Genomic DNA, 57,529 nt, shown 5'->3' on the forward strand with positions numbered 1-57,529 from the left:
GAGCGTTGGACGCTTGCGAATCGAGATGGCGCCGCCAGGCCTGGGCGAAGGCCCGCGCGCGCGCGCCGACGTCGTCGGCCGCGCGACCCGGCGCGTAGAGCGAGGAGCCGATGCCGAAGCCGGCGGCGCCGGCGGCCAGCCACGGCTCCATGGTGTCGGGCGCGACGCCGCCGACCGGCAGCACCGCGGTGCCCGCCGGCAGCACCGCGCGCCAGGCCTTGAGCACGGCCGGCGAGGCCTGCTCGGCGGGGAAGAGTTTCAACGCGTCGGCGCCGGCGGCGAGCGCGGCGAAGGCCTCGGTCGGCGTGGCCACGCCGGGCACGCAATAGAGCCCAGCCTGCTTGGCGGCGCGGATCACCGCCACGTCGGCGTGCGGCATCACCACGATGCGCCCGCCCGCGTCGGCGACGCCGCGCACCGCCGCCGGATCGAGCACGGTGCCCGCACCGACCAGCCGCCCGTCGCCGTAGCGCTCGGCCATGCGGCGGATGCTCTGAAGCGGTTGCGGCGAGTTGAGCGGCACCTCCAGGATGCGGAAGCCGGCCTCGACCAGCGCGTCGCCCACCGTCGGCACTTCGTCGGGGCGAAGGCCGCGCAGGATGGCGACCAGGGGAAGCGGTTCGAGCCAGGTCTTGAAATCGTTCATGCGTGGGAGTGTCCGTGGAGCAGGCCCGCGGCGGCGGCGACCTGCCAGAGGCCCGACGCGGCGGGCGCGCCGGAAGTGCGTTGCAGCGTCAGGCCGAAAGCCGGCGCGGCCAGCAGGTAGCGGGCGCAGAGCGCGTCTTCTCCGACGACCTGCACCGGTACCCCGGGGCTGGCCCAACCGGCGGCCAGCGCCATGCGCAGCTCGTCGCCGACCAGCAGGCCGGAAAGGAAGTCGGCCACCGAGGCCGGTGCCAGCACGCCTTCGAGCATCAGGGCACGCGTGGAGAACAGGCGCGACAGGCCGCCGGCCGAGCCCGAGGCCTGCGCCGCGGCGACGCCGCGCGCGAAGGTGGCGTGGTCGTCGCCGCCATCGGGCAGGCCCTTGCCGAGCACCGAGTGCTCGCGCAGCAGCGCGAACAGCTCGCCGGTCATCACCGTAGTGAAACCGCTGACCGCGCCGTCGCGCACGCGCACCCACTTGCTGTGCGTGCCGGGCATCAGCAGCCGCACCTCGCCAGCGAGGGTGGGCGCCTGCGCGAGCATCCCGGCGACCTGGGTTTCCTCGCCGCGCATCACGTCGGGGACGGATGGGTCGCGCAGTCCCGGCACGATGTGCACGGTGCGTCCGTCCGGCGCATCGACTGCGGCCAGGGCGCCGGCCAGCGCGTCGAGTCGGCAGGGCGTGTCGAGGTAGGGCGCCTCGCGCCAGCCGCCGCGACTGCCGACCATGCCGCATGCGATGACCGGCGCGCGCGGCCAACCCTCGATCGCCTGTGCGAACGCCTCGGCAAAGCCGCCTGCGGGCAGCTGTCGGCTGCCCCAGGGTAGCGCGCGCATTTCCACCACGCCGCCGGCTTCATCGAAGCGGTACGCCCGCAGCCGCGTGCTGCCCCAATCCAGGCCGAGCAGCGGCGTGTTCACGCAGTGGCCTTTTTGCGGCTGCTGCGCCCGCGGCTGTGCTGCAGGTTCGCCTGCGAGTCGGCGATCATCGACTGCATCGCCTTGCGCGCCACCTCCGGCTGCTTGCGGCGGATTGCCTCGAGCACCTTCTGGTGATGCGGCAGCGAATACTTGAAATTGCTGGCGGTGCGCGCGGACAGGGTAAAGAAAGTGCCCAGCGCGGTTTCGACCACCGAGAACAGCGACTGCAGCAGCTCATTGCCGGTGGCGTGCAGCACCGCGTCGTGGAACTGCAGGTCGGCGGCGGTCCACTCGTCGAGCGTCTGCGCTTGGTCCATCGCGCGGAAGGCGGCCTCGATCGCCGCGAGCTGCTCGGCGGTGCGCCGGCGTGCGGCGCTGGCGGCGGCGGCCGGCTCGATCACCTCGCGCATCTCCACCAGCTTGTCGACGAAATCGTCGGTCGGCATCGAGGCGCAGCGCCAGGCCAGCACGTCGGCGTCGAGCTGGTTCCAGTGGCGCTTGTCCAGCACGCGCGCGCCCACGCCGGTGCGCGACTCGATCAGGCCCTTGGCCGAGAGCACCTTGAGCGCTTCGCGCAGCGCGGTGCGGCTGACCTGCAGGCTCTCGGCGAGCGTCTCCTCGCGCGGCAGCACGTCGCCAGGCTTGACCTTGCCGCTCACGATGCGCTGCCCGAGCTCGTGCATCACGTGCCCGTAGAGGCTGCGAACTGCGCTCGTTTTCCTCATGAAATGCGGCTCCCCGGGTGACGTAAGGTCGATCCGTGCGGCAGGCGCAGCCAGCGCCCGGTGATTTGTCATACAAATCGACTATAAGCATTCGGCGCTCGTCCTGCCAAGGTGCGGCGGCGCTTTTTTTTTGGCGCGTCGAACCGCGCCACGAAAGCGTCGATGACGCAGCGCAGAAAATTCCTGCTACGGGGTGCTCGGTTGTCCGCATCGATGCGGATCGTGCGCGCGGCGACGCCATGCGGAATCGGCGGCGCCGGCCCGGTCGGGCGCGTGCAATGGCGCATCGCACCAAGAAAAATTTCCTGCGCCGGAACGCTTGCACGATAATCATACAATGTGCTTGCATGCCCACACTTCGACGGCCGCGCTAGGGGCACTGGTGACATGCGACGTGCAGGGTGGATGGGTTCGATGCTCGGCCTGGCGGCACTGTCGATGACGGTGCACGCGGGCACGATGGCCAAACGCGAGGCGTTCGGGGCGATGCCGGACGGCAAGCCCGTCGAGGCGGTCGTGCTGAGCAACGCCCATGGCCTCTCGGCGCGGGTGATCGCCTACGGCGCGAGCCTGCAGTCGCTCAGCGTGCCGGACCGCGAGGGCCATTTCGCCGACATCGTGCTCGGCTATGCCTCGCTGGCGGATTACCTGGACAAGCCGCAGTACTTCGGCGCCACGGTCGGCCGCTATGCCAACCGCATCGCCAAGGGCCGCTTCGTGCTCGACGGCCACGGCTACCAGGTGCCGATCAACAACGGCCCCAACTCGCTGCACGGCGGCACGCGCGGCTTCGACAAGGTGCTGTGGACGATCGGCTCGGTGAGCCACGACGCGGACAAGGCTAGCGTCACGCTGACCTACGTAAGTCCCGACGGCGACATGGGCTATCCGGGCAAGCTGACGGTGACGGCGGTCTACACGCTGGACGATCAGGACCAGCTCTCGATCGAGTACCGCGCGACCACCGACAAGCCCACCATCGTCAACCTCAGCAACCACGCCTACTGGAATCTTTCCGGCGAGGGCTCCGGCAGCGTGATGGAGCAGCGCCTGAGCATCGCGGGCGACGCGTACCTGCCGGTCGACGCCGGCTCCATTCCCACCGGCGAGGTCCGCCAGGTGGCCGGCACGCCGTTCGATTTCCGCGAGCCCAAGCCGATCGGCCGCGACATCCGCATCGCCGATCCGCAGTTGCTCAACGGCCACGGCTACGACCACAACTGGGTGATCAGCCGCAAGCCGGCGGCAGCGCCGCGCATGGTCGCGCGCGTGGAGGATCCGCACTCGGGCCGCGTATTGACGCTGAGCTCGGCGCAGCCGGGCCTGCAGTTCTACTCGGGCAATTTCCTGGACGGCACCACGGTCGGCACCGGCGGGCACGTGTACCGCCAGGGCGATGCGTTCGTGCTGGAGCCGCAGCTGTATCCGGATACGCCCAACCAGCCGGCCTTCGGCTCGGCCCGGCTGGCGCCCGGGCAGGTCTACCGCAACCTGATCGTCTACCGCTTCACCACCGAGCCGGCGCACGGCGAGCGCTGACCGGGCAGAGCAAACCACAAGGGCGTCCGTGGCGGACGTCCCGGGGGAGCATTTGCCCGCGCAAGCGCAGCGCATCACGAGGGAGATGGCATGAAACACGCAATGTTGGCCCTGGCATTCGCAACGGCGGTGCTGTTCGCCCCGCGTGCGCCGGCCGCCGATGCACCGGCACGCTGGACCAGCGCGCAGGCGCACGCATGGTACGAGCGCCAGTCCTGGCCGCTCGGCAGCAACTACGTGCCGGCCGATGCGATCAACGAGCTGGAGATGTGGCAGGCGGCCACCTTCGACCCGGCGCGCATCGACAAGGAACTGGGCTGGGCGCAGCAGCTGGGCATGAACACCATGCGCGTGTTTCTGCACGACCTGCTGTGGAAGCAGGACCCGGACGGCTTCAAGCGGCGCATCGACCAGTTTCTCGCCATCGCGCACAAGCACGGCATCAAGCCGATCTTCGTGCTGTTCGACTCGTGCTGGGATCCGGAACCGAAGCTCGGACCCCAGCATCCGCCGATTCCCGGCGTGCACAACTCCGGCTGGGTGCAGAGCCCCGGCGTGGCGATGGCCGATCCCAGCCAATATCCACGGCTGGAGCAGTACGTGAAGGACGTCGTCGGGCGCTTCGCCAAGGACGACCGCGTGCTCGCCTGGGACGTGTGGAATGAGCCGGACAATCCCGGCGGTGGCGATTACGACGCCCGCGAGCCGAAGGACAAGGTCGCCCTGGTGGCCAGGCTGCTGCCGCAGGTGTTCGCCTGGGCGCGCAGCGCGGCGCCGACGCAGCCGCTCACCAGCGGCGTGTGGCACGACGCGGACTGGTCGGACCCGGGCAAGCTCAATGCGGTCGAGCGCACCCAGCTCGAGCAGTCCGACGTGATCAGCTTCCACAACTACGGCTGGCCGGAGGAGTTCGCCGCGCGCGTGAAGCAGCTGGCGCGCTACGGCCGCCCGCTGATTTGCACCGAATACATGGCGCGCGGCGCCGGCTCGACCATCGACGGCGTGCTGCCGCTGGCCAAGAAGCTGGACGTGGGCATGGTCAACTGGGGCTTCGTCGAAGGGCGCACGCAGACCACGCTGCCGTGGGACTCGTGGCAGCGCCCGTACACCCTGCAGCCGCCGACGATCTGGTTCCACGACTTGCTGCATGGCGACGGCACGCCGTACCGCCAGCGCGAGGCCGAGATCCTGCGCGCGCTCTCCCACGCGCCGCGCGGCGTAGTGCCGGCGGCGGCGGCGAGCTACCCCGCGCCGGCGGCCATGACGAAGCAGTAGCCGAAGGTTCCACTTTTTTTCCGCTGCGCGGCGGCAACCGCGCAGCGGCCAGACCAAGCATGTCGCCGATCCATCCGGCGGCCACGATCTTTTGACGGGAGGTTTCCACTCATGTACCGCAACCGCATTCCGGTGACGATCCTCGCGGCGGCCATCGCCGCCGCCTTTGGCTCGGCGCACGCCCAAGACGCGCAGGCGCAGGCCGGCAACGGCACCCAGTCCGCCGCCAGCACCGCCACGCAGGACGGGCAAGCCAAGCCGCACAAGAGCGCTACGGCCAAGCGCGACGCCAAGCAGAACGTGGTCAACCTCTCGCAGGTGACCGTCACGCCGCTGCGTCAGAGTCTTTCGAGCGCGCAGACGCTCAAGCAGGACGCGCGCATGGTGGTCGACTCGATCGTCGCCGAGGACATCGGCAAGTTGCCGGACAATAGCGTGGCCGACGCCATGCAGCGCATCACCGGCGTGCAGATCGCGCAGGGCTTCCAGGGCGAAACCAGCTCGGTCGTCGTGCGCGGACTGCCCAACGTGATCACCACGCTCAACGGCCGCGAGATCTTCAGCGGCGTGGGCCGCGGCTTCGCCTTCCAGAACCTGCCGGCCACCGCGATCAAGACGGTGCAGGTCTACAAGAGCAGCGAGGCGAGCCTGCCCGACGGCGGCATCGCCGGCGTGGTCGACATGCAGCTGTACCGTCCGTTCGACTTCGACGGCGCCAAGGTCGCGGCGACCTACACCGCCACGCACAGCAAGTACGGCGGCCGCACCGACCCCAACTTCAGCGTGTTGATGAGCGACCGCTGGCAGACCGGCATCGGCGAGATCGGCGCGCTGGCCAACGCCAGCTTCATGGCGCAGCACTACCAGTACAACGCCGTATGGGGCGACTTTCCCAAGGTGCTGACCGACGGCACCGGCACGCCGATGCGCACCGGCGCGGGCAACCTGATCGCCGCGCCCAACGGTTTCGGCGCCGACTACAACATCGGCTACCGCCAGCGCCCCGAGCTGAACTACGCGCTGCAGTGGAAACCCAACGACAGCACCGAGGTCTACGCCGAGGGTCTGTACGACTGGGATTCGGACCAATACAACCAGCCGTTCTATTTCTCCTTCCCGGTCGGCGCGGTGGCGCCGGGCAACCTGACCGTAAGCAACCACTGCTACGCCGACCAGCTCACCGGCTCGCCGTTCGCCGGCCAGACCATCTGCGACGCCTCCAGCGGCAGCTGGACAGGCAACACCTACGCGGCGACCAGCACCCAGGCGCATCTGCAGCACGGCCGCGACATGCAGCACGCGGTCGGCGTGAAATGGCATGGCGACCGTCTGCGCCTGAGTTCGGACCTGTCCTATGGCTCGACCTCGTTCGACACCAACACCTTCATCGTCGACACCTTCCTCAAGGGGCCGGTGACCACGGTGTGGAACGGCACCGCCGGCAACCAGCAGAACTGGTCGCTGGGCAACAACCTGCAGCTGGACCCGAACAGTTATTACCTCAATGGCCTGTTCCAGACCTGGAACACCCAGCGCGGCAAGCAGTGGGCCTGGCGCGGCGACGGCAACCTCGACCTCAACGGCAGCTTCTTCAGCTACCTCGACTTCGGCCTGCGCTACGCCGACCACAAGGCGCAGTACACCGGCAGCGTGGAGATCTCCACGCCGCCGCCGGGCGGCCCCGGCACCGGCAATATCGTCGCCACGCCGAACCCGGCCAACCAGGTCACCGCGCGCTTCCCGAGCAGCTACTTCTGCTCGATGCCGACCACCTCGGCCATCCCCGTGTCCTGGCTGACCGGCTGCTTCAACTACCTGACCGGCAACGCCGACGCGATCCGTGGGCTGTACGGCCTGGCCGCCGGCCGTCCGCCGGTGAACCCCGGCCGCTACTACAACATCGACGAGAAGACCCTCGCCGGTTACCTGCAGGCTGGCTACGACACCACGCTGTTCGGCCTGCCGGCCGACGGCCTGCTGGGCATGCGCGTCGAGCGCGTCAGGCGCAATCTCGATGCGTTCTCCTTCAATGCGGCCACCAGCATCTATTCGCCGCTGTCGGTGAACACCAGCCAGCCGGTGTACCTGCCCAACCTCAGCTTCAACCTGCACTTCACCGACGCCCTGCAGCTGCGCCTGGTGGCCGCCAAGACGGTCACCTACCCGGACTTCGGCCAGCTCAACCCGTCGATCTCGCTCAACCCCGGCACGATCAACCGCGCGGGCGCCGCGGCCAGCGGCAACCCGGACCTCAAGCCGATCAAGTCGAACAACTACGACGCCTCGCTGGAGTGGTATTTCGCGCCGGCCGGCTACGTCAGCGGCGGCGTGTTCTACCGCGACATCAACGGCTACATCCAGAACTACGTGACCAACGTGACGATCGGCGGCCAGGCTTACCAGCTGTCCTCGCCGCAGAGCGCCGGCAGCGGTCATCTGGACGGCGCCGAGGTGGCCTACCAGCAGTTCTTCGATTTCCTGCCTGGTGCGCTGAGCGGCCTGGGCGTGCAGTTGAACTACACCTACATCGACGGCTCCACCCGCTCGCCGCAGTTCATCGGTGGCCCGGTCGTGGCCTCGCCGCTGCAGAACGTGTCCAAGCGCAACGGCAACGCCGTGCTGATGTACGAGAAGTACGGTTTCTCCGCGCGCTTGGCCTACAACTACCGCAGCCGCTTCATCGACTTCTTCACCCAGCCGACGGTGGCCGGCAACCACGACGAGATCGAGCCGGCCAACCAGCTCGACTTCTCGGTCGGTTACGACGTCAACCCGTACACCACTGTGGTGTTCTCGGCCACCAACCTGACCGGCCAGGACCTGCACCAGTACTGGGGCGACGGCAACTCGCGGCCGCGCGACATCCGCTACCAGGACCGCACCGTGGGTGTGGGCGTGCGCTTCAAGCTTTGAGCGGGGACCACAACGACGGCGGCGATACCCCTCCCCGGTCGCCGCCGTCGCCCCGCGTTTTACTCCGGGAGTTTGATGCCGCCGCGCTTGCGCAGGCAGCCGATCCGCACGCGGCGCGATCGGTTCCTGCGTAGCGCGGCCACAGGGAGTCTGGGCATTCATCTGTCCGAGTAGCGCCGTCCGGCGCCGGAGGAATCATGATCCGTTCGCTGGCCTTGTCCCTCGCGCTTGCCCTGGCTTGCATCGGCACTGCGGGCGCCGCCTCCGCGCCGCCGGGCACGCGCGGCCAGGTACTGACCGATGGCGTCGGCTACGTCTCGGTCGTGCGCCTGGCGCACCCGTCCGACGCGGCGTTGAACGGGCGCATGCTGATGGCCTTCGAGCGCGACGGCATGGGCGGGGTTCCCCTGTACGAGAGCGTCGATGGCGGCGCGCACTGGCGCTTCCTCCTCGACGTGACCGACCAGGCGCACCACGATGACCCGCGCTGGCAACTGCGCTGGCAGCCGCACCTGTCCGAGCTGGCGCGCCCCAGCGCCGATCTGCCGGCAGGCACGCTGCTGCTGGCCGCCAACGCCACCGGCGACGACGCCAAGGGGCGGCTGGTGGCCGAGGACCTGCAGCTGTACGCCTCCACCGACGGCGGCCGCAGCTGGCGTTACCGCGGCTCGATCGTGAAGGGCGGCGGCAATCCGAGCGACAAGGACAACCACGGCGTGTGGGAGCCCAACGTCCACCGCCTGGACGACGGGCGGCTGGTCGCCTACTACTCCAGCGAGGCGCACAAGGACGCCGGCTTCAACCAGCTGCTCGCGCACAAGCTTTCTACCGACGGCGGACGCACGTGGGGCGAGGAGAAGGTGGACGTGGCCATCCCCGGCGGCGTCGAACGTCCGGGCATGGCGGTGGTCGACCGCCTGCCGGACGGCCGCTACGTGATGACCTACGAGGACATCGACGGCCCGCGCAACGGCCAGGTCTATCTCAAGACCAGCGCCGACGGCCTGGACTGGGGCGATCCGTCCGACCGCGGCACGCAGGTGCGCACGGCCGCCGGCGCCTGGCCGGCCGCCTCGCCGATCGTGCGCTGGCTGCCGTGGCACCAGGGTCCTGGCGTGATCGCGGTGCTGGCCGAACGCGTGGGAGGGGACGGCGATCCCGCCGGGCACAGCATCTACTGGAACAACGACGGCGGCCGCGGCCCCTGGTGGGAGGCCGAGGCGCCGGTGCGCAAGCTCACCGGCAACATCCACGCCGGCTGGACGCAGGCGCTCGTGTCCCTGCCCGGCGGACGGCTGTGGCATGCGACCACCTCGTCCACCGCCGGCGATCCGGCGGACGCGCGCAGGAACATCGTCATGTATGCCGACGCGCCGGCCCGCTTCGATCGCTATGAGGCCGAGGATGCGATCCGGCGCGGGTCGGTGCGCATCGGCGACGCGACGGCATCCAACGGCGCCAAGGCGCGCATCGCCTCCGCGCCCGGCGGGCAGCTCACCTTCCCGGTGCACGTGCCGGCCGGCGGCGTCTACCGCGCCACGATCCGCTGGCAGGACCTCGGCTTCGAGCCGGCGCTGCCCGTGCTGCGCGTCAACGGCGCGGTCTGGAAGACGAGCGACCGCGCCGAGCGCGACGGCTGGCACCTGGCCACCGCCAGCGGTCCGCTGCGCGAGGGCGACAACACGGTGGTGCTCGAGGGCGCGCGGCGCCCGGCCGATGTCGACTACGTGCAACTGGAGCCGATCACTGCCGGCGGCGGCTGACGCGGCTGGCGAATCGACAGGGGAGCGCACGCCGGCGCTACCGGCGCTATCGGAACGTCGGGGATGCTTTTTCGTACGCCGTTCCGCTCCGGCGGGAGGACGTTCCAGAAAGGCTCCGCCGTTCTTTCGCGGCCGCGGACGCGGCCTGGGAGGAGACATGCGAACGATCTTCGGAAAGCCCTGGGTGCGGTGGGTCATGCTGCTGTTTGCGATCGTCCTCGCGCCCGGCGCGCGGGCGGCCAGCGGCACGTTGCTGCAGGGGAGCACGCTGTACCCGCGCGTGGTGCGTCTCGCGCACGCGCCGGCGTATGCCAATGGACGGCTCATCGCCAGCACCAACGGCATCATCTTCCAGAGCACCGACGATGGCGCGAGCTGGAGCGAACTCGGACCCGTGCCCACCATCGGCGGCAGCAGCGAGCGCTGCTGCGCGACGCTGTACGAACTGCCGCGCGCGGTCGGCAGCCTGCCCGCCGGCACGCTGTTGTCCGCCGCCGCGTATTTCTCCGGCGGCGTGCCGGCGATCGAGGTCTACACCAGCACCGACCAGGGCGCGCACTGGAGCTACCACAGCACCCCGGTGCGCGCGGGCGACGCCAACCACGGCCTGTGGGAACCGGAGTTCGAGGTGGCCAACGATGGCGCGCTGGTGATGTTCTGGTCCGACGAGACCGACCCCTGCTGCAGCCAGAAGCTCGCGCAGATCCGCAGCTACGATGGGCTCAACTGGCAGAACCAGACCGATACCGTGCGCAGCACGATCGCCGGCGACCGGCCCGGCATGATCACGGTCAGCCCGCTGCCGAACGGGCACTTCTTCATGAGCTATGAGCTCTGCGGCCCGGCGGCGTGCACCGTGTTCTCGCGCCTGTCGGTGGATGGCTGGTACTTCGGCGATCCCACCAACATGGGCACGAAGGTGCAGACCGCCACCGGCCAGTATCTGGAGCATGCGCCGCTCAACCACTGGTCGCCCTCGGTGCTGTCCGCCGCCAACGGCGCGATCCTGCTGGTCGGGCAGGTGATGTACGAGTCCAACGGCAGCGTCTCGCCGTCCAACGGCAAGGTGCTGTTCGCCAACACGCATGCCGACGGCACGGGCAACTGGTTCACCATCGACGCGCCGGTGCAGGTGCCGGGGGCGTACGACAACTACTGTCCCAACTATTCCTCGGCCCTGCTGCCGGAGGCGGACGGCTCGGGCATCCTCGAACTGGCCTCCGACTACCTCAATGGCGGCTGCATCACCTACTTCGGGCACATGTCCTGGAACCGGCTGCCGGCCGACGGCTCGACCTGGGCCCTGCAGAACGTGTACGCCCCCGGCCTGTGCCTGGACAACACCGGCTGGTCGACCGCCAACAACACCGCGGCGGAGCTGTGGACCTGCAACGGCCTGAGCGTGCAGCGCTGGACCTTCCACGCGCAGGGCGACGGCTACTTCAGCCTGCAGAACCAGGCCACCGGCCTGTGCCTGGACAACACCGGCGGCAGCACGACCCGGGGCAACCCGGTCACGCTGTGGGGTTGCGTAGGCAATGCCAACCAGAGCTGGCAGGTGGTCGACGTCGGCCACGGCAGCTACAAGCTGATCACCCGCGCCTCGGGCGATCTTGCGCTGGACGACCCGGCCGGCTCGACCACGGCCGGCACGCAATTGCAGACCTATACCGACAACGGTCTGGGCACGCAGCAGTGGGTGCTGCAATAACCGACAACGGAGCGGCGGCCAAGCACCGCCGCTCCCCCGCCGGCCGTGCAGGACGGCCTTGGTCTGGAGACTTCCGCCCGTGATGCGCTATCGCCCGATCCTCGCAAGCCTGGCCCTGCTGCTCGCCGGCGTCCAGGCGCACGCAGCCGGCGTGCACAACTACGCCGCGCCGCTGCTGCCCTCGGGTCCCGATCCGTGGGTGATCCAGCGCGAGGGCGTCTACTACTACACCAGCACTTCGCGCGACCACATCGAGCTGCGCCGCACCACCGACCTGTGGCGGCTGGCCGACGCCGCGCCGGTGGTCGTGTGGCGCGCGCCGGCCAGCGGCCCGGCGTCCACTTCGGTTTGGGCGCCGGAGCTGCACTACATCCGGGGCAAGTGGTACCTGTACTTCACTGCGGCGGACAAGCAGCACGACGACGATGCGCACCGCCATGTGTTCGTATTGGAAAATGCCTCGCCCGATCCGACCCGCGGCCGCTGGATCGAGCGGGGCATGCTCAGGACGGCGCACACTGGCATCGACGGCACCGTGTTCGAGCACGCCGGCCGTTGGTACTTCGTCTATTCCGCCTACGTCGGTGACCACAGTGATCTAGTGATCGCGCCGATGGCCAACCCCTGGACGCTCGCCTCGCCGCAGGTGGACATCGCGGCGCCCACCTACGCGTGGGAGATGCAGGGCGGGCGCAAGATCCTGGAGGCGCCGGAGTTCCTGCAGGGGCCGGACGGCAAGCTGTTCCTGAGCTACTCGGCCAGCGCCTGCTGGTCGGACGACTACGCGCTGGGCCTGCTGCAGGCGGATGGCCACGCCGATCCGCTCGACCCGAAGTCGTGGAAGAAATCGCCGCGGCCGGTGTTCGCCAGCTCGATGCGCAACGGCGTCTATGCGCCCGGCCACAACGGCTTCTTCAAGGACGCGGACGGCCGCGACTGGATCATCTACCACGCCAACGGCGGCCCGGGCTGGAAGTGCACGTCGCGCCGCGCCCCGCGCATCCAGCCGATCGGCTGGACGCCAAAGGGCCTGCCCGATTTGGGCGAACCGGGTACGCCCCCGCGCGAACGGTAGCGCGACCTTCAGCCGACCGGCCGCGTCGAAACGGCGGGCTCATGCCCACCCACGATGCCTACGCCAGGCTGGTGGCGATGCCGAAGGCCACCGCGATCACCGCCGCCACCGCCATGCAGGCGCTGGTCGGGCGGATGCGGCGCGCATCCACGCGCGGGATCAGCCGCCAGAGCAGCAGCGCGCCGACGGCCATGTCCACCACCAGCGCGAGGCGCAGCGGCAACGAGGCGAGCAGCGGCCCGTACGGGGGCTTGAGGTGGCCCTCGTGCGCGGCCACCAGCGCCACCAGCAGCAGCCCGAACAGGCACCACAGCAGGCAGGCCAGGTACACGCGGTTGAACACCACTTCGGTACGCTCGCTCCAGCGCAGGATCGGCCAGGCGATCAGGCTGGCGGCCAGCGCGGCGATCGAGCCGTAGAGCACCCACCAGAGCAGGGTGCTGAGCAGGGTGAGCAGGGTCTGCATCAGGCCTGCGCCTTGAAGCCGAGCTTGCGCAGCAGCTTTTCCATCAGCCAGGCGGGGCCGACCAGCAGGTAGGAAAGGTCGGTGAGGAAGCTGGGCCGGTGGCCTTCGTAATGATGGCCGATGAACTGGCCGATCCATGCGACGACGAATACCGCCACCGCCGTCCAGCGCAGCCGTGCCGGACCGAGCGCCTCGAACAGCCAAGCGGTGAACAGCGCCAGCAGCACGAACGCCACCAGCAGCGCGCCGCCCAGCCGATGCGAATGCTTCCAGTACCAGGCGAATGCCGCGACCATCGCGAACACCGCCCAGGCGCCGGGCTTGAGCCAGGCGGCCGGCACCGGCACCGTCCACAGCAGCGCGACCACGGTCCACACGATCGGCGGCACGCAGATCCAGTGCAGGGCCTGGTTGATCGGGTTGCGGTGGTCGGCGCTGTAGCCGTCGAGCCAGCTCTGCATGCTGCGCATGGTTGCCCCCTTTCGTCCGTGGATCAGTCGAGCCGGATGCCGGCGAGCCGTTCCAGCGCCTCGGCGTACTTGGCGCGGGTGCGTTCGATCACCTCGCCGGGCACGTGCGGGCCCGGCGCCTTCTTGTTCCAGTCCAGCGTCTCCAGGTAGTCGCGCACGAACTGCTTGTCGTAGCTGGGCGGGCTGATGCCGGTGCGGTATTCGTCGGCCGGCCAGAAGCGCGAGGAGTCGGGCGTGAGCATCTCGTCCATCACGTACAGCTTGCCGTCGGCGTCGGTGCCGAACTCGAACTTGGTATCGGCGATGATGATGCCGCGCTCGGCGGCGTAGTCGGCGGCCCAGCGGTAGATCGCCAGCGTGGCCTCGCGCACCTTTTCGGCCAGTTCGCGGCCGACGGCATCGACCACCGCATCGAAGCTCACGTTCTGGTCGTGGTCGCCCACCGCGGCCTTGGTCGAAGGCGTGAAGATCGGTTCCGGCAGCTGCTGCGCCTGCTTCAGCCCGGGCGGCAGCGTGATGCCGCAGAGCTTGCCGCTGGCCTGGTAGTCCTTCCAGCCCGAGCCGATCAGGTAGCCGCGCGCGATCGCCTCCACCGGCACGGGCTTGAGCCGCCGCGTCACCACCGCGCGGCCGGCATAGAGCGAGAGGTCCGTGCCCTTGGGCAGCACTTCGCCCAGCGGTACCTCGAGCAGGTGGTTGGGGATGATGTGCGCGGTCTTGTCGAACCAGAAGTTGGAGATCTGCGTGAGCATCTCGCCCTTGCCGGGGATCGGGTCGGGCAGCACCACGTCGAAGGCGGACAGGCGGTCGGTGGCCACGATCAGCAGCCGGTCATCCTCATTTTCGCGGCCATCGGGGCGATGGCCGCCGGAAAGCGCGTAGACGTCGCGCACCTTGCCGCGGTGGATCAGGTCCAGGCCGGGCAGGTTCGATTGCAGCAGGGTGGTGGGCACGGGCTTGGGTCCGCAGGCGCAGGGGAATGCCTATTCTAGCGGCGCCGCGCGCGGGCCGGCGCCGGGGCGCTGCTAGAATCGCGCGTTCCGGGAATCCATCTCGCTCCAAGCCCTGCCGATGCGACTCGTCCTGTTCGCGGCGCTGCTGGCCGCCGCCCTGCCTGCCTTTGCCGCCGCGCCCGCCCGTCCGGCCCGCCTGGGCCTGTGCGCCGCCTGCCACGGCGAGACCGGCATCGCGCAGATGCCCGGTGCGCCGAACTTGGCCGGGCAGCGCCTGGATTACCTGCGCAACGCGCTGGCGCAGTACCGGGACGGCCGCCGCGACGTGGCCGTGATGCGTGCCGCGATCGGGCCGGTGAGCGACGCCGAGCTGGACGCCCTGGCGCGCTGGTACAGCGCGCAGGTGCCCGCTGCGCAGGCGCGTCCATGAGCCTGTCCACCACGCTGGTCCTGGCCTTCGTCGGGCTGATCCTCGGCCACGGCATCCCCGGCGCCCTGGTCGGCGCGGCGATCGGCTTCGTCATCGACAGCCTGCGCCAGGGCCAGCGCTACCGCGCCACGCCGCAGGCGGGCGGCTTCGTCACGCCGCTGTTCGCGCTGCTGGGCGCGGTGGCCAAGTCCGACGGGCGCGTGTCCGAGGCGGAGATCGCCATCGCCGAGCGGCTGATGACGCGCATGGGCCTCTCCGGCGAGCAGCGCAAGGAGGCCATCGCCGCCTTCAACCAGGGCAAGCAGCCGGAATTCGACGTGCGCCCGCCGATCGAGGGCCTGCGCCAGTGGGTCGGCCTGCGCCGCGACCACGCCTTTCCCGTGCTGGACGTGGTGATCGAGACGGTGCTGGCCGAAGGCAACCCGCCGCCGGAAAAGATGGCGATCCTGCGCCAGCTCGCGTTCGCCCTGCGCATCAGCGACATGGAGCTGATGGCGCTGATGGCGATGAAGGGCTACGCCTGGAACGCGGCCGCCGGCGATCGCCGGCGCGGCTACGGTGGCGGCGGCTACGTGCCGCCGCACCGGGCCGCCCATGGTCCGGATCCGTACACCGTGCTCGGCATCGAGCGCGGCGCCGACGAGCGCGCCATCAAGCGCGCCTACCGCAAGCTGATCTCCGAACACCATCCCGACCGCCTGGGCGACCTGCCCGAGACGATGCGCAAGCAGGCCGAGGCCCGCGCCAGCGAGATCAACGCGGCCTACGAGCGGATCAAGGCGGAAAAGGGCTTCAAGTAACGCAAACCGCTACCGATTCCTTCGGCTCCGCCGCGCTACGCTCGGGGCGAGCGGCTGGAAACCCACCCACGCAGGCCCCGACATGAGCAAACAGACCCCCGTCATCGCTCCCTCCATCCTCTCCGCCGACTTCGCCCGGCTGGGCGAGGACACCGCCAAGGTGCTGGCCGCCGGCGGCGACTGGGTGCATTTCGACGTGATGGACAACCACTACGTGCCGAACCTCACGATGGGCCCGATGGTGCTCAAGGCCCTGCGCGACTACGGCATCGATGCGCCGATCGACGTACACCTGATGGTCAAGCCGGTCGACCGCATCGCGCCGGATTTCGCCAAGGCCGGCGCGAGTCTGGTCAGCTTCCATCCGGAAGCCAGCGAGCACGTTGACCGCACCATCGGCGTGATCAAGGATGCCGGTTGCCAGGCCGGCCTGGTGTTCAACCCGGCCACGCCGCTCAACTGGCTGGACCACGTGCTGGACAAGCTCGACCTGGTGCTGATCATGTCGGTCAACCCCGGCTTCGGCGGGCAGAAGTTCATTCCCGAGGCGCTGAACAAAGTGCGCGAGGTGCGCCGGCGCATCGACGAGAGCGGTCGTGCGATCCGACTGGAGATCGACGGCGGCGTAAGCGCGGCGAACATCGGCGACATCGCTGCGGCAGGCGCCGATACCTTCGTCGCCGGGTCGGCGATCTTCGGTGCGCCCGACTACGCACAGGTCATCGACGCGATGCGCCGCGCCATCGGCTGAAAGGCAAAGAAAAAATCCCGGTGCAGGGCTGCACCGGGATAAAGCGTCGTCGATTGGGACGCATGAGGAGTCCACCAGAGCGGGCGTCTTGGCGCCGCCGCCGCTGAGCGGCAGCGGTGATCCACGGCAATGGATGACGCCCGCTGGGAGGTCTGACAGGACTCGTACGGTTTGGTTCCCGGCGCTAACGGTCCGGTCCGCTTGAAAAAAATCCCCTCGCGAAGAGGGGAGAAGGAACGGCTTGGCTGTACGGAGTTGCGATGGAGCGTGCTTCAGAGCGGCTGCCAGTCCGGATCGGGCTCCTCGCCCGCACCCGCCGCGCCTCCATGCACGGCGGGCGCCTGAACGGCTTCCACGGCAAACGGGTCGAACGTGTCGCTGGACATGGCTTTCACCTCTAGTGGATGCCCATCACCAGGCCCAGCAACAAGGCGCCCAGCGCCAGCACCACGCGCAGGGGCTCGAAATGGCGCAGCTCGGCGTTGGGGTCTTGGGTCGGGGTGCTGCGCATGGCGTGGTCTCCTGAACTGGGCTCCATGGAACCGTTCCGGCGGGCGCGCGCGGCGTCGGCGCAGGGGCAAAGCGAAGGCCGGATCGGGCAAAACGCGGGCGTCCGCACGATGCGGCTTGCGCCGATGCGATGCGCATAGCACGCTGCGCGCCACTCACAGGGAGACCAGCATGGGCCGCAGCATCGCCATCGTCGAGGACGAACCGCTCATCCGCGCCAACTACGTCGAGGCGCTCAACCGCTTCGGCTACGACACGCGCGGCTACGGCTCGCGGCAGGACGCCTCCACCGCCTTCGCGATGAAGCTGCCGGAGCTGGTGATCATCGACATCGGCCTGGGCGACGAGCCCGAAGGCGGCTTCGACCTGTGCCGCGAGCTGCGCGCCAAGTCGGCGACGCTGCCGATCATCTTCCTGACTGCGCGCGATTCGGACTTCGACGTGATCTCCGGCCTGCGCCTGGGCGCGGACGACTATCTTTCCAAGGACACCAGCCTGCATCAGCTCGCCGCACGCATCGCGGCGCTGTTCCGGCGCATCGAGTCGCTCAAGGTGCCGGCCTCCAACGAGACGGTGATCGCGCACGGCCCGCTGAAGCTCGAGTCCGAGCGCATGCGCGTGACCTGGAACGACGCCGAGATCCCGCTCACGGTCACCGAGTTCTGGATGGTGCACACGCTGGTGCGCTTCCCCGGCCACGTGAAGAACCGCGACCAGCTGATGCGCGAGGCGGAACTGGTGGTGGACGACGCCACCATCACCTCGCACATCAAGCGCATCCGCAAGAAATTCGTCGCGGTGGCGCCCGATTTCGACGCGATCGAGACGGTGCACGGCGTGGGCTACCGGTGGAAGCCGTGAGACGCGGTCTCGTTGCCCTCGTTTGGCTGCTGTCGGCGTCCGTCATCCACGCCGCCGGGCGTCCGGCCGATGAGGTCACCGCGCAGGGCAAGCCCGACGGCAAGGTGCCCGGATGGACCATCCACGCCAAAGCGCCGCCCGGCTGGACGGCCGACTGCTGTACCTATGCCCGCGGGGTCGGCGTGGACCTGGTCATCTATCGGGGCGAATGGACGGGCGAGCCGGTCGGCGTGATGGTGCTCAACGTGTGGCCGCGCAAGCTGCCCAGCCTGGAAGCCGAGCTGGATGCCGACCGCAAGCACTACCTCCAACTGGACCCGCTGGCCAAGGCGGGCCGGTTCCCGGTGCGCCATCGCGGCATGGCCTGCGAGGCGCTGGTGTTCCAGGGCAGCGACCGCGTGGACGACGCGGTGGTGTTCTGCGATCCGGGCAAGGCTTCGGGCATCCGCCTGAGCTGGTCGCTGAGCTTCCCCGACGCTGACCCGCAGCGCGCCGGGCTGCTGGATCAATTCATGCGCGTGGTGGTCGGCAGCACCTACCAGCGCGGGGCCGCCGCGCACCCCTAGCCGGCGGCGCGGCCTTGTCCCAAGCTCACGCGATGAACCTGCGCCGCAAGCTGTTGCTGGTCGCCCTGTGCACGCTGGCGTTGCCGGTCGCCGGCTGGTTGTACGTGCGCCAGATGGAAACCCTGTTGCGCGAGGGCCAGGCGCAGGCGCTCGTCGCCTCGGCGCGGGCGGTCGCGCGCAGCCTGGTGGCGACCGGCGCGGCACTGCCGCAATCGAGCCGCGGCTGGTACGTGCAGCAGGCCGCCAATCCGATCACCGTCGACGGCTACGGCGACGACTGGGCTCCGCTCACGCCCTGGAGCCAAGCGCTGGGTGCGCGCGGCAGCGTGCTGCTGGCCGAGGACGCGGGCGGGCTCTATCTGTACCTGCAGCAGCGCGGCGCCCGGCGCAGCCGGGCCGACGCCGGGGATGCCGGTGCGTTGCGCGCCGACCACGTGGTCCTCGAACTGGAGCGTGACGACACCCGCCTGCGCTACCTGCTGGCCAGCGCCGCGCCGGGACCGTTCGACGCGCGTCTGCTCGATCCGCCGGTGCCCGGCTGGCCCGACCGGCTGTCCGGCCAGTGGCAGGAAGATGGCGGTGGCTGGCGGGTGGAGCTGCGGCTGCCCAACACGCTCGCCATCGACCGCCTCGGACTGGGCATCTACGACGCGGCCGCGGGCGGAGATCCGCTGGCGGTGGACGCCCGCCCGCTATGGCGCTACTCCTCCGTGCTGTCCCAGGAGCTGGCGCGGCTGGCGCCCGAGGACACCCGCGTGCGCGTGCTCGCGGCGCCCGGCTGGGTGCTGGCGCAGAGCGGCCGCCTGCAGTCGGGCGGTCCGCAGCCGGGCTGGTTCGCCGCGCTGGTCTACCGCGCGCTGCTCGCCAATCGCGTGGAGGACGCCGCGGCCTGGACCCAGGACGCCCCGCGCCTGGACCTGCCCGAGGTGGCCCGGGCGCGGGAAGGCAGGCCAGCCACGGTGTGGCGCGAAGGCGAAACCCGCGCCAGCGTGGTGCTCGCCGCGGCGGTGCCGATCGGTACGCCCGGCCATGTGCGCGGCGTGCTGTTGCTCGAACAGGCCAGCACCACCGTGCCGTTGCTGGCCAACCGCGCGCTGCTGGTGCTGCTGCTGACCAGTTTCGGCGTGCTGCTGGTGGCCGGCGGCATCCTGCTGTGGTTCGCCACGCGGCTGAGCCTGCGCCTGGGCCGCCTGCGCGACGCCGCCGAACGTGCGCAACTGGCGGACGGCCGTATGGACGACCTGTTCGCCAAGGGCCGCTTCCCGATGACCGCCGCCGAAGACGAGATCGGCGACCTGGCGCGCAGCTTCGAGCGCCTGTTCGAGGCCATCGGCGGCTATACCGACTACCTGCGCACGCTGGCCTCCAAGCTCTCGCACGAACTCAATACGCCGCTGGCGATCGTCAAGAGCTCGCTGGACAACCTCGAGCACGCGCTGCAGGCCAACGACGCGCTGCCGGCCGAAGCCCAGCCCTACCTTGCCCGCGCCCGCGACGGCGTGGCGCGTCTGGGCACGCTGGTGCGCGCCATGAGCGAGGCCAGCCGCATGGAGCGCGCGATCGCCGCCGCCGAGGCCGAGGACGTCGATCTGCGCGAAGTGGTGCGCGGCTGCGCCGAGGCCTATCGCCCGCTGGTCGGCAGCCGCGCGCTCGCCTGTGAGCTGCCGGACGCGCCGCTGCCCATGCACTGCGCGCCCGAACTGATCGCCCAGGCGCTGGACAAGCTGCTCGACAACGCGCTCTCGTTCACCCCGGCCGACGGCTGGCTGCGCCTCGGCCTTGCCGCCCGCGAGGACAGCGCCGAGATCACCCTCGCCAACCAGGGCCCGCCGCTGCCCGCCGCCATGCAGGGCCGCCTGTTCGACTCGCTGGTGAGCCTGCGCGACAAGGCGACGCCGGGCGACGCGCCGCACCTGGGCCTGGGCCTCTACGTGGTGCGCCTGGTCGCCGAGCGTCACGGCGGCAGCGCCAGCGCGCGCAACCTGGAGGACGGCGGCGGCGTGGCGTTCGCGCTGCGCCTGCGCAACATGCCGCGGCAGCGGTTGTAAGGTCCTTCCCCAGCCGAAGGCGGTCGCCTTGGCGGCGCACCCGCGTCGCCTGCTATCGTGCGCGTTCCGTTTGGACGTCCGGATCCTCTGCAGTGATCTCCCGAGACCAATTCGACGCGCTGGCCGCCCAGGGCCACACGCGCATCCCGCTGGTGCGCGAGGTGTTCTCCGACCTCGATACGCCGCTGTCGGTGTACCTGAAGCTCGCCGACGGGCCGTACACCTTCCTGTTCGAGTCGGTCGAGGGCGGCGCCACCTGGGGACGCTATTCGATCATCGGCCTGCCGGCCAGGCGCGTGTACCGCCTGCGCGGGCACGAGCTGGAGGTGGAAGACGCCGGCGAAGTCGTCGAGCGCCGCCATCTGGATGATCCGCTGGCCGAAATCGAAACGCTGCGCGCGCAGTACACCGTGCCGCGCCTGCCCGAGTTGCCGGCCTTCAGCGGCGGCCTGGTCGGCTACTTCGGCTTCGAGACGATCGGCTATATCGAGCCGAGGCTGGCGCAATGGGACCGCCCCGACGAACTGGGCACGCCCGACGTGCTGCTGATGCTGGCCGAGGAAGTGGCGGTCTTCGACAACCTCAAGGGCCGCCTGTACCTGATCGTGCACGCCGATCCGTCACAGCCGCAGGCCTACGCGCAGGCGCAGCGCCGGCTCGACGCGCTGGTCTACCGCTTGCGCCAGGGCGGCGCCTCGTATCCGCAGCTCAACCAGTCCGTGGCGCTGGACGAGGGCGACTTCAAGTCGTCCTTCACCAAGCCCGAGTTCGAGGCGATGGTGGAGAAGGCCAAGGAGTACATCCGCGCCGGCGACATCTTCCAGGTGGTGCCCTCGCAGCGCCTCAGTGTGGGCTTCAATGCGCGGCCGGTGGACGTCTACCGCGCGCTGCGCGCCTTGAACCCCTCGCCGTACATGTACTTCGTCGATCTGGGCGGTACGCAGATCGTCGGCTCCTCGCCGGAGATCCTGGCGCGCCTTAAGGACGGCAAGGTGGTGGTGCGCCCGCTCGCTGGCACGCGCAAGCGCGGCGCGACGGAGCCGGAAGACCGCGCGCTGGAGGCCGAACTGCTGGCCGATCCGAAGGAACGCGCCGAACACGTCATGCTGATCGACCTGGGCCGCAACGACATCGGCCGCATCAGCCAGACCGGAACGGTCGAAGTGAGCGAGTCGTTCGTGATCGAACGCTATTCGCACGTCATGCACATCGTCTCGCAGGTGCAGGGCACGGCGCGGCCGGGGCTGTCCTACATGGACGTGCTCAAGGCCACCTTCCCCGCCGGCACGCTCTCGGGCGCGCCGAAGATCCGCGCGCTGGAGATCATCCAGGAGCTCGAGCCCTACAAGCGCAACATCTACGCCGGCGCGATCGGCTGGATCGGCTGGTGGGGCGACGCCGATACCGCCATCGCGATCCGCACTGCGGTGATCCAGGATGGCCGCCTGCACGTGCAGGCTGGCGCCGGCATCGTCTACGACTCCGACCCGGCGGCCGAGTGGGAGGAGACGATGAACAAAGGGCGTGCGCTGTTCCGCGCGGTGGCCCAGGCCGCCAAGGGGCTCTGAGCAGGTTTCCTTCCACCAGGCGGCTGCTGCGACAGCCAGGCGCTGCAGCAAACAGGCGGGGGCGCAAAAACTTTCGCTCGCATGCATGACTTTCGGCAGGGCTGGAGCCGATTGCAACTTTATATCGTTCCAGCCTTTCTCCTCCGCGGAGCGATGTACGGCATGAACAAGGGTTGGATGGTCGTACTGGCCTTGTTGCTGCTGTGCGGCTGTGCGGTGGGGCCGGATTTCAAGCGGCCCGCGGCACCGGCGGTGGGCAGTTACACGGCCGAGCCGATGACCGCGACGGTCGCTGCCGCCGGCGGTACGGGTGGTCAAGCGCAGCGCTTCGTCCGGGGCGGCGACATTCCGGCGCAGTGGTGGCGGCTGTTCCACTCCCCGGCGCTCGATGCGCTGATCACGCAGGCGCTGGCCCACAACCCGGACCTGAAGGCGTCGCAGGCGGCTCTGGCGGCGGCACGGGAAACGGCACTGGCCGGCCGCGGCGCTTACTACCCGAGCATTTCGGCGGGCTTTTCCGCCAATCGCCAGCAGGATCCCTCCGGCGCGCTCGCGCCGGTCCCCAGCTCCAACGCCTCGCTGTACAACCTGATGAGCGCGCACGTCAGCGTGGCGTACTCGCCCGACGTGTTCGGCCTGACCCGGCGCACGGTGGAGTCGCTCCAGGCGCAGGCGCAGGCCGTGCGCTACGAGATGATCGCCAGCGACATCGCGCTCAGCGCCAACGTCGCGGTGGCGACAGTCCAGATCGCCTCGTTGCGCGAACAGGTTGAGGCCACGCAGGAGCTCGCCGGCGTCGACGCGCACATGCTCTCGATCATGCGCTACCAGCTGGCCAAGGGTTACGTCGGCCGGCTGGACGTGGCCGCGCAGGAGACCCAGCTCGCCCAGGTGGATGCCTCGCTGGCGCCGTTGCGCACGCAGCTTGCGCAGCAGCGCCATCGGCTGGCCGTGCTGGCGGGGCAATTCCCCAGCCAGGCGGCGGCCGACGATTTCACGCTCGCCAGCCTGCAACTGCCGCAGGACCTGCCGCTCAGCCTGCCCTCGGCACTGGTCGCGCAACGGCCGGACGTGCTGCAGGCGCAGGCCAATCTGCATGCGGCCAGCGCGCAAATCGGCGTGGCCATCGCCAACCGCCTGCCCAACATCACGCTGAGCGCGGACACGGGCAGCACGGCGCTGGCGCTCAACCAGTTGTTCAAGTCGGGCTCCGGTTTCTGGGGCGTGGGCGCCGCATTGGCGGCACCGGTGTTCCAGGGCGGCGCCCTGATGCACCAGGAGCGCGCCGCCAAGGCGGCCTATACGCAAGCGGCCGAGCAGTACCGCAGCACCGTGCTGACGGCGTTCGAGAACGTCGCCGACACGCTGGTCGCCCTGCAGCAGGATGCGCAGGCGCTCAAGGCCTCCACCGCCGCCAACGACGCGGCCAAGGTCACGCTCGATCTTTCGCAGCGCCAATGGAAGGACGGCCGTGCCGGCTACCTCGCCGTGCTGAGCGCCGAACAGGCCGCGCTGCAAGCCCGCGTCAGCCTGGCGCAGGCGCAGGCCAGCCGCTATGCCGACACGGTCGCGCTGTTCCAGGCGCTGGGCGGCGGCTGGTGGCATCGCAGCGACCTGGCCGCCGGCCAAGACTCACCCGCAACGACCAGCCCGAAGCCTAGCCAGGCGGCGGCGAGCAGGAACACTGATGAACATTGAGAGCGCACGCCGCGCGGCGCGTCCGGCCCGTGTACTGCTTGCCGCCGCAACACTGGCCCTGGTGGGGCTGGCCGCCTGCTCGAGACAGGCCGATGACCATGCGGCAGCGCCCGATACCGGCGTCCCGCACAACGCGACGCTGACCGCCGCGCAGCGCCAGCACCTTCGGCTCTACACGGTCGCGCCGGCGCGCTTCGAAGAATCGGTCCAGACCACGGGCGTGGTCGACTTCGACAACGATCAGGCCACCAGCGTGCTGGCGCCGTTCTCCGGCCCGGTCGCGCGGCTGCTGGTGGAGGCCGGCCAGCACGTGGCCAAGGGCCAGCCGCTGGCGCTGGTGGACTCGCCCGACTTCGCCGCCGCGGTCGGCGCCTACAGCAAGGCGCTGGTCACGGCCCACAACGCGCGCCGGCTGGCCGATGCCGACCTCGACCTCAGCCAGCACGAAGGCGTGCCGCGGCGCGAACTGGAACAAGCGCAGACCGACGCGGCCAGTGCCGAGGCGGACCGCGACGCTGCGCTGCAGGCGCTGCGCGCGCTCGACATCGACCCGCAGACGCTCAAGGCGATCCAGGCCGGCCACGCGCCGGCGCGCATCCAGGGCGTGATCCGCGCCCCCGTGGCCGGTACCGTCGCGCAGAAGCTGATCACGCCCGGCCAGTTGCTGCAGGCCGGAACCACCGCATGCTTCACGGTGGCCGATCTCTCGCGCATGTGGGTGATCGCGCAGGTGGCGCCTGCCGAACTGGGCGCGGTGCACGCGGGCGATCCGGCCACCATCGAGGCGGGCGGCATCGGCGCCTTGCACGGCAAGGTCGACAACCTGGGAACGCTGGTCGACCCCGACACGCGCGCGGTGCCGGTGCGCGTGGTGGTGGACAACGCCTCGGGCGTGCTGAAGAAGCAGATGTACGTGCGCGTGCGCATCCAGTCGCGCCAGCCACAGAGCGGGTTGCTGCTGCCGGTGTCGGCCGTGCTGCACGACGACGAGAACCTGCCGTTCGTCTACGTCGCCGAGCACGACGGCAGCTTCGCCCGTCGGCACGTCAGCCTGGGCGAGCGCGCCGGTGACAGCTACCCGATCACGCAGGGCATCCGGCCCGGCGACCAGGTGGTGGTCGACGGCGGCCTGTTCGTGCAGTTCATGCAAAGCCAATGAGCGCACATCTGCCTCCGATGCCGCCGCGTTCGGCGTCGCTGATGAACCGCCTGGTCGGCGCCTCGCTGGGCCAGCGCCTGCTGATACTCCTGCTGACGCTGGTGCTGGTCGGCGCCGGGGTGCGCGCCTGGCAGCGTCTGCCGGTGGACGCCTATCCGGACCTCTCGCCGCCCGCCGTCGACATCGTCACGCAGTGGCCCGGGCATACCGCCGAGGAAGTGGAGCGGCTGATCACCGTGCCGGTGGAGCGGGGCATGACCGGCATCCCGAAGACCGCCAACACGCGCTCGGTGTCGCTGTATGGGCTGTCCGACGTCACCCTCAATTTCGAAGGCGGCAGCAGCAACCTGCTCGATCGCCAGGAAGTGTTCAACCGGCTCGGCGGCCTGAGCCTGCCTGCTGGCGTCACGCCGTCGGTCTCGCCGATGTCCTCGCCCTCCGGGCTGATCTACCGCTACGTGCTGCAGAGCTCCGACCGCTCGCCGACCGAGCTCAAGACCTTCGAGGACTGGGTGATCGAGCCGCAGTACCGCTCGGTACCCGGCGTGGCGGACGATTCGGGCTTCGGCGGCGGCACCATGCAGTACCAGGTGCTGCTCGACCCGGTGAAGCTCGCTGGCGCCGGCCTCACCGCCACGCAGGTGCAGGCCGCGCTCGCCGCCAACAACTCCAACGCCGGTGGCGGCTTCTACTCGCAGGGTGGCCAGTTCTATTACGTGCGCGGCGTTGGCCGGCTGGTCTCGCTGGAGGACATCGGCAACGTGGTGCTGGCCGTGCACGACGGCAAGCCAGTGCTGGTCAAGGACGTCGGCCGCGTGGCCACCGGCATCGCGCCGCGGCTGGGCGAGTTCGGTTTCGAGAAGCAGGACGACGCCGTCGAGGGCGTGATCATGCTGCGCACTGGCGAGAAGACCCAGGACGTGCTCAAGCGGGTCGAGGCCAAGACGCGTGAACTCAACGACCACGTGCTGCCGCCGGACATCAAGGTCCATCCGTTCTACGACCGCAGCGACCTGGTCGCGCTGACCACCGACGTAGTGCGCCAGAACCTGCTGCGCGGCATGCTGCTGGTGGTCGTGGTGCTGATCTTCTTCCTGTACGACCTGCGTGCCGGGTTGATCGTCGCCGCCACCATTCCGCTGGCGCTGCTGTTCGCCTTCACCTGCCTGGACCTGCAGGGCGCCTCGGCCAACCTGCTGTCCATCGGCGCGATCGACTTCGGCATCCTGGTCGACGCGGCGGTGGTGATGGTGGAGAACATCTACCGGCAGATCGCCGATCGCCGGGACGAGGACTTCAACGTCATCGAGATCATCCGCGACGCCGCCGCCGAGGTGGACCGCCCGCTGTTCTACGCGGTGGCGGTGATCGTGGTCAGCTTCCTGCCGATCTACGTGCTGTCCGGGCCCTCGGGCACGCTGTTCAAGCCGATGGCCGACACCATGGTGTTCGCGCTGGTCGGCTCGCTCGTGGTCACGCTCACGCTGCTGCCGGTGCTGTGCTCGTGGCTGATGCGCAAGGGCGTGCGCGAGCGGCGCAATGCGATCTTCGAGGCGACCAAGGCCGCCTATGCGCGGGGACTGGATTTCTGCCTGGCGCATGCGCGCGGCACCATCGCCGCCTCGGCGCTGCTGCTGGGCGCCTCGCTGCTGCTGATCCCAGGCATCGGCGCGGAATTCATGCCGCACCTGGACGAGGGCGCGCTGTGGGTGCGCGCGACCATGCCCTACACGATCTCGTTCGACGAGTCGGCACGGATCGCGCCGCAGATCCGCGACATCCTGCATTCGTTCCCCGAGGTCACCACGGTCGCCTCCGAGCTTGGTCGTCCGGACGACGGCACCGACCACACCGGCTTCTTCAACGTCGAGTTCTACGTCGCGCTCAAGCCCTACGCGCAGTGGCACGGCGCCTACCGCACCAAGCCCGAGCTGATCGCGGCGATCAACAGGAAGCTGCAGGCCTTCCCCGGCGTCATCTTCAACTACACGCAGCCGGCCGAGGATGCGGTGGACGAGGCCGAGACGGGCTTGAAGAGCGCGCTGGCGGTCAAGGTGTTCGGCCCCGACCTGGAAACGCTCCAGCAGAAGGGCAAGGCGATCAAGCACGTGCTCGAGCACGTGCGCGGCATCCACAACGTGAGCCTGGTGCAGGAGCTCGGGCAGCCGTCCCTGAGCATCGTGATCGACCGCGCCGCGATCGCCCGCCTCGGCCTCAACGTGGACGACATCAATAGCCTGATCACCACCGCCATCGGCGGCGACGTGGCCACGCAGGTGATCCAGGGCGAGAAGCAGTTCGACCTGGTGGTGCGCCTGGACAAGCCCTGGCGCGACGACCCGCAGGCGATCGGCAACATCCTGGTGGCCGCCCCCGGCGGGCAGCAGGTGCCGCTCAGGACGCTGGCGCATATCGAGGTGACCAACGGCGCCTCCTTCATTTATCGCGAGAACGCCTCGCGCTACATCGGCGTGCAGTTCTCGGTGGAGGGGCGTGATCTGGCCGGAGCGGTGGAGGACGCGATGGCGCAGGTGAAGAAGCAGGTCGCGCTGCCGCAGGGCTACAGCACCGACTGGGGCGGCGAGTATTCGCAGTACACCGCCTCGCGCGCGCAGTTGAACGTGATCGTGCCCGTCACCCTGGCGCTGATCTTCCTGCTGCTGTTCACCCTCTACAGCAACTTCAAGTTCCCGTTCATTACCGTCGCCGGCGTGCTGCTGTCGGCGCCGGTCGGTGGGCTGGTGGCGCTGTGGCTCACCGGCACGCCGTTCTCGGTGTCCTCGGGGATCGGTTTCCTGGCGCTGTTCGGCGTATCGGTGCAGACCGCGGTGGTGTACATCTCCTATGTCAACGAGCTGCGGCGCAACGGCACGCCGCTGGCCGAGGCGATCCGCGAGGGCGCGATCCTGCGCCTGCGCCCGATCATGATGACCGCGCTGGTCGCCGCGCTGGGCCTGTTGCCGGCGGCGATGGCCACCGGCGTGGGCACCGATACGCAGCGGCCGTTCGCGTTGGTCATCGTCAGCGGATTGTTCACACGCCTGCTGATCAGCGTGTTCCTGATGCCGGCGCTGTATGCCGTGGTGGCGCGGCCGCAGGATCGGCTGGAGGTGTAGCGCCCGCTACACTTCCCGCCCGGCCACTGCAGGGGAAGATCCATGCGGCACGATCGCGCGCGGCGAAGCGCCACCTGGGCGTCGAACATGAGGCGCCTGCTTGCGTCGGTGCTCGGCCTGCTGGCGCCGGTCGCTGCCGCCGCCAACAGCTGGCCGGACACGCCGCTGGCCCGCACCGAGGCGCTGGCGCTGCTGCAGACGCTCAACGCCGACCTGCTCAGCCACGACAGCGCCACGCTCACGCTGGAGCGCTGGTGCGGAGCGCACGGTCTGGCGACGACGCCCGTGGTGGTCGCCCGGCGCGACCGCGAGGCGAGCAAGCCGTTGCCCGAAGATCTGCACCGCGCGCTCGGCGTCGACGCCGGCACGCCGGTGCGCTACCGCCGCGTGCAACTGGCCTGCGGCGACCGCGTGCTCTCCGAAGCCGACAACTGGTACCTGCCCGGACGCCTCACGGCGGCGATGAACCAGGCGCTGGACCACGGCGACACGCCCTTCGGCAAGGTGGTGGCGCCGCTGCATTTCCGCCGCCGCACGCTCTCCGCGCGATTGCTGTGGTCGCCGTTGCCGCAGGGCTGGGAAATGCATGGACTTCCGGTCGCCGGCAAGCAGCCGCTCGTTTTGCCGCACCGGCTCCTGCAACACCGGGCCCTGCTGGAGGACGCGCAGGGCCACCCCTTCAGCGCGCTGGTGGAAACCTATACCGAGCAGGTGCTGGCGTTCCCGCCACCGGCTGCCCGTCCGTAAACCTGCGTCGCGGGTTCTGCGACCGCCCACGGCTATCATGCCCGGCATGGCTGCCTTTCCCTCCGACGACCTGACCCGCGGGCTGTCCGTGATCCGCGCCAGCCGTCTGGAGGCGCTGCTGGACCCGCTGGTGGCGCTGCTCGATGCGGCGCCGCCGGTCAACGTGCTGGCGCCGCAGACGGTGATCGCGTCGCATCCGGGCATGCGCCACTGGCTGGCCGGGGCGCTGGCGCGCAAGCGCGGCCGCGGCGGCATCGTCGCCAACCTGCGCATCACCCTGCCCAGCAGCTGGCTGGACGAGCTGGCGCTCGCCGTGCTCGGCAGTACCGCGGTGGCGCTGGCGCCGTATCGGCGCGACACCTTGCGCTGGCGCATCCACGAACTGCTGCCGGGCATCGACGATCCCCAGGTGCGCGCCTACCTGGCCAGCGGCGATGCCGCGCGGCGCCGCTACCAGCTGGCCGACCGGCTGGCGCGGCTGTACACCCAGTACCTGACCTATCGGCCGGACTGGCTGCAGGCGTGGGAGCGCGGCCGCGACGACGTGCCCGAACCGACCTTCATGGCGCCGCTGTGGCGCCGGCTGCATGCGGCGATCGGCACGCCGCACCGCGGCGAGCGCGTCGAGGCGCTGGTGCGCGAACTGGCACGCCATCCGCAGATGCAGGCCACGCTCGAACCGCTGCACCTGTTCGGCGTGAGCCATCTGGCACCGGCCGAGCTGGCGCTGCTGCGGGCGGTGGCGCGCGTGCGCCCGGTCGTGCTCTACGTGCCCGACCCCTGCCGCGAATACTGGGCCGGCCTGCGCGGCGAGCGCGCGCAGCTGCGCGAGCTGGCCCGGCGCACGGATTTCACCGAGGACTCCGAGCAGTTCTTCCAGCAGCTCGGCCATCCGCTGCTCGCCAGTTGGGGCCGCATGGGCCAGCACTTCATGCTGAACCTGCAGGACGTCGACGACGCCGTCCGCGTGGACGTGCGCCACTGGCAGGACGAACGGCCGAATCCGGGCGGCGGCCTGCTGCAGCGCCTGCAGGAGAGCCTGCGCCAGCTCGACCCCGCGCGTGCCGCGCCGCTCGGCGGCGGCTATGACGCGGCCATGGCCGACCGCTCGCTGCGCGTGCACCTGTGCCACACGCGGCTGCGCGAGCTGGAAGTGCTCCGCGACGCGCTGCTGCACGAACTGGCCGAACGGCCGCAGCTGAAACCCTCCGACATCGTGGTGATGGCGCCGGACATCCAGGCCTACGTGCCGCTGCTGCCGGCGGTGTTCGGCGAGCCGGGCCGCGCGCACGGCCCGCTGCCCTACCACCTGGCCGACGTGGCGGTGGCGCGCACGCATCCGCTGCTGGAGGCCTTCAGCCGCTTGCTCGACGTGCCCGACGCCCGCCTGGGCGCGCCCGAGCTGCTCGACCTGCTGGAAGTGCCGGAGATCGCCCGCGCGCTGGCGCTGGCCGAGGACGAGCGCGAAACGCTGGCGCGCTGGCTGCGCCAGAGCCGCGTCGCCTGGGCGCTGGACGGCGAGCACCGCGCACGCTTCGGCGTGCCGGCGATCGAGGAGACCACCTTCGCCTGGGGCATGGACCGGCTGCTGGGCGGATACGCCATGGGCGACGACGCCGCAGGGCAGGGCGGGGCCTGGGCGTTGCCCGATGGCGAGCTGTGGCCGGTCGAAGGCGTGCGCGGCCCGCAGGCGCAGGTGCTCGGCGCGCTCGACCGCCTGCTGCTGGAGCTGGCCGCCCTGCAGCGCGATGCGCTGCAGCCGCGTACCGCCTCGGCCTGGGCCGCGCGGCTGGAACAACTGCTCGATGCGCTGTTCCGCATCGACCCGCGCGACGGCCAGGCGGCGGAGGCGCTGTCGCTGCTGCGCCGCTTCATCCAGGCCACCGCGGCGGAAGCCGCCGATTGCGGGCTCGATCCCACGCTCGATTTCGCCGTGGTGCGCGATGTGCTGCGCGAGCGCCTGGCCGCGGCGCCTGAGCGCCAGCGTTTCCTGCTCGGCGGCGTCACCTTCTGCGGCATGGTTCCGCAGCGCGCGATCCCGTTCGACGTGGTCGCCGTGCTCGGCCTCAACGACGGCGAGTTCCCGCGCAACGCCAGCGACGCCGGGCTGGACCTGATGGCGCGCCACCGTCGTCTGGGCGACCGCGACGTGCGCAGCGACGACCGCTACCTGTTCCTGGAAACGGTCATGGCCGCGCGCGAGGTGCTGCACCTGTCCTATCTCGCCGAGGGCGTGCGCGACGGCAAGCCGCGCAACCCGGCCGCGCCGCTGGCCGAGCTGATGCAGTTCCTCGACGAACAGGCCGGCCTGCGCACGCTGGCGGCGGACGCCGACGAGCAGCCGTTGCCGCCGGGCGCGGTGCGCCGGTTCCAGCGGCCGTGGCGCGTGCGCCATCCGCTGCAGCCGTTCGATGCGCGCTACTTCGACGGCAGCGATCCGCGGTTGTGCTGCTATGACTTGGGATTCGCCGCGATGCGCGCGGGCGGCGCGGCGCCGCGGCCCTTCCTCGCCGGCGCGCCGCCGCAGGAAGCCGCCGCCGATCTGGCGCCGATCCCGTTGCGCGAGGTGCAGGCCTGGTTCCGCGATCCCTCGCGCCAGGTGCTGGCCGGCCAGCTGCACGTGCGCCTGGATGCGCTGGAGGACGATCGCCTGCAAGGCCGCGAAGCGCTGCAGGCCAGCGTATCGGCGCTGGAACGGGTGCCGCAGCGGTTGTTCTTCGAGGCGGCCGCAAGCGGCTGCTTCGACCTGCCCGAGCAGGCGCCGGCATGGCTGCGCCTGGGCGGCGTGCTGCCGCCCGGGCGCATCGGCATGGACGCCTGGGCGGCCGAGCGCGCCAAGGTGCAGACCTTGCTCGCGCGCGCCGCCGACCATCCGCTGTTCGCCGGCGCGCTGCCGCAGCGCACGCCGCTGCCGCTGCTGGAAACCGTGACGGGCCTGCCGATCGAGGGCACGCTCGAGCGCGTCTGGAGCACCGGCGAGGCGCGCTGGCAATTCGAGGTCTACCCGGGCAAGGCCGAGGACAAGCTCGGCTTCCGCGAGCGCGTGCCGTTCTTCATCGAATGGGCGCTGCTGCGCCTGCTCACCACGCCGCCCATGGCCGTGCGCGCCTGCCTGCTCACCGACGGCGCGGAGCACCCCTGGGAAGACAGGTTCAATCATTGGGACGACGCTTATCGCGCGGCCGACGCCGACCAGGCGCAGGCCATGCGCGAGGACCTGGTCGCGCGCGTGGGCGCGTTGCTTGATCTCTGGCGCCAGGCGCAGCGCTACCCGTTGCCGTATTTCCCCCGGACCAGCTGGGCCGCACTGGACGAGCGCCCGGACAAGGCGCAGCAGACCTGGGCGGGTAGCTTCGGCCACCCCGGCGAGCGCGACTACGCGCCGGGCTACGCCTGGCTGCTTGCCGGCGAGATGGACTTCTCGCCCGAGCAGCCGGCGTTCGCCGAACTGCGGGCGTTCGCCGCGCGGCTGCTGCGCCTGATCCATCTCGACGTGGAGGCGACGGCATGAACACCGTCGCCCGCGACTGGACCATGCTGGACCTGGCCGGTCCCGGCCGCACGCTGATCGAGGCCAGTGCCGGCACCGGCAAGACCTGGACCATCTCCGTGCTGTACCTGCGCCTGTTGCTGGAGCAGGGCCTGTCGCCCGCGCAGATCGTGGTGACCACCTTCACCGACGCGGCCGCGCAGGAACTGCGCGAGCGCCTGCGCGGACGGCTGGCCTGGGCCGAGGACCAGGCGCTCGCGTGGCCGGTCGATGCACAGGCCGACGCGCCGACCGACATCGCATGGCTGCACGCACGCTGGCGCGCCGATCCGTCGCAGGCGGGCCGCGACCGCCTGCGCCTGCGCCTGGCGCTGGCCGACCTCGACCGCGCGCCGGTTACCACGCTGCATGGCCTGTGCAAGCGCATCCTCGACGACTACCCGTTCGAGAGCGGCGCCAGCCTGCAGGCCGGCGAGCTGGTCCCGGCCGACGCCTTGCTGGACGAATGGGCCGAGGACCTCTGGCGCCAGCTGCAGCAGGGCGAGGCGCCGCCGCCGCCCACCGCGCCGGCTTCGCTGGCCGAGCTGCGCCGGCTGCTCAGGGCTTACCTGCAGCCGGGCGTGGCCCTGTGGGCACCGGACGAGGACGAACTGGCGCGCCTGCTGCCTGTCGAGCGCGCGGACGCGCTCGATGCCTTCGCCGATCGCGCCGACCTGTTCCAACCGCGCAAGTCGGCCTTGAGGAACGCGCTGCGCGCCTTTGCCGGCTGGCTGCGCGACCGCAGCCAGGAGCTGAAGGAGTCCACGCTCAAGAACCTCGCGGCGGCGCCCTGGGACGACCAGCTGCATCCGCACGTGCCGGACGATCCCGGCGACGCCGAGCTGCTCGGTTTCGTGAGCGGCGCCTGCCGCGCGCTCGGCTATGCCCAGCACGCCGAGCACGTGCGCGCGTGGCAGGGCTGGCTGGCCCAGGTCGACGCCTGGCGCGCCGAGCGCCTGGCCGCGCGCGGCCAGCTCACCTTCGATGAACTGATCGCGCGCGTGGGCACGGCGCTGGCGCGGCCGGACCGGCATCTGGCCGAGCGCCTGTTCGCGCAATGGCCGGTCGCGCTGGTGGACGAGTTCCAGGACACCGACGCGCAGCAGTACGCCATCCTCGATGCGATCTACCGTGGGCAAGACGGCGTCGCGCGCGGCCGGCTGGTGATGATCGGCGACCCCAAGCAGGCGATCTACCGTTTCCGTGGCGGCGACATCCAGGCCTATCTCGCCGCCGCGAAAGGGGCGGACGAAGTGCTGCGGCTCACCGTGAACCAGCGCTCCACCAGCGGCCTGGTCGAGGCGACCAACCAGTTCTATGCGCTGGCCGGCGAGGCGCTGGGGCGTGCGCCCGATACGCCGATCCGCTACGAAGCGGTGCGCGCTGCCGGCCGCCGCGACCCTGCGTCGCTGACCGTCGAGGGCGTACCGCTGGCGCAGCCGCTGCAACTACATTTCAACCCCGACGTGCCGGAGAGCGCACCGGCGCGTCGCCGCGCGGCGTTGGAAGCCTGCGCCGCGCAGATCGCCGGGATGCTGGGCGACGGCCGCCACCGCATCGGCGACACGCCGCTGGCACCGGGCGACATCGCCGTGCTGCTGCCGGGCAACGCCGACGTCACCGTGCTGCGCGCGCTGCTGCAGCGCTACCGCGTGCCCTGTGTCGGCGCCGGGCGCAGCAGCGTGTTCGACGTGCCGGTGGCGCGCGAGCTGCACGTGCTGCTGCATGCCGTCGAACATGCCAGCGACGAAGGCGCGGTGCGCGCCGCGCTCGCCACGCGGCTGTACGGCCTGGGCTACGCCGCGCTCAAGGCGCTGCGCGAGCAGCCCGAGGCGTGGCTCGCCTACGAACAGCAGTTCGCGGCGTGGCGTGCGCGCTGGCAGCGCGAGGGCGTGCTCGCCGTGGTGCGCGCACTGATCGAGCGCGCCGCGCCCCGGCTGCTCGCTGGCGACGACGGCGAGCGCGCGCTCACCGACCTGCGCCACCTGGGCGAGCTCCTGCAGGCGCAGGCCGAGGCCATGCCCGGCCCTTCGCAGTTGCTCGACTGGCTGGGCCGCCAGCGCGACGGCGAGGAGGCCGGCGGCGACGCGGCGGAGGAACGCCAGCTGCGCATCGAATCCGATGCGCGCCGCGTGCGCCTGATGACCCTGCACGCCAGCAAGGGCCTGGAGTTCCCGGTGGTGTTCCTGCCGCTGATGTGGAACCACTGCCGCAGCGACCGGGACACCGACGTGGTCATCCACGAGCCGCTGTGCGGGCGGCGCGTGGTCGGTTTCGGCAAGGCGGCCAAGGCGCAGTACGACGCCGAAGGCCAGGACGAGCGCTTCCGCGTGCTGTACGTGGCGCTGACCCGCGCCATCCACGCGTGCCACGTCTACGCGTTGCCGCCCGATCGTCCAGCCGACGGCAAGCGGCACAAGGACGGCAGCCCCAGCGCGCCGCGCAAGGATCCCGAGCGCGCGCCGCTGGACGCCTCGATCGAGCGTCTGCTGCAACGGCTGGAGACAGGCGAAGCACTGGCCGCGGCCGCGCCGCGGCTCGCCTGGTCGACCATCGGCTGGCCCTGGCAGGCCACACCGTTGCCGCAGGCGCAGGACGAGGCGCCGGTGCGCCAGGCGCGCCCGCTGCCGCCGGTCCGGCCGATGGCGCAGGTCTACAGCTTCTCCAATCTCACCCGCGGCGCGCACGCCGGCGCGCTGGAGGACCAGGCCGCCAGCGACGAGACCGTGCCGGCGCCGGCCGCCGATCCGTTGGCCCCGCCTCTACCAAGCTCGGCGCCGCATCCGGAGCTGCTCGCGCTGGCCGGCGTGCGCGGCGCGGACATCGGCAACGCCATGCACGCCATGTTCGAACTGCGCAGCATCGGCCAGCCGATGGAGACGCAGCACGCATTGATCGACCGTTGCCTGCGCGACTTCGGCGTGCGGCTGGAGGACGCCCAGCGCGGCGCCTTCATCGCACGGCTGGCGCGCCGACTGCAGGCGAATCTCGATACGCCGCTGCTGTCCGGCCTGCGCCTGGGCGCGCTGCCGGCCGAGCGACAGCTGGCCGAGATGGAGTTCCACTACGCACTGGACGACGCCTCGATGGCCGCCCTGCGCGAGGCCTGCACCGCGCTGGGCGAACCGGCGCTGGTGCCGTTCGCGAGCGTCGGCCACCTGCGCGGGCGCATGACCGGCAAGATCGACCTGATCCTCGAACACGAGGGGCGTTACCTGGTGCTCGACTACAAGAGCAACTACCTGGGCGACCACGTCGAGGACTACCGGCCCGCGGCGCTGGCCTTGGCGATGGACGCGCACCACTACCGCTTCCAGGCGCTGCTCTACACCGTGGCGCTCGACCGCATGCTGCGCCAGCGCCTGCCGGGCTACGTGCGTGAGCGGCATCTGGGCGAGGCGATCTACCTGTTCGTGCGCGCGGTGGGCTTGGGTTCGGATGCCGGCGTGTGGCGGCATCGTTTCGGCGATGCCTTGATCGAAGCGGTCGACAACGTGCTGGCAGGGCGCGAACTGGAGGTCGTGGCATGAGCACCTACCGGTTCCAGCGCTCGCCCGCGGAACTCGCCGACACGCCCTGGCGCCCGCTCGATCGCGCGCTGCTGCGCTGGGCGCTCGCGCACGGCGGCTCGCCGCTGGTGGCGCGACTGGCGGCGTGGGCCAGTTTTGCCGACGGTGAGGGCGACACGGCCTTGCCGCTCGCCGGCGAGCAGGCCGGCCGCCATGGTGCGCCGGCGCTCACGCCCGACGAGCTGGCCGCCGTGCGCACCGACCCGCTGGTCAGCGACGGCAGCGTTCCCGCGCCGTTCGTGCTCGATGCGCATGGCCGCTTCTACCTGTGGCGCAACCATGCCGACGAAGTCGCGGTGGCGCGGCAACTGCGCGCGCGCCGCGCGGCGGGCCGCAGCGTGGCCATGGACGAGGCGACGCTGGACGAATTGTTCGGCGGCGTCCGCGGCGCAGCGGTCTCGCGCCAGCGCCAGGCGGTGGCGCAGGTCGGCGGCCGGCGGCTGTTCGTGCTCACCGGCGGCCCCGGCACCGGCAAGACCACCACCGTGCTGCGCATGCTGTTGCGGCTGCAGCAGCTCGATTCCGGCAAGGCATCGACGATCCAGGTCGGCGCACCCACCGGCAAGGCCGCGCAGCGGCTGGTGCAGTCGCTGCGGCAGGGCAAGCAGGCCCTGCAGGCCTCGCTGCCCGAGGCGTGGCTGCCGCTGCTGGAGCGCATCCCGGACAGCGAGGCGCTCACGCTGCATCGCATGCTTTCCTACGAGCCGCGCCGCAACCGCTTCGCCCGCGACGCCGCGCATCCGATCGCGGCGGACATCGTGGTGGTGGACGAGGCCTCGATGATCGACCTGGCGCTGCTGCGGGCGCTGCTGGAGGCGGTGCGCCCGGACGCGACCCTGGTGCTGGTCGGCGATGCCGACCAGCTCACCTCGGTGGCCGCCGGTTCCGTGCTGATGGACGTGGTGGCGGTGATGGAGGCCGAGCGCGCGCCGGACATCGTGCGGCTGGAGCACAGCTTCCGCGCGGGCCAGCAGCTGGTGCCGGTCAACCGCGCGGTGCGCGCCGGCGACGCGGGCGCGTTCCGCGAGGCCGTGGCGCATGCCGGCGGGCACGCGCATTGGACCGCGGTGGACGAGGCGGCGCGCTTGCGCCGCGAGCTGGGCCAGTGGACCGAGGAACTGGCCTGCCTGCCGATCCGCCCCGTCCTGCCCGCGCACCGTGCGGAGCCGGAAGAAGCCGGCTCCGAACACAGCAAGCTCGCGCTGCAGGCACTGCATGCGCTGGCCCGGCGCCAGCTGCTGTGCGCGCTGCGCGAGGACGGTTTCGGCGCGCTCGCGCTCAACGACTGGATCGGGCAGCGCCTCAAGCAGGCCTGGGATGTGCCGGAGGATCGCGTCTGGTATCCGGGCCGCGCCGTGCTGGTCACGCGCAACGACTACGCCACGCGCCTGTACAACGGCGACGTCGGCCTGTGCCTGGCCGACGCCAGCGGTGCCCTGCGGGTGTGGTTCGAGACCACCGACGCCGATGGCCAGCCGGCTGCGCGCAGCTTCGCGCCCGGCACGCTGCCCGCGCACGAGGGCGCCTTCGCCATCACCATCCACAAGAGCCAGGGCTCCGAATACGACACGGTCGCCGTACTGCTGCCGCCGGATCCCGAAAGCCGCATCCTGTCGCGCCAGTTGCTCTATACCGGCCTCTCGCGGGCGCGCCGGACGGCGCTGCTGTGGTCGTCCGAAGCGGCGCTGGAGGCGGCGTTGGCGCGGCCGGTCAGGCGCGCGGGTGGATTGTCCGATCGCCTGACGGACGGGGCGCCCGCCGAAGAACCGCGGCAGCTTTCGCTGCTCTAGGCGTCGCCGCGAACGCCAATCCGAAAGCCCTTGCCGGGCGAGCTATTTCCCAAGGAACGGCTGCGCGATCTCGAGCACCGTCTGGTAAGGCTCCGGATCGTTGCGGTTGCTGAGCAGGATCACGGTCAGGTGCTGCTTGGGCCAACGCACGATCACGTTGCGGAAGCCGATGCTCTCGCCCGAATGCCACAGCGTGTCGCCGGTGATGCGCCAGCCGTAGCCATAGCTCGCCTCGTAGGGCTCGCCGGTGACCTTGGCGTGCGGGCTGAAGGCGGCCTGGCGCGAGGCGTCGCCGAGCAGGCGGTCGTCGTACAGCGCCGCGTCCCACTTGGCCAGGTCGTCGATGTTGGAATAGATGCCGCCGTCGCCGCGGGTGGCGGAGGTGAGGTCCTGGTCGGTGCGCAGCCAGCGGCCGCCGGTTTTGCTGTAGCCGTAGGCGCGGTTGGGCACGTTCTTGCTGTCGTGCACGTAGAGCAGGGTGTGGTCCATGTGCAGCGGCCTGAAGATGCGCTGCGCGAGGAAATCCTGCAGCGTCCGGCCCGAGGCCTTTTCCACCACCAGCCCGAGCAGCACGTAGCCGGAATTGCTGTAGCGATAGGCGCTGCCCGGCGCGAAGTAGCTGCGCGGCGTGGCCGACAGCATGCGCAGCACGTCCTGGTCGTCGAGCTGGGCGGTCCGGTTCGGTGGGATCAGGTCCTCGTAGTCGATCAGCCCGCCAGTGTGGCTGAGCAGCTGGCGCAGGGTGACCTGGTCGGTGGTGGCGGGCAGGCTGGGCAGCCAGTGGCGGATGGAATCGTCGAGCGTGAGCTTGCCGTCCTCGGCCAGCAGCAGGATCGCCGCGGCGGTGAACTGCTTGCTCACCGAGGCGAGGCGGAAGTCGGTGGCCGGGGTGACCTTGGCGTGCCGCTCCAGGTCGGCCAGGCCGTAGCCCTTGCGCAGCAGCGGCTTGCCGTCCCTGAGCACGAGCAGGGCGGCGCCGGGCGCCTCGCCCTGGTATCTCTGCATCAGGCGGTCGGCGTTCTGTATGCCGTCGCTGGCGTGGACCGAGGCGGCGAAAAGGATCGAGGCGAAAAGCAGAGCAGCGCGCATGCGTTTCTCCGTGCGTTGTGAACTCAAGCCCCGCTTCCATCGGGAGAGGGGTTGGGGCGAGGGTTCGGCAGGCGGGGCGCCTGCGCCGCCCGAACCCTCACCCGCCTGTCGGCACCCTCTCCCGGAGGGAGAAGGGCTCGGTCGCGTGGCATGAGGCCGGCCCTCATTCCACCGGCACGTCGTAGATGGTGTGCGGCGTAGGCTCGGAAGCCCAGGTGTAGTGCCACCACTCCAGCGGGTAGTTCTTGAAGCCTTCGCGCTCCATCGCCTCGCGCAGCAGCAGCCGGTTGGCGTGCTGCGCGGGCGTAACGTCCGGTGCGTCGGTGTGCGCGCGCACGTCGAAGTAATCGAACGGCGTGCCCATGTCCAGCGGCTGGCAGTGGCGGCCCGGGCGGTCGCACCGCTGCAGCGTCAGGTCCATCGTGCCGCCGCGGCTGTGGCCGGAGACCGGCGCGATGTAGTCGCCCAGCAGCACGCTCTTGTCCAGCCGCGGATAGTGCGCCGCCTTGGTGCGCTGGTCGTGGAGGTCGTGCCCCCAGCGCACGAAGTGCGCCACTGCGCGGGCGGGGCGGTAGCAGTCCCATAGCTTCAGGCGCATGTGCCGTGCGCGCAGCTCGTGTTCCACGCGCGCCAGCGCCTCGGCCACCGGACGCTTGAGCAGGCATTTCGGCGCGAGGTAGCCCTCGACCGGCGCGCCGACGAAGTTGTCGCTGCCGGCGTACTTGATGTCCTCGGTCATCTCGGGGACGAGCGTGCGGATGTCGACCAGGTCGGCCGAGGCGGCGGTGCGGGCCGGCGAGAGCGTGACCGGCTGGTCGGCCTGCGCCGCCACGCTCGTAGCCAACAGGCACGCGGCGGCGCCGAGCCACATCGGGAGTCTTCCCCCGCGTGCGCGCTCCGGCTCGCCTCCATCCGTCCTGCGGGCGGCTTCCCCCGCAAGCGGGGAAAGGATCGGTTCGTGGCTCACGGGCAGTCTCCGATGCGCTCGAAATGCAGGTCCTCGAAGTCCGAACTGAAATCGCCCTTCGGATCGAGCTTGGCCATGGTAAGCGTAGGCGGCGAACCCGGGTGCGGGTCGAGCCAGGCGTCCATGTCCACGGCATCCCCGTCCCAGCGCACCAGGTAGCGCTCGTCCAGCTGCCTGACCGTGCCGTGCATGCGCGGCGACTTGCGCGAGGCCCATTGCACGGCATCGCCGCGCGGGCACAGCGCGATCTCGCCGAACCACGGGTCGCGGTAGCGGCCCGACCAGGTGAAGGCGGCCGGCGGCACCGCGGCGGCGCCCGAGGCATCCGGCGGCCGCGCGGCGGCGGGACGCTTGGCGGCCTCGCGCTCGATCGCATCGGCATACAAGGCGACGCCGCGGCCTTCGCCGGGCGCGGTGAAGTGCTTGATCAGCACCTCGCCCAGCACGGTGCGCGCATCTCCGGCCTCGCCGTTGATCATGAACACGAAACCGCTCTTGCGGTCCGGCAGCAGCGCCAGCATGGAGTACATGCCACTCAGCGTGCCGGTGTGCCAGACCACCCACTGACCGTCCACGTCGGTCATGCGCCAGCCGTAGCCGTAGGCCATGACGTGGCTATGGTCCCAGGCGCGGCGCCGGGCGGAGACCGGGATCAGCATGTGCGGCGACTGCAGCAGCTGCCGCTGCTCCGGCGAAAGCCACTTGAGCTGCGCCGCCGTGGGCGCCAGCCAGTTCCTGCCCCAGGCCAGCATGTCCTCCAGGTCGCAGCGGATGCCGCCGGCGGCGGCAGCGGTGATCGCCGGGACCTCCGGGCCGTCCCGGTCCATCGGCAGGTTGCGGCCGTCCTTGCGGTAGTGCGGCTGGGCCACGTCGCCGACCTGGTCGCGGTTCCACGCGCCGACCTGGCAGCGGGACAGCCCGAGCGGCTCGAACACCTCGCGGCGCATCAGCGTCTCGTAGGGCGCGCCGCCCGCGGCCGCGGCCACTTCGCCGGCGACCACGTAGAGCAGGTTGTCGTACTGGTACTGCGAACGGAAGCTGTAGCCCGGCTTGATGTAGCCCAGGCCGTGGATGATGTCGGCGCGGCTGAAGTCATTGGGCTCGGGCCAGAGCATCAGGTCGCCGCCGCCCTCGGGCAGGCCGCTGGAGTGCGTGAGCAGGTCGGCCACGCGCATGTTCCTGGTGACCCACGGGTCGACCATGCGGAAATCCGGCAGGTACCTGGTGACCGGGTCGTCCCAGGCCAGCTTGCCTTGGTCGACCAGCCGGCCGAGCAGCGCGGTGGTCATGGCTTTGCTGTTGGAGGCGATCTTGAAGAGCGTGCGGGGGGTGACCTTCTTGCCGGAGCCGGCGACGGTTTCGCCGCGGGTGGCGCTGTAGACGACCTGGCCGTTCTCGATCACGCCGACCGCGAGGCCCGGGAGGTGGTAGCGCGCGACCACGGCGTCGACGATCGGGTCGTAGGCCGGGTTGGATTGCGCGCACGCGAGGGTGGAAAAGAGCGCGAGCGAGAGACCGAGGCAAAGGCCCCCTCTCCCCAACCATCTCCCCCGGCGGGGCCGGCCCGGCTGCGGCAATGCGCTCCCTCTCCCCCGAGCTTGCCTGGGGGAGAGGGTTGGGGAGCGGGGGAGGCCCTTCGCCGCAAAACCCTCAATGCCGCGCATCGCGTTCCACCTCGCGCCACACGCGCAGCAGGTTGCCGCCCCAGATCTTGGCGATGTCCGCGTCGCTGAAGCCGGCGCGGCGCAGCGCGGCGGCGACGTTGCGGGTCTTGCCGGCATCCTCCCAGTCGGTGATGCCGCCGCCGCCGTCGAAGTCCGAGGCGATGCCGACGTGGTCGATGCCGGCCACGTCCACCATGTGGCGGATCTGCCTGACGTAGTCGTCCAGCGTGGGCAGCGGGAACCGTTGCTGGATCTTGGCCATGCCGGCGGCCATCGCGGGCAGGTAGTCGTGCTTGTCGCTGTCGTACTTCTTGTCGCCGGCGGCCCTGGCCACCTCGTCCTGCAGCTTCTTCTCCGCCGCCTCGCGGCCCGGATCCTTCTTCAGGAACTCCTTGTAGGCGACCGCCTGGATCACGCCGCCCTTGGCGGCGATGGCGCGCAGCAGGTCGTCGGGCAGGTTGCGCGGGTGGTCGAGCACGGCGCGTGCGCCGGAATGCGAGGCGATGAGCGGCGCGCGGGACACGGCCAGCGCATCGCGCACGCAGGCGTCGGAGGCGTGCGAGATGTCGACCATGATGCCGAGCCGGTTGGCGCGCGCGACCACCTGGCGGCCGAAGTCGGTCATGCCGTGGTCGCCCTTGCTGTTCATCGCGCTCTCGCCGTGGTCGGTGTCCGGCAGCGAGCTGGTGCACAGGTCGTTGTTGCCCACGTGCACCAGGCCGACGTAGCGCGCGCCGCGGTCGTAGGCCGCATCGAGACGGTGCAGGTCGTGACCCAGCGAGTACGCATTCTCGATGCCGATCATCGCCGACAGCAGCCCGGCCTTGCGGTTGGCCACGGCCTGGTCCGGCGAGGTGGCCAGGCGGATGCGGTCCGGATACATCATCAGCATGCGGCCGATCGCCTCGTACTTGCTCTCGGCCTGGTCCACCGCCTGGGCGTAGCCGGCGGCGTCGAGCTCGTGCTGCGGCACCCAGATCACGAAGAACGCGGCGTTCAGCCCGCCGCGCTCCATCTTGCCCAGATCCACCAGCAGCGGCGTGTCCTTGCCGGCGTCGAAGCGCGGCTCGCGCATGTAGGTGAAGGGGATATCGACGTGGGTGTCGATGGTGATCGGCGGATCGGGCGGCGCCTGCTGCGCCGACGTAGGCACGGCGGCGAGCAGGGCAAAAAGAGCGAGAAGAGTGAAAAGAGCGATGCGGTGTAGCGGGGTCATGCTTGCTCCTGTGGTCACGCGGCTTGCCAATCCTGCGCCGACATCTCGCCGGCGACCATCTCCTCCAGCGTCTGCCGGCGACGGACGACCGCGTAGCGGCCCGCGTCGAGCATGACCTCGGCGGCGAGCGGGCGCGAGTTGTAGCTCGATGACATGGGGGCGCCGTAGGCGCCCGCGCCCTGGATGGCGAGCAGATCGCCGCGTCCAGCACCGGGAAGTGCCGCTGGCGCACATCGGCGGCGTGGCCGCCACGCTGATCCTGGTCAACTATTCCCGCGCGCTGGTGCTGGTCGGCATCCTGCTCGCCCTGCTGGGCTACATACTGGGCACCGGTTTCGGCCTGCTGGTGGCTTCGGTGATGTCGGCCCCGGCCGGGCCCTGAGCGCGCCATGAGGAGCAAGACCATGCGAACCACCGTTTCCGCCGCGCTGCTGGCCCTGCTGCTGGTCGTGCCGCTGCTGCACGCGCGCGGGCAGGCATCCACGCTGCCGCTGCCGCCTTCGGGCGTGCTCGGCGTCGGCGAGGCGCAGATGACGCCCGCGTTCTGGATCGGCCTGCAGGCGCAGCCCGATAAAGTCATCCTGGACCGCAGCCAGATCCAGGCGCAGAACGCTGCGCTGTTCGCCCGCGACGGCTCGATGCACGAGCTGCGCAAGCTGCCGGCCACGCTGTCCGCCACCCAGGTACGCGGATGGATCGAAGGCCTGGCCAGGCCGCCGACGCGGCCGCTCTACGACGTCGAGGGCAAGCCGGTGCCGGCTGCCCGGCTCGAGGCCATCGCCGATGCGCGCGCGCTCGATACGGTGCCGGCCAGCCAGAAGACGCGCTTCGGCATGGTGGTGCGTCGCGCGGCGCTGCGCAGCTTTCCCACCACGCTGCGCGTGTTCAGCGAGCCGGGCGATAGCGATATCGACCGCTTCCAGGAAACCGCCGAGTTCCCCGGCACGCCGGTGCTGATCGCCCACGCCAGCCGCGACGGCCGCTGGCTGTTCGTGGTGAGCCCGCGCTACGCCGCCTGGACGGAGGCGGCCAACATCGCCGAAGGCAGCCGCGCCGACGTGCTGGCCTACGCCGACAAGGCGCCCTACCGCATCGTCACCGGCGCCAAGGTCTACACCGTGTTCACCCGCGAAGCGCCAGCCGTCTCGCAGGTGGAGCTGGACATGGGCACGCGTGTGCCGGTGCTCACCGACCTGCCGCCGGACCAGCCGGTCAACGGGCAGACGCCCTACGCCGCGCACGTGATCGAGCTGCCGGTGCGCAAGGCCGACGGCTCGCTCGCCTTCAGCCCCGCGCTGATCCAGAAGAACGCCGACACCGCCGCCGACTACCTGCCGCTGACGCCGCGCAACCTGATCACCCAGGCGTTCAAGTTCCTGGGCGAGCGCTACGGCTGGGGCCATGCCTACGATGGGCGCGACTGCTCCGGCTTCGTCTCGGACGTCTACCGCTCGATGGGCGTGCAGATGCCGCGCAACACCTCCAGCCAGGGCATGAGCCCGGCCTTCGCGAAGCAGGCCTTCGCCAAGGGCAGCGCGCACCAGCAGCGCCTGCGCGCCGCGCAAGGGCTGCAGCTTGGCGACCTGGTCTACATCCCCGGTCACGTGATGCTGTCGCTGGGCCAGTGGCGGGGCCAGCCGTGGGTGATCCACGACGTGCTGGGCATGAGCTACCGCACCGCCGATGGCGCGACCAGGCACGTCAAGCTCAATGCCGTGTCGGTGACCCCCTTGCTGCCGATGCTCGCGGGCAAGGACTCCACCTTCATCGACCACATGACCAGCATCGTGCGCATGCGGCCGTGACCGACATCCGTACCCTCGCCCTTGAAGCGGCTCCGCATCCGGGACACGGCCAAACCAAATCACGAAGACCACGGACATCCAGTTCGGCATGCTGCGGGTGCCGCTGAAGACATCCTTCAGACCGCCTTGCGCACCGTCAACCGAGGACATCGTGGTGATGGTGCGCCGACGCCGGCCACCGCGGTGATCACCGGCGGAAGATCAAGGTCGGCAAGGACATCGGCGTCGACATCGGCGATCCACGCGGCGGTCGAGGGCCGCGCGCTGCTGCGCCGCGTTGGCGCGAGCCGACGTGATCACCAAGATCGACCTCGACGGGGCATTCGCTGGCGCGTTCAACCCGGTCGATGGTGGGGTACTCTTCAACGAATCGGAGAACTCCCTGACCGACGCCGCAGGGCTGTGCATCCGGGAGATCAGGGGGCTTGGAGAGGATCGACGACTGATGTCGCCGCTGGTCAAAATCCGTGCGGAACGTGACCAGATGTCGGCGGTGGAGCGGCGCATCGCGGACTTCATCCTGGAAAACGCGCACTTGCTGCGCGACTACTCTGGCGCTCTTGAGCGCCTCTTCCTCCGGGGGGTGGGTGAGATGGCGCGACCCGCGCGCACGCTCCGCGCCGCCCGAACCTTCATCCGCCCCATCCTTGTCCGAGGACGGATCGCCCGCTCCCGGGCGGGGAGGGGTTCCATTGCGCGAGGCCGTCCCGTGTCCAGATCCTTCCTGTTCGTACTTGCCCTGGCCTTCGCCGGAACGGCCGCCGCCAAGGACGAAGCCGCCGCCTGGTCCGACGCACGGCAGATGGTCGTGGTCACCACGCCCGGCTGGAACGTCGACCACGGCACCTTGCGCACCTACGCGCGCACCGCCGGCGGCTGGAAGGAGGTCGGCCAGCCCGCCCCGGTCACCATCGGCAAGGCCGGCGCCGGCTGGGGACTGGGGCTCAACGCCCCGCGCCACGATGGCCCGGTCAAGCGCGAGGGCGACCTGCGCAGCCCCGCCGGCGTGTTCGAGATCGGCGAGGCCTTCGGCTACGCGGCCAAGGCCGACACCGCCATGCCCTACCGCGCGCTCAGCGCGACCGACTACTGCGTCGATGTCAGCGATTCGCCGCAATACAACCGCATCGTCGATGCCGAGGTCGTAGGTGAAAAGGTGGTCGAGGGTTCGACCGAGCCGATGCGTCGCGACATCCACGTCAACGGCGACCAGCGCTACCGGCAAGGCTTCGTGATCGAGCACAACCGGCAGCAACGCGCAAAGGGCGGCAGCTGCATCTTCGGTCACCTGTGGAAGTCGCCGGTCGATGCCACCACCGGCTGCACCGCCATGGCGCCGTCGCTGATGCGCCGGCTGCTGGCCTGGCTTCGCCCGGAACAGCACCCGGTGTTCGTGCTGCTGCCTGAGCAGGCCTATGAGGCACTTCAGCACGCATGGCACCTGCCGGTGTTGGGCGGAGCCGCTCGATGAGTCCCACCGCACGCGTGGTGGCCGGCCTGGCCGCCGGCGCCGCGCTTGGCCTCGTGCTGGCGGCGTGGCATCCGCTCGCCGCCGCGCAGGTGGCCGACATGGTGCAGCCGGTCGGCAAGCTGTGGTTGAACGCGCTGCAGATGACCGTGGTACCGCTCGTGCTGGCCCTGGTCGTCGTCGGCGTCAACACCGCCAGCGACGCGGCCGCCTCGGGCCGCATCGCGCGGCGGGCGATCGTGGTGTTCATCCTGCTGCTGCTGCTCGGCGCGCTGTTCACCGCGGCGGCCGCGCCGGCGCTGTTCTCGCTGTTCCCGCACAACCCGGCGCTGCGCAGCGCGCTGGATCATGCCGTGGTGAGCGGTGCCCGGCAGGCCGGCCCGGCGAGCTGGTCGGCCTCGTTGATCGCGATGATCCCCAGCAACGCCATCATGGCCGCCGCGCAGAGCGCCATGGTGCCGCTGGTGGTGTTCGCGCTGTTCCTCGGCTTTGCGTTGACGCGCATCGCGCCGGCGCGGCGCGCCATGCTGGTGGAGTTCTTCCAGGCGATCGCGGACGCGATGATCGTGATCGTGCGCTGGGTGCTGTGGGTGGCGCCGCTGGGCGTGTTCGCCTTGATCCTGGGCGTGTGCGCGCGCTCGGGCCTGGGCATGCTGAGCGCGCTGGGCGTGTACGTGCTGGCCGAGATCCTGCTCTACCTGGCGGTCACCGCGATGATGTACGGCGCCGCCGTGTTCTGGGGTGGCGAGAAGTTCGCCCGCTTCGTCGCGGCGTTGCTGCCGCCGCAGGCGGTCGCGATCAGCACGCAGTCCTCGCTCGCCTCGCTGCCCGCGATGCTGGAAAGCGCCGAGCGGCGGCTGGGTTACCCCAAACAGGTCAACGCGCTGGTGCTGCCGATGGCGGTGACGCTGTGCCGCCTGACCAGCCCGGTGCAGTACCTGACTTCCGCCGCGTTCATCGCCTGGGCCTATGGCGTCGACCTGTCCGCTGCCCAACTCATTGCCGGCGCGGTGCTGGCGGTGGTGATCAGCCTGGGCTCGGTGGGCCTGCCCGGCGCGGTGACCTTCATCGCCACCAACCTGCCGGTGGCGCAGTCGATGGGCCTGCCGGTGGGGCCGCTGGGCCTGATGCTGGCGGTGGATACGCTGCCCGACGCCTTCGCCACCCTCGGCAACGTCACTGCCGACGTCACCGCCGCCAGCGTGGTGGCGCGCCAGTCGCGCGCCGACACCGCCGTCTCCGCCAACACCGACTCGCAAGCATGAGCCGCCTCGACGTCGACGTGATCGTGATCGGCGCCGGCATGGCCGGCGCTTCGGTCGCCTATTTCCTGGCCCCGCATGCCCGCGTGCTCGTGCTCGAGCGCGAAGCCTACGCCGGCATGCATTCCACCGGCCGCTCGGCGGCGCTGTTCAGCGAGACCTACGGCTCGCCGCAGGTGCGCGCGCTGACCCGCGCGACGCGGCCGTTCCTGGCCCGTCCGCCGGAAGGATTCGCCAGCGCACCGGTCCTGACCCCGCGCGGCGCCACGGTGATCGGTACGGCCGCGGATGTCGACCGCGTGCGCGCCGAGTACGAGGCGATCCTGCCGTACACGCGCGACCTGGAACTGCACGATGCCGCCCGCCTGCGCGCGAGCGTACCGGTGCTGCGGCCCGAAGCGGCAGCGATCGGGATGCACGAGCCGGGTGCGGCGGACATCGACGTGAACGAGTTGCACCAGGGCTTCCTGCGTGGCCTGCGCACGCGCGGCGGACAGCTTCGCGTGAACGTGGTGGTCCGCGCGATCGAGCGCACGGCCGCGGGCTGGGAGGTCGATACCGGCGACGAGGTCGTCCGCGCGCCGCTGCTGCTCGACGCCGCCGGCGCGTGGGCCGACCAGGTCGCCGCGCTGGCCGGCGTAGCGCCGCTGGGCCTGCAACCGAAGCGCCGCTCGGCCTTCGTGTTCGAGCCGCCGGCCGGCGTGGACGTGCACCGCTGGCCGTTCGTCTGCGACATCGCCGAGACCTTCTACTTCAAGCCCGACGCCGGCCTGCTGCTGGGCTCGCCGGCCAACGCCGATCCGGTGGCGCCGCACGACGTGCAGCCGGAGGAGTACGACATCGCGCTGGGCATCCACCACATCGAGCAGGCGACCACCATGGAGATCCGCCGCCCGATCCGTACCTGGGCCGGCCTGCGCTCCTTCGTCGCCGACGGCGACCTGGTCGGCGGCTTCGCGCCGGATGCGCCGGGCTTCTTCTGGGTGGCGGCGCAGGGCGGCTACGGCATCCAGACCAGCGCGGCGATGGGAGAGACCTGCGCGCACCTGGCGCTAGGCCGGCCGTTGCCGGGCCACCTGCAGGACGCCGGCCTGTCGGCGGCGATGCTCGATCCGGCGCGGCTGCGCCGTTGAGGCGCGCTAGCTAGCGACCCGCCGCGGGCGGCGCACGGTCCGCAGTTTGCCGCTGTGGCCGCCACCGCAGAAGAAGCGCTCGCCGTCGGAATCGAGTCCCGAGATGCCCATGCCTTCGGGCATGGCCAGGCTTTCCAGGACCTCGCCCGTGCTGGGGTCGATGCGCCGCAGTTCGCTCTCCTCGCCCTCCGGTCGCGGCGACCCTGGCCATCACGGCCGAACGCCTGCTGCCGGCGGGCGAGCGTGTGGCGCGAGCCATCGGCGTGCTCATGATCGCAGCGGGCATGCTGCTGCTCGTGCGGGCGGCCGGCCTGCCCGGATCCGTCGGCTCCTAGGTGGCCGTCTCCCTGGTCCAGGGCGCCAGCCCGCCGGCGAAGTCGAACTCGAGCTGCAGCGGCCGCCGTTCGTAACGGAAGCGCCGCCAGGTCCTGGGCTGCAGGGGCCGGCCATCGCCGTCGGTGCAGCGCACGCCCATGGCGTGCTGCCACTGCGCCACCGTGCGCGCCTGGGCCAGGCGTCGGTAGCAATGGGAGACAGAGATCATCAGCCGGTCGGCCAGGCGCCGGGTGTCGTTGCCGCAGCATCCGAACAGGTGCAGGTAGGCGCTCGCCTGCGATTGTTGCGGGTCGGGTTCGGTCGAGCGCGCATCTTCCACCTCGGACCATGCATGCAGGGGATCCAGGCCGGGATCGGACGGCAGGGCGTCGATCAGGAAGCCTGCGTCCTCGCCATCGGCGTCTCGCCGCTGCCTCTGCGCGTAGCGCACGGTGGTCTCGGCATAGCGCACGAAGTGCTGGAATAGGTAGCCGAGCAGCAGCCTGCGGTAGCCCGGGTCAGCGAAACGCATGGCCAGGCCCTTGCGGGTGCGGATTTCCCCCGCCATCAGCAGCGCTTCCTGCCCGATGTCCTCGGCGCTGTGCTCGCCCTGCGTGCGCCTGGCGATCGAGCGCAGGTTGGGTCGGCACTCGTCCAGGAAGGCGAGGTAATCGGCGAACTCTTCCGGCGAGATCAGACGGATGCCCGTGGCGGTATCGGTGGGCGGCGCAGCATATCGGCGGGTGATGTCGTTGCCGTGACGATCGGGTCCCGCTTTTACCGTTTCGACGGTGGCGGCCCGGCCGGCTACACTTGGACGTCCAATTGGCCTGCTGGCCATGCTGCGACGTTCACCCGCCAGAGGTCCGCGCCCGTGCTCCTGATGATCGACAACTACGACAGCTTCACCTTCAACCTCGTGCAGTACCTGGGCGAGCTGGGGCAGGAGGTGCGCGTGGTGCGCAACGATGCGCTGGACGTGGCCGGCATCCGTGCGCTCAGGCCGTCGCACATCATGATCTCGCCCGGCCCGGGCACGCCGGACGATGCGGGCGTGTCGCTGGCGGTGCTGCGGGAACTGGCCGGCGAGATCCCCGTGTTCGGCGTGTGCCTGGGCCACCAGGCGATCGGCCAGGCCTTCGGCGGCAAGGTGATCCGCGCCAAGCAGATCATGCACGGCAAGACCTCGCCGGTGCGCCACCGCGGGCAGGGCGTGTTCGCCGGCCTGCCCGACCCGTTCGAGGCCACCCGCTACCACTCGCTGGTGGTCGAGCAGGCATCCCTGCCCGACTGCCTGGAAGTGACCGCCTGGACCGAGCACGCGGACGGCTCGCTGGACGAGATCATGGGCCTGCGCCACAAGACGCTGGCGGTGGAGGGCGTGCAGTTCCACCCCGAGTCGATCCTGACCCAGCACGGCCACGACCTGCTGCGCAACTTCCTTGGCCAGCCGCTGAAGCTGGCGGCATGACGGCGCGCGCCATGGCGATCACGCCCCAGGAAGCGCTGCAGCGCACGATCGAGCACCGCGAGATCTTCCACGACGAGATGATCGCGCTGATGCGCCAGATCATGGGCGGCCAGGTCAGTCCGCTGATGACCGCGGCGATCATCACCGGCCTGCGCGTGAAGAAGGAGACCGTGGGCGAGATCACCGGCGCGGCGCGGGTGATGCGCGAGCTCTCGGCCAAGGTCCCGTACTCCGGCGCATCCGCCGACGGCAGCGCCCCCGCTGCCGGCAATCAACATCTTGTCGACATCGTCGGGACCGGCGGCGACGGCGCTTCGAGCTTCAACATCTCCACCGCGTCGATGTTCGTCGCCGCGGCGGCCGGCGCGCGGGTGGCCAAGCACGGCGGACGCAGCGTGTCGTCCAAGTCCGGCAGCGCTGACGTGCTGGAGGCGCTGGGCGCAGTGATCGACCTGTCGCCCGCGCAGGTCGCCCGGTGCATGGATGAAACGGGCATCGGCTTCATGTTCGCGCCCAACCACCATCCGGCGATGAAAGTGGTCGCGCCGGTGCGCAAGGAAATGGGCGTGCGCACGCTGTTCAACATCCTGGGTCCGCTGACCAACCCGGCCGGCGCGCCGAACATCCTGATGGGCGTGTTCCACCCGGACCTGGTCGGCATCCAGGTGCGCGTGCTGCAGGCGCTGGGCGCACGTCACGCGATGGTGGTGTGGGGGCGCGACGGCATGGACGAGATCTCGCTCGGCGCCGCCACCCTGGTCGGCGAACTGCGCGGCGGCGAAGTGCTCGAGTACGAGATCGAGCCGGAGGATTTCGGCCTGGCGATGGCCTCCAGCCGCAACCTCAGGGTGGAGAGCGTGGAGGAATCGAAGACCATGCTGCTCGACGCGCTGGGCGGCCGCCACGGCGTGGCGCACGACATCGTCTGCCTGAACGCCGGCGCGGCGCTCTATACCGCCGGGGTGGCCGGCGACATCGACGAGGGCATCGCGTTGGCGCGCGGGATGATCGCCAGCGGTGCCGCCCATGCGAAAATGATGGAGTTCGTCGCCGCCACCCGGCGCCTGGCTGCCTAGCCCCCGTCTGCCTGCAAGCCCACATGACCGACATCCTGCAACGCATCCTCGAGCGCAAGGCCGAGGAGATCGCCGAGCGCAGCGCCGCGCTGCCGCTGGCCGAACTGTCCGCCCGCATCGGCGACGCGCCCCCAGTGCGCGGCTTCGCCGTCGCCATCGAGGACAAGCTCGCCGCCGGCCTGCCCGCGGTGATCGCCGAGGTGAAGAAGGCCAGTCCCAGCAAGGGCCTGATCCGCGCCGATTTCGATCCGGCCGCGATCGCGCGCAGCTACGCCGCCGCAGGCGCCGCCTGCCTGTCGGTGCTGACCGACCGTGATTTCTTCCAGGGCAGCGAGGCGTACCTCGAGCAGGCGCGCGCCGCCTGCGGGCTGCCGGTGCTGCGCAAGGATTTCGTGATCGACCCCTACCAGGTGTACGAGGCCCGCGCGATCGGCGCCGACTGCATCCTGCTGATCGTCGCCGCGCTCGACGACGCGGCCCTGCTGGAGCTGTCGCTGCTGGCCGCCGAGCTCGACCTGGACGTGCTCTGCGAAGTGCACGACGCACGGGAGCTGGAGCGCGCGCTCGCGCTGCCGGTGCCACTGATCGGCGTGAACAACCGCGACCTGCGCACGTTCGAGACCTCGCTGGACACCTCGCTCGCGCTGAAGTCCCGCATGGGCGACGACGACCGAGTGCTGGTGGCCGAGTCGGGTATCCACACGCGCGAGGACGTGGCGCGGCTGCGCGCGGCCGACATCCACGCCTTCCTGGTCGGCGAGGCGTTCATGCGCGCCGCCGACCCGGGCCAGGCCCTCGAGCGGCTGTTCGCGGCCTGAAGCGATGGAAGGTCAGGAGACGCAAGCGGCCCCCGTACCGGCGGTCGTGCTGTTCGACTTCGACGGCGTGCTGACACACGCCGACACCTTCGAGCTGTTCGTGCGCGAGCGCTACGACCGGGCGTCCTGGCGCAAGCTGCTCGTCCTGCTGGCGCTGCCCTGGCTGCTGCTGTCGTGGCCGTTCACGCGCCGCCTGCGGCTGCCACTGGTGCACATCGCGCTACTGGGCGTCGGGCAGGCGGGCTACCGCGCCGCCGTGGACGACTTCGCTGCCCGGCTGGTGCGCCGCCCCGGCCACTTCTGCCGCGATGGCATCCGCGCGCTGCGCCGCCACCAGGCGGCCGGCGAGCGGGTGATCGTCGTGACCGGCTGCGAGCACACGCTGGTGGAGAGCCTGCTCGGCCAGCTCGGGCTCGGCGGCGTGGAACTGGTCGCCTCGCAGCTCAAGCCCGGCCCGCTCGGCCTGCGCATGGCCCGCCACACCGTCGGCGCGGGCAAACTCAAGGCGCTCGGCGCGCACGGCGTGCCGGCCTGGCGGCGGGCCTACGGCGATTCGCTGCACGACCTGCACATGCTCAAGGCCGCGGCCGAGCCGGTGCTGGTCAACGGCAACCCGAAGCTGTGCAAGCGAGTGGAGCAGGCGCTGGGGCGGCCGGTCGAGCGCGTGGCCTGGCATTGAGGCTCGGCCGGACCGGTGCCCGGCGAACGAACTGGCTGGCCGTCCTGCGGGGCGCTTGCGCAGAGGGTTGTTCCGATTTACGTTAGCGCTTACATATTTCGACGGAACCTGCCCGTGTACCTCGCATCCCTTGGCAAGCTGGCGCTCGGCAGCCGCCTGAAGGCGCTCAGCGACCATTTCTACGGCGCGGCGGACGAGGTCTACCGGACGCTTGGCGCGCCCATCGAGTCGCGATGGCTGCCGGTGCTGCGTTACCTGTGGGACTCGGGTCCCAGCACGGTGACGGACGTGGCCAAGGCCATCGGCCAGACCCATTCGGCAGTGAGCCAGCTCACCGACAAGCTGGTGCGCGGCGGCATGGTGCGGCGCCGGCGCGATCTGGCCGATGGCCGGCGCACGGTGCTCGTACTCACCGACAAGGCGCAAGACGCGCTCGCCGCGCTTGGTCCGACCTGGTGCGCCGTGCGGCGTGGCGTAGCCGCTTCGCTGGGCGAGCACGCCGTGCGCCTGCTGGATGCCATCGCGGCATGCGAGCGTGCACTGCAGGATCGCCCGGTCGCCGGGTCGATCCTGGCCGAACACGCCGCCATCAAGGCGATGCCGCTGGAGATCGTGCCTTACGCCCCGGCCTTGCGCGAACACTTCTATCGCTTGAACGCACAATGGCTGGAGCGCCACTTCCGCATCGAGGACATCGACCGCGCCGTGCTGAGCGACCCCGAGCGCCACATCCTGCAGCCGGGCGGCACGATCTTCTTCGCGCGCCTGGGCGAAGAGGTGATCGGCACATGCGCCCTGCTGCAGGAATCGCCGGGCGTGTTCGAATTGACCAAGATGGGCGTGGACGAAACCTTCCGCGGCCTCGGCGCCGGCCGGCGCCTGCTCGACGCCTGCATCGCCGAGTTCCACCGGCGCAACGGGCGCACGCTGTTCCTGGAGTCCAACAGCCGCCTCGCGACCGCTGTGAGGATGTACGAGAGGGCCGGTTTCGTCATGCAGCCGTCCGTACGGCCCGGCTCGCACTACGAGCGAGCAGATGTGTACATGATCTATCGGCAGGGTGCGTAAGCCGTCCGTCTCCGCGGCGCCCGCATGGGCGAAACGCACTGTCGGCAGGCCAGGCGCTGCCGAGGGGCGGAGGTGGAGCGGTGGATCCGGTCGCCCCCCATCCCTGCGGAAGGCGGCCAACCGTCAGCGCGTGCCCTTGACCACGATGGTCTTGCCCGAGACGTCGATCATGCCCTGCTCCTCGAGCTGCTTGAGCACGCGGCCGACCATCTCGCGCGAGCAACCGACGATGCGGCTGACTTCCTGGCGCGAGATGCGGATCTGCGTGCCGTCGGGGTGGGTCATGGCGTCCGGCTCCTGGCACAGGTCCAGCAGCGTGCGCGAGATGCGGTTGGTCACGTCCATGAAGGCCATGCGGCTGACCTGGCGCGAGGTGCGCAGCAGGCGGTTGGTCAGCTGCGAGCCGATCGCGAAGAGGATCTTGGGGCATTCCTCGCGCAGCGGGCCTTCCATCAGCTGGAACAGGCGCTCGTAGCTGATCTCGGCCATCTCGCAAGGGGTGCGGCTGCGCACGATGGACTCGCGCTGCGCCTGCTCCACGAACAGGCCCATCTCGCCGATGAACTGGCCGCGGCTCAGGTAGGCCAGGATCAGCTCGCGCCCCTGCTCGTCCTCGGTGCAGACGGCCAGCGAGCCCTCGATGATGTAGTAGAGCGTGTTGGCCGGGTCGCCCGGGCGGATGATCGCGGTCTTGCCGGGATAGCGGCGGCGATGGCACAGCGCGAGGAATCGCTCCATCGAGGCGGGATCGGGCGCGAAGCTCAGTGGCGCCTGGGACCGTTCGAACGCTTGCTGGAGTTGGTATTTGAGTAGCGCCACGTTGCGTATCCCTTGAGCCGGAGCTGCCGCTGGAGCGTTACCATGCATCACGCATCTCGCCCGATCAAGAGATGAGCGCACGCACGGCCCCGCCGAGTTCTGTTTTCCGCGGTTTTGCCGCATACTTCGCAGTCTTTCGCCCAGGCTGTGCACGCTGGACGGATCAGGGTCGCGCAGGATGAGGGTCCTGGCGCGTCTTTCTCTTTTCGCGGGGACCCTTCAGCTGCTAACCCGCCTCATCTGCTGGCCGTGTCCCGGCCATGGAGAGTCGCCGTGGTGAAACCGCTCCCGCGCCTGCGCCTGCAGGGCTTCAACAACCTGACCAAGGCCCTGAGCTTCAATATCTACGACATCTGCTACGCGGTGTCCGAAGAACAGCGCCAGCGCTACATCGAGTACATCGACGAGCAGTACGACGCCGACCGCCTCACCCAGATCCTCACCGACGTGGCGGAGATCATCGGCGCGAACATCTTGAACATCGCCCGCCAGGACTACGACCCGCAGGGCGCCTCGGTGACCATCCTGATCTCCGAGGAGCCGGTGGTGGAGAAGCTCGGCCGCGACACCATTTCCGGTGCCGTGGTGGCGCACATGGACAAGAGCCACATCACCGTCCACACCTATCCGGAAACGCACCCGCACAACGGCATCGCGACCTTCCGCGCGGACATCGACGTGGCCACCTGCGGCGTGATCTCGCCGCTGAAGGCCCTGAACTACCTGATCGACAGCTTCGAGTCGGACATCGTGGTGTGCGACTACCGCGTGCGCGGATTCACCCGCGACATCAAGGGCAAGAAGCACTTCATCGACCACAAGATCAACTCGGTGCAGGACTACCTGGCGCGCCACATCCGCCAGAAGTACGAGATGTTCGACGTCAACGTGTACCAGGAGAACATCTTCCACACGAAGATGCACATCAAGGACTTCGACCTGGACACTTACCTGTTCGAGGCGCACGCGGACGACCTCTCGTTCAAGGAACGCCAGCGCATCGAATCGCTGCTGAAGCGCGAGATCGAGGAACTGTTCCACGGCCGCAACCTGATGTGATCGAAACCCCGCCGTCCGGCGGGGTTTTTCATTGTGCAGGGGCGCGTGCGCTCGCGCCGCGACGGATTTCCACGAGACGCCCGCGAGCGCGGCTTTGCCGCCGCGGGCAGGCGCCGGCACCCATGCCGACCGGGCTGCCGCCGCTGGGGCGCCGTCAGATGCGGTAGGCGATGGCTTTCATGAGCAGCGAGCTCAGGTGCATCAGGCCGGGAATCGGAAAGGGCAGCTCGATCCCGCCGCGCGTCCTGGCGTTGTCGGCATGGCGCACTTCGTCGGCCTGCATCTGCGCAAGGACCGCGCGCGAGCGTTCGTCCTGCGCGGGCAGGCGCTGGAGGTGGTCTTCCAGGTGCGCTTCGACCTGGCGCTCGGTCTCCACCACGAAGCCCAGGCTCACCTTGTCGCCGACCCACGCCGCCGCGGCGCCGATCAGGTAGCTGCCGGCGTACCACAGCGGGTTGAGCAGGCTCGGGCGGCTGTCCAGTTCGCGCAGGCGCTGCGCGCACCAGGCGAGGTGATCGGTCTCTTCGTCGGCCGCGTGCTGCAGATGCTCGCGGGTGGCCTCGTCGCGGGCCAGCGCGGCCTGCCCGTCATAGAGCGCCTGCGCGCAAACCTCGCCGGTGTGGTTGACCCGCATCAGGCCGGCGACGTGGCGGCGCTCCCGCTCGTCGAGGGCGGGATCTTCCAGTGCGGCCGCGGGTGACGGGCGGATCGCTTCCGGTGATCCGGCGACCGTTTCGAAGGCGTGCTCGATACCGACGAGCAGGCGATCGAGTGGAGAAAGTGTGCGGACGTTCATGGGGAGTTTCCTTCGATCAGCTGCTGCGCCAGCAATACCAGCGGGTGCATCGTCGGTACGGCCCGGCCGCGCTCGGCCATGCCGGCAGCCAGGTGCAGCCGGCACCCGATATTGGACGACAGCACCGACTGCGGCGCCAGCATCTCGATCGATTCCAGCGTCGCTTCGCGCAGCCGGGCGGCGCGTTCGGGGAACTCGAGCAGATGGCTGCCGGCGGCGCCACAGCAACGCGGCGGCAGCGGCACCACCTCCAGCCCGGGCACGCGATGGAGCAATGCGAGCAGCACCTCGCTGCTGCGGGCCAGGTTGAGCTGGGTGCAGGGCAGGTGCAGCGCCACGCGCATGGGCAAGGGGCGGAAACGAAGAGCCGTCCCCGCCACGCCGAGGAGGTGGTACGGATCGCTGACCGTCACGCCGGGCAGGGCGGCACGCAGCTGGCCCAGGCAGCCGGGCGTCACGGTGACCAATCCCTCGGCGCCGCTGCCTTGCCAGGCCTTGCGCACGCGCTGCATGGCCTGCGTGCTGGCGCGCGCCTCGCCGCCATGGGCATCCAGCGCGCCACAGCAAAAAGACGGCAGCAGCGCCACGGCATGTCCTGCCGCCGCGAGCAGGCGCATGGCCGCCTGCTGGGCGTCCGCGTCCTCGATGCTGGCCATGCAGCCGGGAAACATCGCCAGCCGTGCTCCGGCCGCAGCCGCGGCGAAGGGCTTGCGCGCTGGTCCTCCCGTCGACACGGAGGCGATGCCCAGCGCCGCACGCAGGGCGGACCGGCCAGGCAGGCGCCGCGCAAGCTGCCGATGCCAGCGGGACAACCCAAGCCAGCGGGCGAGCCGATGGACCAGCCGCAGCCAGGACGGCCGCTTGGCCATGGCCAGCAGGAGGCGCGGCCGGCGCGGCGCCGGGCCGAGCACGGCGCGTGTTTCCACCAGCAGCTCGCCGAAGCGCACCTGGGCGGGACAGACGCGTTCGCAGCTCAGGCAGCCCAGGCAATGATCGAGCGGCTCGCGCAGCTCCGCGGTGACCGGGGCGAGTCCGCGCGCCAGCGCCGCGGCGATCGCGATGCGCCCGCGCGGCGATTCCGCCTCGTTGCCGTCCAGCGCATAAGTCGGGCATACCGGCAGGCACAGGCCGCATTGCACGCACTGGTCGGCCAGCGCGGCGAGGCGCTCGGACTTGTTCTCGGGCATGGTCGGCATGCTATCATCGCCAGCTCGCAGCCGGGCCGA

Annotated in this window: 47 protein-coding genes and 1 pseudogene (1 of these 48 cut by a window edge); 32 read left to right on the top strand and 16 right to left on the bottom strand. The window is 70.4% G+C overall.

Going from position 1 to position 57,529, the window contains the following annotated elements:
• The 4 genes from VGU03_RS14970 to VGU03_RS14985 all read right to left on the bottom strand — a co-directional run.
• Positions 1-646, bottom strand: partial view of a 2-dehydro-3-deoxy-6-phosphogalactonate aldolase gene (locus VGU03_RS14970; RefSeq protein ID WP_327481885.1) — the 5' portion only. Its footprint begins 17 nt before the window's first position; only the first 646 of its 663 coding nucleotides appear in the window; the start codon lies at positions 644-646; its stop codon lies beyond the left edge, outside the window.
• Positions 643-1,566 (bottom strand): 2-dehydro-3-deoxygalactonokinase, encoded by a 924-nt coding sequence (locus VGU03_RS14975; RefSeq protein WP_327481887.1) that lies wholly within the window; start codon positions 1,564-1,566, stop codon positions 643-645. The genes VGU03_RS14970 and VGU03_RS14975 overlap by 4 nt, the downstream gene beginning before the upstream one ends.
• Complete coding sequence (locus tag VGU03_RS14980; protein ID WP_327481889.1) at positions 1,563-2,291, bottom strand: FadR/GntR family transcriptional regulator; 729 nt, start codon at positions 2,289-2,291, stop codon at positions 1,563-1,565. The genes VGU03_RS14975 and VGU03_RS14980 overlap by 4 nt, the downstream gene beginning before the upstream one ends.
• A gap of 68 nt (positions 2,292-2,359) precedes the next feature.
• On the bottom strand, positions 2,360-2,629 hold the full coding sequence (locus tag VGU03_RS14985) for a hypothetical protein (protein WP_327481891.1): 270 nt from the start codon (positions 2,627-2,629) through the stop codon (positions 2,360-2,362).
• A gap of 67 nt (positions 2,630-2,696) precedes the next feature.
• On the opposite strand from VGU03_RS14985, the gene VGU03_RS14990 reads away from it, so the two are divergent.
• From VGU03_RS14990 to VGU03_RS15015, 6 genes are all read left to right on the top strand, one after another.
• On the top strand, positions 2,697-3,830 hold the full coding sequence (locus VGU03_RS14990) for an aldose epimerase family protein (RefSeq protein WP_327481893.1): 1,134 nt from the start codon (positions 2,697-2,699) through the stop codon (positions 3,828-3,830).
• A 90-nt stretch (positions 3,831-3,920) separates the two neighbouring features.
• Positions 3,921-5,105: a cellulase family glycosylhydrolase gene (locus tag VGU03_RS14995; RefSeq protein ID WP_327481895.1), complete on the top strand. Its 1,185-nt coding sequence runs from the start codon at positions 3,921-3,923 to the stop codon at positions 5,103-5,105.
• A gap of 111 nt (positions 5,106-5,216) precedes the next feature.
• Positions 5,217-8,018, top strand: coding sequence for a TonB-dependent receptor (locus VGU03_RS15000; RefSeq protein WP_327481897.1), 2,802 nt, complete (start codon positions 5,217-5,219; stop codon positions 8,016-8,018).
• Between the two features lie 197 nt (positions 8,019-8,215).
• A complete protein-coding gene (locus tag VGU03_RS15005) occupies positions 8,216-9,781 on the top strand; it encodes an exo-alpha-sialidase (RefSeq protein WP_327481899.1) in 1,566 nt (521 codons plus the stop codon).
• Between the two features lie 157 nt (positions 9,782-9,938).
• A complete protein-coding gene (locus VGU03_RS15010; RefSeq protein WP_327481901.1) occupies positions 9,939-11,492 on the top strand; it encodes an RICIN domain-containing protein in 1,554 nt (517 codons plus the stop codon).
• Between the two features lie 82 nt (positions 11,493-11,574).
• A complete protein-coding gene (locus VGU03_RS15015) occupies positions 11,575-12,567 on the top strand; it encodes a glycoside hydrolase family 43 protein (protein WP_327482130.1) in 993 nt (330 codons plus the stop codon).
• Positions 12,568-12,625: 58 nt separating this feature from the next.
• Here the strand turns inward: VGU03_RS15015 and VGU03_RS15020 are convergent, their stop codons facing one another.
• From VGU03_RS15020 to VGU03_RS15030, 3 genes are read right to left on the bottom strand one after another with little or no spacing between them, the layout of a single operon-like run.
• Positions 12,626-13,033 carry a hypothetical protein gene (locus VGU03_RS15020; RefSeq protein ID WP_327481903.1) on the bottom strand — a complete coding sequence of 136 codons (408 nt, stop codon included), beginning with the start codon at positions 13,031-13,033 and terminating at the stop codon, positions 12,626-12,628.
• Positions 13,033-13,503, bottom strand: a complete 471-nt coding sequence (locus VGU03_RS15025; RefSeq protein WP_327481905.1) for a DUF962 domain-containing protein — start codon at positions 13,501-13,503, stop codon at positions 13,033-13,035. Before VGU03_RS15025 ends, VGU03_RS15020 begins: the two co-directional genes overlap by 1 nt.
• Before the next feature lie 23 nt (positions 13,504-13,526).
• Positions 13,527-14,456 carry a phosphoribosylaminoimidazolesuccinocarboxamide synthase gene (locus VGU03_RS15030; protein ID WP_327481907.1) on the bottom strand — a complete coding sequence of 310 codons (930 nt, stop codon included), beginning with the start codon at positions 14,454-14,456 and terminating at the stop codon, positions 13,527-13,529.
• 118 nt (positions 14,457-14,574) lie between these two features.
• Between VGU03_RS15030 and VGU03_RS15035 the strand changes: the two genes are divergently transcribed.
• The 14 genes from VGU03_RS15035 (at position 14,575) to recD (ending at position 37,598) form a co-directional block, all read left to right on the top strand.
• Complete coding sequence (locus VGU03_RS15035; protein ID WP_327481909.1) at positions 14,575-14,886, top strand: c-type cytochrome; 312 nt, start codon at positions 14,575-14,577, stop codon at positions 14,884-14,886.
• Positions 14,883-15,686 (top strand): co-chaperone DjlA, encoded by an 804-nt coding sequence (gene djlA / locus VGU03_RS15040; protein ID WP_327481911.1) that lies wholly within the window; start codon positions 14,883-14,885, stop codon positions 15,684-15,686. The genes VGU03_RS15035 and djlA overlap by 4 nt, the downstream gene beginning before the upstream one ends.
• An 82-nt stretch (positions 15,687-15,768) precedes the next feature.
• Entirely contained in the window at positions 15,769-16,437 is a 669-nt protein-coding gene (gene rpe, locus VGU03_RS15045) for a ribulose-phosphate 3-epimerase (RefSeq protein WP_327481913.1), read from the top strand.
• 681 nt (positions 16,438-17,118) lie between these two features.
• Positions 17,119-17,808, top strand: coding sequence for a proteobacterial dedicated sortase system response regulator (gene pdsR / locus VGU03_RS15050; RefSeq protein WP_327481915.1), 690 nt, complete (start codon positions 17,119-17,121; stop codon positions 17,806-17,808).
• Positions 17,805-18,374 (top strand): hypothetical protein, encoded by a 570-nt coding sequence (locus VGU03_RS15055; RefSeq protein ID WP_327481917.1) that lies wholly within the window; start codon positions 17,805-17,807, stop codon positions 18,372-18,374. The genes pdsR and VGU03_RS15055 overlap by 4 nt, the downstream gene beginning before the upstream one ends.
• Before the next feature lie 32 nt (positions 18,375-18,406).
• Positions 18,407-20,422, top strand: a complete 2,016-nt coding sequence (locus tag VGU03_RS15060) for an ATP-binding protein (protein WP_327482132.1) — start codon at positions 18,407-18,409, stop codon at positions 20,420-20,422.
• A 92-nt stretch (positions 20,423-20,514) separates the two neighbouring features.
• Entirely contained in the window at positions 20,515-21,990 is a 1,476-nt protein-coding gene (gene trpE, locus VGU03_RS15065; RefSeq protein ID WP_327481918.1) for an anthranilate synthase component I, read from the top strand.
• A gap of 162 nt (positions 21,991-22,152) precedes the next feature.
• Complete coding sequence (locus VGU03_RS15070) at positions 22,153-23,688, top strand: efflux transporter outer membrane subunit (protein ID WP_327481920.1); 1,536 nt, start codon at positions 22,153-22,155, stop codon at positions 23,686-23,688.
• The gene (locus VGU03_RS15075; protein WP_327481922.1) at positions 23,678-24,847 is read left to right on the top strand and encodes an efflux RND transporter periplasmic adaptor subunit; all 1,170 of its coding nucleotides are present in this window, start codon (positions 23,678-23,680) and stop codon (positions 24,845-24,847) included. Before VGU03_RS15070 ends, VGU03_RS15075 begins: the two co-directional genes overlap by 11 nt.
• 41 nt (positions 24,848-24,888) lie before the next feature.
• Positions 24,889-27,963 (top strand): CusA/CzcA family heavy metal efflux RND transporter, encoded by a 3,075-nt coding sequence (locus VGU03_RS15080; protein WP_327481924.1) that lies wholly within the window; start codon positions 24,889-24,891, stop codon positions 27,961-27,963.
• Between the two features lie 87 nt (positions 27,964-28,050).
• Entirely contained in the window at positions 28,051-28,710 is a 660-nt protein-coding gene (locus VGU03_RS15085; protein WP_327481926.1) for a hypothetical protein, read from the top strand.
• Between the two features lie 46 nt (positions 28,711-28,756).
• Positions 28,757-32,221, top strand: coding sequence for an exodeoxyribonuclease V subunit gamma (gene recC, locus VGU03_RS15090; protein ID WP_327481928.1), 3,465 nt, complete (start codon positions 28,757-28,759; stop codon positions 32,219-32,221).
• Positions 32,218-35,769 carry a UvrD-helicase domain-containing protein gene (locus VGU03_RS15095; RefSeq protein WP_327481930.1) on the top strand — a complete coding sequence of 1,184 codons (3,552 nt, stop codon included), beginning with the start codon at positions 32,218-32,220 and terminating at the stop codon, positions 35,767-35,769. The genes recC and VGU03_RS15095 overlap by 4 nt, the downstream gene beginning before the upstream one ends.
• The gene (gene recD / locus VGU03_RS15100; protein WP_327481932.1) at positions 35,766-37,598 is read left to right on the top strand and encodes an exodeoxyribonuclease V subunit alpha; all 1,833 of its coding nucleotides are present in this window, start codon (positions 35,766-35,768) and stop codon (positions 37,596-37,598) included. The genes VGU03_RS15095 and recD overlap by 4 nt, the downstream gene beginning before the upstream one ends.
• Positions 37,599-37,640: 42 nt before the next feature.
• Here recD and VGU03_RS15105 read toward each other — a convergent pair whose 3' ends face one another.
• The 5 genes from VGU03_RS15105 to VGU03_RS15125 form a co-directional block, all read right to left on the bottom strand.
• A complete protein-coding gene (locus tag VGU03_RS15105) occupies positions 37,641-38,687 on the bottom strand; it encodes a serine hydrolase domain-containing protein (protein ID WP_327481934.1) in 1,047 nt (348 codons plus the stop codon).
• Positions 38,688-38,850: 163 nt separating this feature from the next.
• The gene (locus VGU03_RS15110; protein WP_327481936.1) at positions 38,851-39,558 is read right to left on the bottom strand and encodes a M15 family metallopeptidase; all 708 of its coding nucleotides are present in this window, start codon (positions 39,556-39,558) and stop codon (positions 38,851-38,853) included.
• A 92-nt stretch (positions 39,559-39,650) separates the two neighbouring features.
• The gene (locus VGU03_RS15115) at positions 39,651-41,096 is read right to left on the bottom strand and encodes a serine hydrolase domain-containing protein (protein ID WP_327481938.1); all 1,446 of its coding nucleotides are present in this window, start codon (positions 41,094-41,096) and stop codon (positions 39,651-39,653) included.
• Between the two features lie 208 nt (positions 41,097-41,304).
• A complete protein-coding gene (locus tag VGU03_RS15120; protein WP_327481940.1) occupies positions 41,305-42,534 on the bottom strand; it encodes a dipeptidase in 1,230 nt (409 codons plus the stop codon).
• Positions 42,535-42,548: 14 nt separating this feature from the next.
• On the bottom strand, positions 42,549-42,689 hold the full coding sequence (locus tag VGU03_RS15125) for a hypothetical protein (protein WP_327481942.1): 141 nt from the start codon (positions 42,687-42,689) through the stop codon (positions 42,549-42,551).
• Positions 42,690-42,751: 62 nt separating this feature from the next.
• Between VGU03_RS15125 and VGU03_RS15130 the strand changes: the two genes are divergently transcribed.
• The 6 genes and pseudogenes from VGU03_RS15130 (at position 42,752) to VGU03_RS15155 (ending at position 48,202) form a co-directional block, all read left to right on the top strand.
• Entirely contained in the window at positions 42,752-42,916 is a 165-nt protein-coding gene (locus tag VGU03_RS15130) for a hypothetical protein (RefSeq protein WP_327482138.1), read from the top strand.
• Positions 42,917-42,938: 22 nt separating this feature from the next.
• Entirely contained in the window at positions 42,939-44,339 is a 1,401-nt protein-coding gene (locus VGU03_RS15135; RefSeq protein WP_327481944.1) for an SH3 domain-containing protein, read from the top strand.
• 250 nt (positions 44,340-44,589) lie between these two features.
• Positions 44,590-44,766, top strand: a pseudogene (locus VGU03_RS15140) (dipeptide epimerase); the annotation flags it as partial.
• Positions 44,767-45,063: 297 nt separating this feature from the next.
• Positions 45,064-45,810 (top strand): L,D-transpeptidase family protein, encoded by a 747-nt coding sequence (locus VGU03_RS15145; protein ID WP_414655971.1) that lies wholly within the window; start codon positions 45,064-45,066, stop codon positions 45,808-45,810.
• Entirely contained in the window at positions 45,807-47,072 is a 1,266-nt protein-coding gene (locus VGU03_RS15150) for a dicarboxylate/amino acid:cation symporter (RefSeq protein WP_327481946.1), read from the top strand. The genes VGU03_RS15145 and VGU03_RS15150 overlap by 4 nt, the downstream gene beginning before the upstream one ends.
• Complete coding sequence (locus VGU03_RS15155) at positions 47,069-48,202, top strand: FAD-binding oxidoreductase (RefSeq protein ID WP_327481948.1); 1,134 nt, start codon at positions 47,069-47,071, stop codon at positions 48,200-48,202. The genes VGU03_RS15150 and VGU03_RS15155 overlap by 4 nt, the downstream gene beginning before the upstream one ends.
• Positions 48,203-48,533: 331 nt before the next feature.
• On the opposite strand, the gene VGU03_RS15160 is transcribed toward VGU03_RS15155, so the two are convergent.
• Positions 48,534-49,358: a hypothetical protein gene (locus VGU03_RS15160; protein WP_327481950.1), complete on the bottom strand. Its 825-nt coding sequence runs from the start codon at positions 49,356-49,358 to the stop codon at positions 48,534-48,536.
• 33 nt (positions 49,359-49,391) lie between these two features.
• On the opposite strand from VGU03_RS15160, the gene VGU03_RS15165 reads away from it, so the two are divergent.
• From VGU03_RS15165 to VGU03_RS15185, 5 genes are all read left to right on the top strand, one after another.
• Entirely contained in the window at positions 49,392-49,988 is a 597-nt protein-coding gene (locus tag VGU03_RS15165) for an aminodeoxychorismate/anthranilate synthase component II (protein WP_327481951.1), read from the top strand.
• A gap of 11 nt (positions 49,989-49,999) precedes the next feature.
• Complete coding sequence (trpD, locus tag VGU03_RS15170; protein WP_327481953.1) at positions 50,000-51,064, top strand: anthranilate phosphoribosyltransferase; 1,065 nt, start codon at positions 50,000-50,002, stop codon at positions 51,062-51,064.
• 23 nt (positions 51,065-51,087) lie between these two features.
• The gene (gene trpC, locus VGU03_RS15175; RefSeq protein ID WP_327481955.1) at positions 51,088-51,882 is read left to right on the top strand and encodes an indole-3-glycerol phosphate synthase TrpC; all 795 of its coding nucleotides are present in this window, start codon (positions 51,088-51,090) and stop codon (positions 51,880-51,882) included.
• Positions 51,883-51,886: 4 nt separating this feature from the next.
• A complete protein-coding gene (locus tag VGU03_RS15180) occupies positions 51,887-52,561 on the top strand; it encodes a haloacid dehalogenase-like hydrolase (protein ID WP_327481957.1) in 675 nt (224 codons plus the stop codon).
• Positions 52,562-52,675: 114 nt separating this feature from the next.
• Positions 52,676-53,629 carry a helix-turn-helix domain-containing GNAT family N-acetyltransferase gene (locus VGU03_RS15185; RefSeq protein WP_327481959.1) on the top strand — a complete coding sequence of 318 codons (954 nt, stop codon included), beginning with the start codon at positions 52,676-52,678 and terminating at the stop codon, positions 53,627-53,629.
• 123 nt (positions 53,630-53,752) lie between these two features.
• Here the strand turns inward: VGU03_RS15185 and crp are convergent, their stop codons facing one another.
• Entirely contained in the window at positions 53,753-54,448 is a 696-nt protein-coding gene (gene crp / locus VGU03_RS15190) for a cAMP-activated global transcriptional regulator CRP (protein ID WP_327481961.1), read from the bottom strand.
• Positions 54,449-54,721: 273 nt separating this feature from the next.
• On the opposite strand from crp, the gene speD reads away from it, so the two are divergent.
• The gene (gene speD / locus VGU03_RS15195; RefSeq protein WP_291193213.1) at positions 54,722-55,507 is read left to right on the top strand and encodes an adenosylmethionine decarboxylase; all 786 of its coding nucleotides are present in this window, start codon (positions 54,722-54,724) and stop codon (positions 55,505-55,507) included.
• Between the two features lie 154 nt (positions 55,508-55,661).
• Here the strand turns inward: speD and coq7 are convergent, their stop codons facing one another.
• Together coq7 and VGU03_RS15205 are read right to left on the bottom strand one after the other, a co-directional pair.
• Entirely contained in the window at positions 55,662-56,303 is a 642-nt protein-coding gene (gene coq7 / locus VGU03_RS15200; protein WP_327481963.1) for a 2-polyprenyl-3-methyl-6-methoxy-1,4-benzoquinone monooxygenase, read from the bottom strand.
• The gene (locus VGU03_RS15205; RefSeq protein ID WP_327481965.1) at positions 56,300-57,490 is read right to left on the bottom strand and encodes a (Fe-S)-binding protein; all 1,191 of its coding nucleotides are present in this window, start codon (positions 57,488-57,490) and stop codon (positions 56,300-56,302) included. The genes coq7 and VGU03_RS15205 overlap by 4 nt, the downstream gene beginning before the upstream one ends.
• Positions 57,491-57,529: the final 39 nt, after the last annotated feature.

The sequence above is a fragment of the Frateuria sp. genome (assembly GCF_035944355.1).
GTDB lineage: Bacteria > Pseudomonadota > Gammaproteobacteria > Xanthomonadales > Rhodanobacteraceae > Frateuria_A.

Bases quoted from the DNA above. Each gene is read 5' to 3' on its own strand.
- VGU03_RS15085 (WP_327481926.1), top strand. From the start codon at position 28,051: ATGAGGCGCCTGCTTGCGTCGGTGCTCGGCCTGCTGGCGCCGGTCGCT.
- coq7 (WP_327481963.1), bottom strand. From the start codon at position 56,303: ATGAACGTCCGCACACTTTCTCCACTCGATCGCCTGCTCGTCGGTATC.
- pdsR (WP_327481915.1), top strand. From the start codon at position 17,119: ATGGGCCGCAGCATCGCCATCGTCGAGGACGAACCGCTCATCCGCGCC.
- VGU03_RS15095 (WP_327481930.1), top strand. From the start codon at position 32,218: ATGAACACCGTCGCCCGCGACTGGACCATGCTGGACCTGGCCGGTCCC.
- VGU03_RS15150 (WP_327481946.1), top strand. From the start codon at position 45,807: ATGAGTCCCACCGCACGCGTGGTGGCCGGCCTGGCCGCCGGCGCCGCG.
- VGU03_RS15015 (WP_327482130.1), top strand. From the start codon at position 11,575: ATGCGCTATCGCCCGATCCTCGCAAGCCTGGCCCTGCTGCTCGCCGGC.
- trpC (WP_327481955.1), top strand. From the start codon at position 51,088: ATGACCGACATCCTGCAACGCATCCTCGAGCGCAAGGCCGAGGAGATC.
- VGU03_RS14980 (WP_327481889.1), bottom strand. From the start codon at position 2,291: ATGAGGAAAACGAGCGCAGTTCGCAGCCTCTACGGGCACGTGATGCAC.
- VGU03_RS15075 (WP_327481922.1), top strand. From the start codon at position 23,678: ATGAACATTGAGAGCGCACGCCGCGCGGCGCGTCCGGCCCGTGTACTG.
- VGU03_RS15205 (WP_327481965.1), bottom strand. From the start codon at position 57,490: ATGCCCGAGAACAAGTCCGAGCGCCTCGCCGCGCTGGCCGACCAGTGC.
- VGU03_RS15080 (WP_327481924.1), top strand. From the start codon at position 24,889: ATGAACCGCCTGGTCGGCGCCTCGCTGGGCCAGCGCCTGCTGATACTC.
- VGU03_RS15120 (WP_327481940.1), bottom strand. From the start codon at position 42,534: ATGACCCCGCTACACCGCATCGCTCTTTTCACTCTTCTCGCTCTTTTT.
- VGU03_RS15035 (WP_327481909.1), top strand. From the start codon at position 14,575: ATGCGACTCGTCCTGTTCGCGGCGCTGCTGGCCGCCGCCCTGCCTGCC.
- VGU03_RS14995 (WP_327481895.1), top strand. From the start codon at position 3,921: ATGAAACACGCAATGTTGGCCCTGGCATTCGCAACGGCGGTGCTGTTC.
- recC (WP_327481928.1), top strand. From the start codon at position 28,757: ATGGCTGCCTTTCCCTCCGACGACCTGACCCGCGGGCTGTCCGTGATC.
- VGU03_RS15180 (WP_327481957.1), top strand. From the start codon at position 51,887: ATGGAAGGTCAGGAGACGCAAGCGGCCCCCGTACCGGCGGTCGTGCTG.
- VGU03_RS15155 (WP_327481948.1), top strand. From the start codon at position 47,069: ATGAGCCGCCTCGACGTCGACGTGATCGTGATCGGCGCCGGCATGGCC.
- recD (WP_327481932.1), top strand. From the start codon at position 35,766: ATGAGCACCTACCGGTTCCAGCGCTCGCCCGCGGAACTCGCCGACACG.
- djlA (WP_327481911.1), top strand. From the start codon at position 14,883: ATGAGCCTGTCCACCACGCTGGTCCTGGCCTTCGTCGGGCTGATCCTC.
- VGU03_RS14990 (WP_327481893.1), top strand. From the start codon at position 2,697: ATGGGTTCGATGCTCGGCCTGGCGGCACTGTCGATGACGGTGCACGCG.
- VGU03_RS15135 (WP_327481944.1), top strand. From the start codon at position 42,939: ATGCGAACCACCGTTTCCGCCGCGCTGCTGGCCCTGCTGCTGGTCGTG.
- VGU03_RS15160 (WP_327481950.1), bottom strand. From the start codon at position 49,358: ATGGCCAGCAGGCCAATTGGACGTCCAAGTGTAGCCGGCCGGGCCGCC.
- VGU03_RS15060 (WP_327482132.1), top strand. From the start codon at position 18,407: ATGAACCTGCGCCGCAAGCTGTTGCTGGTCGCCCTGTGCACGCTGGCG.
- VGU03_RS15110 (WP_327481936.1), bottom strand. From the start codon at position 39,558: ATGTGGCTCGGCGCCGCCGCGTGCCTGTTGGCTACGAGCGTGGCGGCG.
- VGU03_RS15125 (WP_327481942.1), bottom strand. From the start codon at position 42,689: ATGTCATCGAGCTACAACTCGCGCCCGCTCGCCGCCGAGGTCATGCTC.
- VGU03_RS15020 (WP_327481903.1), bottom strand. From the start codon at position 13,033: ATGCAGACCCTGCTCACCCTGCTCAGCACCCTGCTCTGGTGGGTGCTC.
- trpD (WP_327481953.1), top strand. From the start codon at position 50,000: ATGGCGATCACGCCCCAGGAAGCGCTGCAGCGCACGATCGAGCACCGC.
- VGU03_RS15010 (WP_327481901.1), top strand. From the start codon at position 9,939: ATGCGAACGATCTTCGGAAAGCCCTGGGTGCGGTGGGTCATGCTGCTG.
- rpe (WP_327481913.1), top strand. From the start codon at position 15,769: ATGAGCAAACAGACCCCCGTCATCGCTCCCTCCATCCTCTCCGCCGAC.
- VGU03_RS15005 (WP_327481899.1), top strand. From the start codon at position 8,216: ATGATCCGTTCGCTGGCCTTGTCCCTCGCGCTTGCCCTGGCTTGCATC.
- VGU03_RS15000 (WP_327481897.1), top strand. From the start codon at position 5,217: ATGTACCGCAACCGCATTCCGGTGACGATCCTCGCGGCGGCCATCGCC.
- VGU03_RS15025 (WP_327481905.1), bottom strand. From the start codon at position 13,503: ATGCGCAGCATGCAGAGCTGGCTCGACGGCTACAGCGCCGACCACCGC.
- VGU03_RS15070 (WP_327481920.1), top strand. From the start codon at position 22,153: ATGAACAAGGGTTGGATGGTCGTACTGGCCTTGTTGCTGCTGTGCGGC.
- VGU03_RS15105 (WP_327481934.1), bottom strand. From the start codon at position 38,687: ATGCGCGCTGCTCTGCTTTTCGCCTCGATCCTTTTCGCCGCCTCGGTC.